Below are 57,479 nucleotides of genomic sequence, written 5' to 3'. Positions count from 1 at the left end.
TGTGCACCGAGAACAGCTGTCGGTAGCCCTGCCGCGTATACAGGCCGGGGATGCCATGTTCGGCGCCGACGAACAGCTCACGTTGCGCCCCCAGGTGCTGGCCCAGGCGGTATTCCGGCAGGTCTCTGGCCTGCTCACGCAGCACCTTGTAGGCCAGGCTCGCCAAGGATTCGCCGCGCAATACCTGGCGGGCCTGGCTCACCAGCTTGTCATCCAGTGGCTGGCTGAACGGCACCTGCAGCAAGGCACCGAAATGCCGGTTCAGGCCCTCTTGTACCTGCGGCTGGGCCGGGTAGATTCGCCCCCACTCCTCGTCCAGGCGCTGCGCCAGCCAGGTCGGGTCACGCCGCGCCGGCAGGTTGAGCATCAGATAGGCGCGCAGGTTGTCCAGCAGTGCATCACGGTCGTGCAGGCTGGCACGGATGCGGGTTTCTAGCAGGCGACTGACCCGCGGCAGCAGCTGCGTCTGCAACTCGGCGTGGTAGGCGGCGACCACCACCGGCCGGGTGACGCCGCCCTGGTACAGCCCGTTGCGCTCATGCCAGGCCAGCGCCTCACTGGCGGGAAACACCTGGGTGGCCTGCCAGTGGTTATCGAGCAGCTTCAATGTGGTCTGGCTGTCGGCATCCGGGGTCAGAAGCTGGCGATGAAGCGCCCCGTCATTGGCCAGTTGGCGCAGACTTTCGAGACGCTGATGATTCAACGCGAAGCCTTGGGTCCACAGCAGGCCGCCCACCACCAGCGCCGCCAGGCCGGTGCTCAACACCGCACGCTGGGTCCAGCGGATGCGCCGCTGCTCACCTGGCTCCAGACCGGCCAGGGCGGCTTCAGCGAACATGACGCGGGCGAACAGATCATGGATGAACAACGACCGGCTGGGTGCGTGTCTTTCCGGGTGGAACTCCATCGTTCCATCCCGTTCCTCGTCACCCAGCGTCGGCACCGCCGCGCTGGTCAGGTAGAACCCACGCAAGCCGTGCACGGCCCCCATTCGCCCAGGCGTGAATACGCCGTCGATGAAGCTGCACAGGCGCTCGCCCAGCACGGCCATCTGCTGGGCGAACTCCAGCATCAGACTGCGCCGACGAACGTCCCGGTCATGATGCAGGCGCCCCAGCAACTGGCTGTCCAAGTGCGCCAGCAAGGCCTGCACCTGTTGGCGAACCTGATGCGGGTCAGTGGCCATGCGCGGCGACGCCAGGCTGGCCCCCAGCACCTGTTGCTGCTGTTCCCGGCTCAGCGAGCTGAAGAACGCGGTGAAGCCCGGTAGCTGATCGGCCTTGCTCAGCACCAGGTAGACCGGTACCTGGGCGCCGAGGATGCGGCGAATTTCGTCCAGGCGCTGGCGCAGCTGCAACCTCAGCGCCTGCATGGCCTGCTGGCCGCCTTGCAACAGCATGGGCACCGGCACGCTGAGCAGTACGCCGTTCAACGGCCTGGCCCGGCGACGCTGGCGCAATAGCCTGAGCAGGGTTTTCCAGCCATGTGCATCCACACCGGCATCGAGCTGAGTCAGGTAGCGTGAGGGTACGTCGATCAGCAACGCCTGGTCGGTGACATACCACTCGCACTGGTCAGCGGTACGCTCGGCCGCCAGGTCGAAACTGTGCAGAGGAAACTCCAGCCCTGAACAGGCCAGCAGGCGGGTCTTGCCGCTGCCTGGCGGGCCGATCAGCAGGTAGCAGGGTTGGCGGCGCGCAGCAGCACGACTCAAGCCGCAGGTGGTCAGGGCACGCATCGCAGCGGCAAAGCCCAGGCGCAGTGCCTTGCGCTCGTCACCCTGGCGCAACAGCTCGGCCTGGCGTACCGGGTCTTGCCCGGCAGCACGCCGTTTGGACCAGCCGGCCAGCAGCATTGCCGCGCCCCAGAGCAGCAGCAGTGCGCCTGCCGTCACCAGCCGGGCGCTGACCGACGCCCAAGGCCGCGACTCGTCGATGGCCAGGCGTGGGCCGCCCCACCACAGCAGGGCAATCACGCACAGCAGCAACACCAGGCTCCAGAGCCAGGCCTGGCTCAGTATGCGCAGGCATTTATTGATCATCATCTTCATTGGCGGCCTCGCGTGCCTTGCGGTTTTTCATCCAGGATCAGGCCCTGCGCCTGCCATTGCTGCACCACACTGTCGCGCTGCTCGCCCAGTACCCAGGCAAAACCGGCGTACAGGACGCTCAGGCCCACCGCCGTGAACAGCGCGACCAGCCAGCGCGGTACGATGCGCAACGCTGGCGGTGGTTGCTCGCCAGGCCTTGGAGCTGGCACTGACAACTCACCGGAGGGGTCGCCACGCCAATGACGGATCTGCCGGTACAGCGCATCGCGGACCTGCTCCAGTTCCACTGCGCCTCCCGGCTGGACCCGGTAGCGACCCTCGAAGCCCAGGGCCAGGCACAGGTAGCTCAGTTCCAGCAGTGGCAGGTTGCGCAAGGGGTCTTTCGACAGTTGCTCCAGAAAATGGAAGAAGCGGTCACCACCGAAGGTCTCGTTGTGAAAGTGGCTGAGCAGGCTGTGTTGCGCCCAGTCGCCGTGCCGTCCCCAAGAGGTGGTGAGCACGGCCTCGTCGAGCACGGTGCACAACAGGTAGCGGGCAGTTTCGACCTGTTCGCCGTCGGCACCGGCATGCAGGGCCTGTCGCTCGAAGTCACGCAAGCGCTCGCGCAGTTGTGCATTGAGCGGGTCAATGGCCGGCTCGTTTTCGTCGTAGCGGATGCGCACCAGGCCGCTGAGCAAAGGCATGGCCGCCGCCACCAGGGCGTTACCGGGGGGGATTTCAGGCTGGCCTGGCGGGCATGAGGATGAAGCCGTGAGTGGCCGCGTCGGCCATGAGGTATTCAAGAATCCAGGGGCTGCGTGCTGTGGGAGGGAATGATTCATGGATGTCAGTTCCTGATCGCCCAGAAGCTCAGTTCGAGGTCGCTGAACTCGCCCGAGACGTGCAAGGCGAAGCCGCCGGAGCTTTCCAGCTGGGCCAGCTCTTCGCTGGCGGGTTCGAGGACGAAATAGATCTTGTTGGCATGGAACGGCATCTGCTGCGGCGCCACGGGCAAGGGCCTGAAACGGATACCCGGCAAGTGCAGGTTGACCAGCTGGCGGATACGCTCCACCGCACCGACCTTGAGATGCGCCGGCAAGCGCTGACGCAGCGTTTCGCTGTCGCAATCGGCACTGGCTACCAGTACGAAGCTGCAGGAGGCCAGCAGGTTGCGGTCGTGCAGCACGGCGACCTGAACGCCGTATTCGCGAGGCTCCAAAGGCAGTTCGATGGCATGCTGCTCCAGGACCATCGACAGCGCGTGGCGGATAGCATCCATCAGCGGCGTGAAGCTGGCGTGCAGGTCTGCGTGCCGATAGTGGCCCTGCACGACGGCACGCTTGCCATCGCTGGCCAGGGTCGCCAGGTCGCCAAGCAGTGCCAGCAGCTGGCGGTACAGGTCCTCCGGTACGAGGCGCTGTGCCTCCAGGCAGTGGCGCAACAACAGTTCATGACGATTGATCAGTTGCAGCATGAGCAGGTCACCCAGCTGCGCGCTGCCATGGCTGGTGGTGTCGCCCAGACGCTCGGCCAGGATATCGCCCCGGTAAGCCAGCAGGCTGATCACTTCCTTCAGGCACGACAGCAGCCAGGTGCTGGCCTGGACATGGATGACGCTGGGCAGGAAATCTGCCGCCAGGGTGACCACCCCCGCAGCAGTGGCCTCACGGACCTGGCAGAGCTTGAGGCGCACCCAGCCTTCAGCAGCGGACGGCTCACCGAGCATCAGGCGCAGGTCGGGGCGCGCGCAGTGCACCAGGCTGCTGGCCTCCTCACCAGCATTGGAATCGGCGACCTGCATCGGGTACGCGATGAAACGCGCCAGCACATCGACCTGTTCGGGCTGCCGCGCCTCGACATGATTACCGGTCACCAGTGGCAAGGCCAGGTACACCGCAGCATCGGCAGTACCCGGCGGAATATCCAGCGCCAGGGGCTGTGAGGCGCCCGCCAGGTCGAACAGCGTACCGTCGGGCAGGATGCCGCTGGCCTGGCTGACCACCAGCTTGCCCATATTGAGAAACTGCACGTCGATCTCCAGCGCGAAGAATCCCCAGTTGTAGCCACCGAGCTGACAGGTGCGGGCGCGCAGTTGCTGATCGAGATAGCGGTCGTTGTGCTGCAGGTGCTGGGGACGCAGCAGCATGCCTTCCTGCCAGATGACCTTGTGCGCGATCATGGCTGGCCTCCCTGACTGCCCGGCGCGACGGGCGCCTGACCCAGACCTTCTTCGTCCAGTAGCAGCACGGCTGTGTTGCGCTGCCCTCGGGACAAGCTGAGTACCTGGCGCCAGCGCCCCGAACCCAGGTCACGGTAGCCCGCCAGCACACCGACATAGCGCCCCTGCTCGACCAGCAGCTTGAGCCGACGGGTTTCGCCGGGGCGCAGCTCCAGTTCTTCGCTGGCCAGCAGGTCCGCGGCCAGATTGGCGCGGGCCCGCTCATAGAGGTCGAAGAACGCACTGGCCTGGAAAGCCGCCGGCTGGCGCAACTCGTACAGACGCACCACCACTGGCGATGGGCGCCCATGCAGGTCGGGGTTGAGTCGCTCGCTGGCCGCAAGGGTCAGGTCGAGCCGCGTCGGTTCAGGCTCCGACAGGGCCGCGCAGCCGCCGAGGCCCAGCAGTACGCACAGCACCAGTGCCCCGCTCACCGGCTGTCTGGCAGGTGAAATTCTCGCACTCACGGCTCAAGCTCCAGGGCCGGCGGTTCGCCGAGCGGGCGGAACTGGTGGTGGTCGGAAGGTTGCAACAGGCTGCAGCCGGTCATACCGGCAAGCGTCAGCGCCAGTGACAAAATACGCCACGTGGTTGGGGACATCGGTGAATCTCCAGATCATGAGGTGGCGGTTTCAGCAACCGCCATCGGGTAGGGATTGAATGTTCAGGCGCTGCAGGCGGTACTGCAGGGTGCGGCGCGCCACGCCCAGCTGGCGGGCGGTCCTGGTGCGGTTGCCGCCGTTGCTGTGCAGGCTCTCGATCAGCAATGAACGCTCGAAGCGCTCCAGTCGCTGGCGCAGGCCAGGTTCGCGCTCGGGCAGCGCACCGGGACGGCAGATGAAATGTTCCAGCGACAACTGCCCGTCCTCGCACAGCAATACCGCGCGCTCGACCATGCCCTTGAGTTCGCGGACATTGCCGGGAAAGGCATGAGTGGCAAGGAAATCCAGCACCGCCGGGGACCAGCGCAACGGCGCCACGCCGGTTTCGCCAGGACGGCTGGCCTGGCTCGCGAAATACCGGGCCAGCGGCACGGCATCGCCGGTGCGATGACGCAAGGCTGGCAGTTCGATGGGAAACTGCGCCAGGCGGTAGTACAAGTCTTCGCGGAACTGCCCCGTCTTGGCCATGGCGAGCAGGTCTCTGTGTGTCGAGGCGATCACTCGCACATCGATGCGATGCGTGGTGTTGGCCCCCAGTGGTCGTACTTCACCCTCTTGCAGCACACGCAGCAGCTTGGCCTGCAAGGCCAGAGGCATGTCGCCGATTTCGTCGAGCAACAGCGTGCCGCCATGCGCGGTATCGAACAGCCCTGGACGGTCGCGCAGGGCACCGGTGAAGGCGCCCTTGCGGTAACCGAACAGCTCGCTTTCCAGCAGGCTTTCCGGAAAGGCGGCGCAGTTCTGGACCACGAAGGCGCCTGCGCGCCGGGTGCCTTGCTCATGGATAGCGCGCGCCGCCAGTTCCTTGCCAGTGCCGGTTTCACCGGTGAGCAGCACCGTGCAGTCACTGGCCAGGACCTTGCTGATCATGCGCCGGGCATCGCGGATCGCCGGGCTGTCGCCCAGCAGCCCGAAGTCGTCGGAGCACGACGGGTAATGCACAGGTGTCTCTTGCAATAGCGGTACCTGCAACGCGGCCAGGCGGCTGGAGAGCAGATCGCCAAGCTGACTGAGCAACCCGCTGTGATGACCCAGTGGCAAGCGCCTGGCGCTGACACACAGCAGCAGGCCAACGGCCTTGCCTCGGCGGTCGCACAATGGCACGCACAACAATGACTGCCAGGGCATCTGAGCGGACGGCAGGAAGGACGTGTCGTGCAGCGCGGGGTCGAGGCTGTCCAGATGCAGCGCCGTCCGCTGACGCAGCACGAACGCCAGCAGCGGGCAGCTGTGGTAGCTCGGCAGCGCTGCGCACTGGCGTGGCGAGAGCGGCGCGACCAGGTGTTCGGCGGCAAGCTGCAGGTCCGGGCCGCCATCTGCCAGCAGGTACAACTGCCCCAGCTCACAGCCAGTGATATACGACAGTGCCTGGACGAAGTCGTCCTTGAGACGTTGCGGGCACTCGTTGCTGAACAGACGGAGGCAGCGCATCAGCAGGGCCTCGGCCTGCTCATCGAGAATCGGCGGGGTCATTTCAGGAGAACTCCCAGGCCAGAGCGCCTTGCGCATCGAGGTCGGCATGCGCATGTTCCAGGCGTTCCCCCCTGGCCATGGCGGCGAGCAGGCGGTCGACCAGGGTCGGCATCAACCCGTTTTCCAACAGCTGATCGATGAGCCTGGCCCCGCTGTGGTCCTGACGGCAGCGTGCGCTCAGGTGCTCGGCCAGCCGGGGGCTGTAGCTGAAGCGCAGGTCGCGCTCGCGCAGCCGGCTGGCCAGGCGTTGCAGCTTGAGCGTCACGACCTCACCGAGCACTTCGCCCGCTATCGGGTAGTAAGGCACCACCTGCATCCGCGCCAGCAGCGCCGGCTTGAAATGGCGGATGAGCGTGGGGCGAATGTGCTCGGCCAGCAGCGCGGCCTCAGGCCGTGCGCCGTCGGCACAGAGCGCCTCGATCTGTTCACTGGCCAGGTTGGAAGTCAGCAAGATAAGGGTGTGACGGAAGTCGATCTCACGGCCTTCGCCATCGTTGGCCAGGCCTTTGTCGAAGATCTGGTAGAACAGGTTCAATACCTCAGGATCGGCCTTCTCGACCTCATCGAGCAGCACCACCGAGTAAGGGCGCTGGCGTACCGCCTCGGTGAGCATGCCGCCCTCACCGTAACCGACATAACCCGGCGGCGCGCCGATCAGCCGCGACAGGCTGTGCTTTTCCTGGAATTCGGTCATGTTCAGGGTGGTCAGGAAGCGCTCGCCGCCATACAGCAGGTCGGCCAGGGCCCGCGCCGTCTCGGTCTTGCCCACGCCACTGGGGCCTACCAGCAGAAATACCCCCACCGGCGCATCGGCGCGGTTCAAGCCGGCAGCGGCGCAGCGCACCGCACGATCGAGCGCCTGCACGGCATGTCCCTGCCCACGAATGCGCGCCTGCAGGTCGCTGGCGAAGCCCTCGACCCGCGTATTGTGTTCTCGGGCCAGCTGCTGCACCGGCACCCCGCTCCAGGCGCTGACCACTTCGGCCACCACACGCGGACATACCTCGAAACTGACCAACCGCTGTCCGCGCTCATGCTCTTCCAGTTCGGCCCTGGCAACCGTCAGTTCACGCGCCAGGCTGCTGCGCTCCTCAGGCAAAGCCTCATCCAGACCCATGCCGCCAGGCCAACCGCCATCGTCCAGCGGTAGCCGCAACGCCAACAGGCGACCGGCCTGTTCACGCTGGATGTGCCAGTCCGCTTCCAGGCGGGTCAGCTGCCGCTCGAGTTCCGGCAAGCGGGCCTCCAGGCTGGCCAACGCCCGGCGGTCGACCCGCAACCCGGCCAGGGCATCCCGGCGCAACGCCTGCACCTGCCGGTAACCGGCAGCCCGCTCACCGCGCAACCTGGCCAGGCTCTGTGGGGCACTGGCCAGGCTGATGCGCACCCGCGCACAGGCGGTGTCCAGCACATCCACGGCCTTGTCCGGCAGTTGACGACCGGCCAGATAGCGAGCCGACAGGCTGACGGCGGCCTGCAAGGCATCGTCGCGAATGTAGACCCCATGGCTGCGCTCGTAGGTGGCAGCCAGGCCACGCAGAATCGCCACCGCCTGCTCTGGGCTCGGCTCGTTGACCTGCACAGGCTGGAAGCGCCGAGCCAGTGCGGGGTCTTTTTCGAAGTAGCGCTTGTACTCGCTCCAGGTCGTGGCGGCGATGGTGCGCAACTGGCCACGCGCCAGGGCGGGCTTGAGCAGGTTGGCCGCATCGGCGGCGCCGGGCTGGTTGCCACTGCCGATCAGGGTATGGGCTTCATCGATGAACAGGATTACCGGGGGCATGGACCGGCCGGCTTCGTCGATGACCCCTTGCAGGCGCCGCTCGAATTCACCCTTGACGCTGGCCCCCGCCTGCAGCAGTCCAAGATCCAGAGTCAGCAGCCGCACAGCCTCCAGCACCGGCGGCACCTCGCCCGCCACGATGCGCAGGGCCAGGCCTTCGGCCAGCGCGGTCTTGCCGACCCCGGCCTCGCCTACCAGGATCGGGTTGTTCTTGCGACGCCTGGCCAGCACGTCGATCATCCGGGCGATCTCGCTGTCGCGACACAGCACCGGGTCCAAAGCGCCCTCGCGGGCCTGGGCCGTCAGGTCATGGGTAAAGCGCTCCAGCAGGGAGTCGCCGCCAGAACCGGCGCCCGCCCGGGCGCCAGGTTCATCCACGCTGGCCTTCAAGCGGCTGGCATCGAGTTTTGCCAGCCAGGGCTGGTAGGCGCAGCCGGCATGCGCCAAGGGGTTATTCAGCACCGCCAGCAACAACGCGGCTTCGCCAACACTGCTCTGGCCTAGTTCGAGGTGGGCCAGCAGCAGCGCCTCCTGCAGCCATTGCACCAGCTCGGGGGCGAACGCCGGGTTGCGCGAAGTGCTCTGCCCCGGCTGCGGCTGTAACAGGTTGCGCAGCGCCCCGGCATCGACGTCGGCATCACGCAGGCCCTGCGGCAGCAGCCCCTGGGGGCGCTCCAGCAGGCATAGCAGCAAGTCCTCGACGAGCACTTGGCTGGCGCCCCGGGTCACGCAGCGTTGCGCGCAGGTTTCCAGGTCGCGGCGCGTGTCGGCGTCGAGGGCCTGAATGAGTTTTTGCAGGTCCAGATTGATCATGCTCAAGGTCCTTCAGTGAATCCGGTGGCCGAGGGTGACGACGCCGTCGGCGCGCTCGCGGCCCAGCCAGCTGGTCCAGCCCAGACGACACGGGTTGTGCTCGCCAAGGCGCAGCTCGCGAAGTTCTTCGTGACGCAGTTGCAGGCGGATGTCGTAGTCCAACGGGTCGCGCAAGGTGAAGCGCACCAAGGCGCACAACGGCTCATGGCCGCTGCCTCCGGGCAGGAAGTCGTGGAAGCGCTGCCAGTCGAGCTGGCAAACATGGATGCGGAATTTGCCGGCCCGATCGCGTACCTGCCGGCCGATCACCAGGTCATTGCCCAGGCATGAGTGCCCCAGGCCGAGGCGATTGAGCTGCTCGGCGACAATGTCGACGCGGCGCTCAACGCACTGCTCGATGTGTAACCGGGCATGCTTGAAGTAGTAGCGCAGGACCGCCTCGACCAGCGCGGCGGAATGGCCGCGCAGGCTGAGCAGGCCGAGATAGGGCAACAGGCGTTTCCAGTTCAGGGCCCGGGAGGCACGCAGGGCGGGCGAACCCAGGCCGATCAGGGCGAACAGGCGCTGTGAGAAATCGTCTTCGGCTCCCCGACGGAAGCTGGCGTAATAACGATACCGGCGCCATACCGGCAGCAGCAGGCGCTGCAAGCGGTGATGAAACAGGTCGAGAAACGCCCGGGTTCGCGTGCCCTCCTCGCCATCGCGCAGCGCCTGCTCGGCGTAGAACGCCGGCAAAGGCGATGCCGAACCGCACAGGGCAAGCAGGTTCAAGTGCAGCCGGGCATGCAACCGCCCCTGTTCTTCAAAGAACTCCAGACGCTCGATGTCACTGCCGGGAAAGCCCAGGCCAGGGTTGGCCTGGAACTCCACCAGCTCGTACAGCGCCTGCTCATCGAGCTGCGGATGGTGCTCGCGCAACCGCGCGATGATCTGGCCCAGGGCCTGGTACAGCGAGTACTCGCGAATCGAACCGGTCAGCCGGTTCACAACAGGGGTTGTTGCCCCATGCGTGGCTTCCATCGGTGGTTCTCTCCCTGAGTGGTGATGACCTGCAACTCGTGAAAGGAGTTGAGGCTGGCGTAGAGCGCGAAAAATTCGTTGAGCACCGAGGCGAACAGGAACAGATCGCCTGCTCCGCTGAAGTGGCGTGGGTCGATGCGCAGCAGGGTGCGCAGGCCACGCACCGGCAAGCCCTGGTGCAAGCGGTCGACGCCCAGGTGCTGCACCGCCTGCAGGCCGCCGATCAGGTGGTTGCTGAGCCTTTCGGCATGCGGGTCGTAGTGACGTGGCAGGTCGTAGGTCTGCAGGATGACCTTCAGCGCCTCGACATTGGTCAACGACAGGTAGTTGAGCGACATGTTGCTGATCAGCCGCCATAGAAAGTCGCGACCCAACGGCGGCGGATAGCTGCGGGTCGCCGGTACGATATTGCGGAACCTGACGAATGCGGGACCGTTTTCACAGGGCTGGTCGATTTCACCGACCTGCAAGCGGCGTGGCAGGTCGTGGTTGGTACAGGTCAGCTCGACGGACAGGGTTTCACCGACCTGCGGGCTGTCACCGGTAAAACTCAGCCAGGTTTCCAGGCCGCCATGCACCGGCGACGGACGCTGGCGAACGCTGTAGTAAGGCTGGCGCCCGGTCATTTCGAAGCTGGGGTCATGCTCGAAGGACTCGAATGGCACGTAGTTGCGGTAGCCGAGTCCGCCACTGCGCCAGCCCACCACGGAATCCACCGAATACACGGCACGGCTCTGTGCTCCGTCGGCGCAGGCCATCAGCAGGTAGTCGTCACGCCGGCCATCGATACGCAAGGGTAAGGCGTCGTGACGGAACAAATTGACGATGGGTGTGCAGTACAGGCGCACATTCGCTGCGCCAGGCTGCAGTTGGCAAAGCGCCGGGTTGCCCATGGCCAGGCGCAGTTCGAAACCCCGCCCCTGTTGCAGCAGCCGCTGCGGCAGGCTCTGGAGGGCGTCCAGGCCTTGCAGCTCGACGAACAGGAACTTGTCCTGAAACGCGAAGTATTCCTGGAGGATGCGATAGCCACGAAAGGTGTTGAGCGGGTACGGCACCAGTGCTTCGTGCTCGGCGAAGCCCACGGGCTGGACGCTGTCGGCGGGCAACTTGAGCGTCACAGGGTGGCCGCTCTCATCACACAGCGCCTGTCCGTCGCCACCCAACGGCAGCAGTACAACGTCCTGCAAATGACGCAGCAGGCTCAGGTAAAGCGTCTGGCTGACCGGGCGCTCACCGGCCAGGTGCAAACGCAGGCGCTGCAGGGACAATTGCCCCAGATGCCCTTCGCCGGTCACATGCAGGCGCAGCGTCAGTAGCGCGCCTTGGGCGTCGGCCGACAGGCTCAGTTCGGTCAACGCCAGGGGATGGACTTCAGTGTCGTAGCAGGTGCGAAAGCCGCAGCGTACGCCGTCTACCGGCCGGCTTTCGATAGGACTGCCACGCACCACCAAGCGCCCCGCCTCGGGCTGTTCCAGAGGCTCGAACTGCAGAATGCTGAACGCGGGCAGCGGCCGCAGGTAGTTGGGCCACAGCAGTTGCACCAGCGAATGCGTCAGCTCGGGCAGATCATCGTCGAGCTTTTGCCGCAACCGCCCGGTCAGAAAGGCGAAGCCTTCGAGCAGACGTTCGACATCCGGGTCCTGGCCAGGCTGGCCGAGCCAGGGCGCCAGTCCCGGATTGCGCTCGGCAAAGCGCTGCCCGAGTTGGCGCAAGGCGCTCAGCTCGCTCAGGTAATAGTCATTGAAGGTCAAGAAAGGTCACCCACGGCGCGCGGTTCGATCCGTATCTGGCTGCCACCCTGCAACCGCAGTTGCCAGTGCACTGGCCGACGCAGATCGTCGATGCGCAGCCAGGCCGCGACGCTGAAGCCCAGCTGTAGCGGGTCATGGCCACCAGGCAGCGCCGCCACGCGCACCTCCTCAAGGCGCGGTTCGTAACGACTGATCACCGCCTCGATGGCCGTGCGGGCCTGTTCAAGGGCATCGTGCAGGCTCAGGCGCAGATCATTGAGGTCAGGCAGCCCGTAATCGCCAAGGGTCGGCACACTACCGGCGCGTACCACCAGCATGCGCTGCAGGTGAGTGGCCACCGAGTCCATCACTGCCTGCTCGTGAGTCCATCCGGCCCGCCGGGCCGAATCGCCGGCCAATCGTTCGAAAAGGCTGCCATAACCGTTCATGGCGTCATTCCTTGTCGAGCTTGCCGACCAGCGACAGGGTGAAATCGGCGCCCATGTATTTGAAATGCGGCCGCACATCGAGGCTCACCCGATACCAGCCCGGCTCTCCCTCTACATCGGTGACTCGCACCTGCGCAGCGCGCAGCGGGCGCCGGCCCCGCACCTCGGCAGCGGGGTTCTCCTGGTCGGCGATGTACTGGCGAATCCACTTGTTGAGTTCCAGCTCCAGGTCGGTGCGCTCCTTCCAGGAACCCAGCTGCTCGCGCTGCAGCACCTTCAGATAATGGGCCAGACGATTGATGATCATCATGTAGGGCAATTGCGCGCCCAGTCGGTAGTTGAGCTCGGCCGCCCGGCCCTCGGGGCTGTTGCCGAACAGCTTGGGCTTCTGCACCGAGCTGGCGGAAAAGAACGCCGCGTTGTCGCTGCCTTTGCGCATGGTCAGGGAAATGAAGCCCTCTTCGGCCAGTTCGAACTCGCGGCGGTCGGAGACCAGCACCTCGGTGGGAATCTTGGTCTCGATCTCCCCCATGCTCTCGAAATGATGCAGCGGCAGGTCTTCCACGGCCCCGCCGCTCTGCGGGCCGATGATGTTCGGGCACCAGCGGAAACGGGCAAAGCTGTCGGTCAGGCGCGTGGCAAAGGTCCAGGCGGTGTTGCCCCACAGGTAATGCTCGTGGCTGGCTGCCACCGACTCGCGATAGGCAAACGACCTGACCGGATTTTCCTCGGGGTCGTAAGGCGTGCGCAGCAGAAAGCGCGGCAGCGTCAGGGCCAGATAACGGGCATCTTCGGACTGGCGCAGGCTCTGCCATTTGGCGAACTGCGGGCCTTCGAAATGATCACGCAGGTCCTTGAGGTCGGGCAGCCCGGTAAAGCTCTCCAGGCCGAAGAACGCTGGCGAGGCGGCAGCGATGAAGGGCGCATGAGCCATGCAGGCCACGCTGGCGACGTACTGCATCAGTTTGATGTCGGGGGCGCTGGGCGTCAGCTCGTAGTTGGCGATCATCGCCGCGACAGGTTGGCCGCCGAACTGCCCGTACTCGGCGGTGTAGACATGCTTGTAGAGACCCGACTGGACGACCTCCGGAGAGTCCTCGAAGTCGTCGAGCAGGTCATGGCGCGAGACATTGAGGATCTCGATGCGGATGTTCTCGCGAAAGTCGGTGCGGTCGACCAGCAGCTTCAGGCCACGCCAGGCCGACTCCAGGGCCTGGAATTGTGGATGATGGAGTATTTCATCCACCTGCCGGCTGAGGCGTGCGTCGATCTCGGCGATCATGCGGTCGGCCAAGGCCTTCTTGACCGGCTCGGCGTCGTTGTGCGGTTTGAGCAGTTCGGCGATGAATGCCGAAACGCCGCGCCGGGCGATGGCCCAGGCTTCGTCAGCCGGGTTGAGGCGGGTCTGCGCGATGATCGTATCGAGCAGGCTGGGCTGGGCGTGCTCGGCTTGAGCTTGGGTCTGGCTTGCAGTCGTCATGAAGCGGCTTTCCTTGGCAGTGGCATCATTGGTCGCGGGACGGTGTGCTGGCGGGCGCTTCGAGGGCCAGCCCCAACTCGCCGAGCACACGGGCACGGGATTGTTCGTCGGCCAGAACGTCCTCGATGGCCTTGCGGAACGCCGGTACATTGCCCAAGGGTCCCTTGAGCGCGACCAGTGCATTGCGCAGCTCCATGAGCTTGCGCAACTGTGGCACCTGCTCGACCAGGCTGGCAGGGCTGAAGTCCTTCATCGAACGGATCTGCAACTGCACGGCTGTCTCGTCGGCCTGCGGCTCATCCTCCAGACGGTTGGGGACGCTGAAGACCAGGCTCAACGCCTGCTTGGCCAGTACCTCGTCAAAGCTGTTCTTGTCGATGGCGATGGGCTTGCGGTCTTCGAGCTTGCGCTCGTCGGGGCGCCCGGTGAAATCACCCAGGGCGAGCAGCTTGAGCGGCAGCTCGATCTGTTCCTGGGCACCACCGGTCGCCGGTTTGAAGGTGATATTGATGCGTTCCTTGGGTGCTACCGAGGCATCTTTGGCCATGGGGTTTCTCCTTGGGGTTCACGGCACGGGGGCCTGTTCGAGTACCACGTCGGGGTCGAGGCGGCACAACCTGCGAAAAATCTCTTCCTTGCGTTCGCGCACGGCATGGCTCTGCGGCAGGCGTTCACAGCAGGCATGCAGCAGATGCAACACCTGACACGCCAGGGCGGGCTCCCAACCAGGGTCGCCCTGGCCGACCAGCAAGGCATCCAGCCCATCGAGCTGCACGCGCGCCAGCTCGTACTGCCGGGCGGCGAAGCACAGCCGCGCCAGGCTCAACTGCCAGAAGAAGCGCTCGCGCCCGCCCAGAGCCTGCGCCAGCCCCAGCTTGAGTGGCTGCCCGGCAGCCTTGAGGCCTTGCTGCGGCAACGTCTGCACGGCGTCTTCGAGTGCCAGTTCCCAAGTCGGACGCTCGCCAGCCGGCGCTACGGCGGGCGGCTCGGTGCTCGGTTTGTGCAGATGAACCTGAACCCGCTCCTGCAACCAGACCTGGGTCGCGGCGTCGGCAAACGGGGTGCCGTCGTGAAAGCACAACCGGGGCAGTGCCGGCAGGCGTTGCAACAGCAGGGCGAGGTGGAATTCGATGCACTGCATGGCCGGCTCGGCGTTCAGTTGTTGCAGGCATTCCCAGCCGAGACGCTGCCCGTCGAGCCAGAACGGCGCGCGCACCAGGCTCGCCTCGACGTCGAGCAGCAGGTCGGCGTACTGGCCCGCAGCGAAGCGCATCTGGTAATCCTTGAGCCGGTCAGCCGGCACGCCACGCAAGGCGGTGATGCCTTCAGCGTTGCGCTCGGGCAGCGTATCCACCGCCAGCCATAGCAAGGCGCGGCTCAAATGCAGGGCTCGCAGGTCACAGGCCTGGTTGCGCAGCCACCACTTGCACAGCGGTAGCGCCGTATCCTGCAGGCTGCGCAGGCTTGCACTGGCGCTCTTGTCGCTGTCGATGGCTGCCGATGCGCGCCACTGGCTGGCGACCTGACGCACCTGGGCGGTTGCTGCACCGACCAGACCGGGCTTGGGGCGATTGTCCGTGGCGCGCTGGAGCATTCCGGCCAGGCGGCGGCACAACGGCAGGAACAGCGGCGCGTCAGCTCCCAACCTGGAACTCAGGATTTCATCCAGCGCTTGCAGCAACTCCAGCAGACGCCGGAACAGCTCGATCTGCTCCAATACCGGCACGCGGTCGTCCAGCAGGCTGTCCAGGCGCTTGAGCAACCAGTCACAGGCGGCGATACGGGTCCGGTTCTTGAGCGGGTGCAGCACAGGCCAATGCCTGGCGCAGAGTTCCTGCAACATGCCCAGGCCAGCCAGCAGCCCGGTGAAAGATTCGCACTGATAAAGCGCCCAGGTCAGCCAGGCCGCGACGCGCAGATCCTTGGAGCGTGTGCGCAACAGCGTCTCGCTGCCCTCCAGTACCTTTTGCCAGTCAGTCGCGACACCGGGGTGCAGGGACTGCCCTTTCGCCAATTCCATCTCAAGTGCTTCGTACTCCACGGAAAAGCGCATGTCCTCACCGACAACACTGTTTTCATCGACGGCGCAATGGGCGATTTGCAGATACGAAGAGCACAACTTTCCGAGGTACGGCATAAGGGTTCCGGCGGCGAGAGAGCACGATAAAACTTGGCGCCGGAGGATATAGCGCTACGCAAAAACGCAAAGCGTTGAACAATTAACGAATATTTAATCCAGTGAGAAAGTATGACGCCAACATCATGAACAACCGAAAGAAAGCAACATAATCAGTAACATATACTTGCATGCAACTTTCCCGTCGGCACTCGTCCACCGCGCCGAACCGGCCACTTCAGCCGCCGACGTCGGCACTCCCCAACGCACACGTACATGCTGTTCAGCGGCACATGAAAAGCTAAAGACTCTGCAACGACGGCCGATAACCCGTTGTATTGCATGCATCGCCGCCCGGACTCGCGGGCGCGCTTTCGATCCCGCAGACAAGGAATTCTGCAGTGCCGGCCTCCCTTCTTTCGCTCATTCCTGCCACCGTCGCAGCCCGCTTCAAGGAGCGTCCATGAACGGTGAAATCATGCATTTCCTGCTGCCCTCGCTGGACAGCGGGCTGGAACTGACCTTCTTCATCCTGATCTTGGGCGGCCTGCTGGTATCGCTGATCAGCGCCGAAATGCTGGGCCGCGAAACGAACTGGGAACGCAACTGGAACGGCACCGTGCAGACCGGCGCCCTAGACCCGCAACACGGTTCGATCAGCGAACTGTCCCATGCCCTGGCCTCGCTGCCGGAACGCATCGTCGGCAACATGCCCGGCCTGCTGCTGATCTTCGGCCTGCTCGGCACCTTCCTCGGCCTGGGCCTGGCCCTGGACAAAGCCTCGATGGTGTTGCAAGGCAGCGGCGACTCCATCGGTGCCATGAGCGATTCGCTGGGGCAACTGACCGGCATGATGAAAGACCTGGGCTCGAAGTTCAAAACCTCGACCTGGGGCATCATGGCCTTCATCGCTCTGAAGCTCTGGGAAGCCTCGCGCTGGTCGGCGGAGAGCCGTCGCAGCGCCTGGTGCGTGCGCCAGATGAAGCTGGACATGGAACTCGAACGGCGCGGTCGACGTGCCTACGACGAGCGCCGCGACCTGCAGGCCCGGGAAAGCCTGGAAGTGCTCGGCGAGCGCCTGGTACAAGGCATGCACCAGCAGTCTTCACAACTGGCCGAAGACCTGCGCGCGCTCATGGCCCTGCAAGTGCAACTGGCCCGTGACAGCCAGGATCAGACGCAAGACTTCCACAAGAAATCCCTGGCCCAGGCGGCCACCGGCAATCGTCTGCTCGGTCAGCTGGAACAGAGCGCCGCCAGCGCTGCACAGCGACTGGAGGCCATCCAGAGCCGCCAGGCCGATGCCGACCGGCACGCCGCAAGCCGCCACGCCGAAACCCAGCAGCAGCTGGCAGACCTCGCCGCACAGCACCGCGAGAGCAATCAGACCCTGCTCGCTCTGCACCAGCAGGCCGGCAACCACGCCGCCCAGTTCGACGACCTCAAGCGCTTCAATGCCCGGCTGCTGAGCCTGGCCCAGGAGCGTGACGACCACCTGCTCGAACAGGTGACCGAGTTCATCAACCAGATCCGTGAAAGCAACCTGTCATTGGCCAGCCTCGACCAGCGCAGCGAGTCGGTGGCGCGACAGCTCGATGGCCTGCTGCAGGGTACTCGCGACATCAACCAGCGCCTCGATGCCCTGAATGCGTCGAGCATTTCCCAGGAAAGCCATCTGGAAAGCACCCTGGAAGGCCTGGCCGGAGTCAATGAGTCGCTCAACGCTGCGACCGATTCGGCCGTACAACTGTTCAAGCATCTGGGTGCGCCCGCGCCTCGCAAGACCCCAGAGCAATCAGCCGCGCGCCACTCGGGGTGATTGCTCGATGAAGGACAAAGCCAGTGAATGGGTGTCGGTTTCCGACCTGATGGCCGGCGTCATGGCGGTGGTGATGCTCATGCTGGTGGTCTCGGTTCTGCAGAACAAGGCCGCCGAAGCCGCCAGCCAGGTACAACGACAGCTGCAGGAAAGCGCACGCAACCAGGACCTGCGTGACCTGCTCGCCGACATGCAGCGCGACCTGCTGCACAGTGGCGAATCGCGCCTGCTGGACATTGATGTCCAGGGCCGCCGCCTGGTGTTGCCCGACGACGCCTTCGCCCGCGGCAGCGCCTGCATCACCCCGGCCACCCGTAACCTGCTGGGCCGCCTGGCGCTGCGCGTAGCGGAATTCATGCGCACTCACCCACAGGCGCAACTGCTGGTGGAGGGCCACACCGACAGCCTGCCGGTGACCCGACCGGTCACCGACCTGAACCGCTACTGCACGGTCTACGACGACAACTACACCCTCTCCGCCGCCCGCGCCCGCGAGGCCCGCAAACTGCTGATCCCGGCACTCGACACAGGCCAGGCTCTGCGTGTGGTGGTGGCCGGATACGGCGATTCCAGGCCACGCCCCGGTCTGGCGCCGCAAGACGCGCTGAACCGCCGGGTGGAAATCCAGCTCCAGGCGGCACCTACCAGCACCGGCCTTTGAGACGGGCAGCGCCTCGGCCACCTTCTCCTGCCACCGCACCTGAACCGGGCGAGCAAGGTTGACGCTACCGTTCATCGGTGTTCATATGCCGCCCAGTTTCAGGTGTCCCATGCCGCCGTGCATGGGGTGAAACGGGAAGCCGGTGCGTCACTCAGGTGATCAGTCCGGCGCTGCCCCCGCAACGGTAGGCGAGCGAAACCTTCGATAGACCACTGTGCCACTGCCCCACGGCAAGCATGGGAAGGTGAAGGTTTCATGATCCTCGCAAGCCCGGAGACCGGCCTGGAACTTCGTTTTGCACTCCCGCGGTGGGCGGGCGCAGGCCGGTACCCGTGCGCCCCTGCGCGCGTGTTTGCCTATGCGTTATTCCCTCCGGGCTCATCTTTCCTTTACGAAGTGGAACAGCATGTCCCGATTTCTCCCTGCCAGCATCGTGCAGCGTTCGCTGCGCTGGAACCTCGTGCCGTTACTGGCCTTTTCTCCCCTCGCCCTGGCCGAAAGCGGCCTGTCGTTGCCGCCGACCACCGTCAGTGAGGTGGGCGAAGTGCCCGCTTCCGGCCTCGACGCCCCGCAACCCAGCGCTTCGCGGCTGGCCCTCAGCGCGCTGCAGACGCCGGCCAGCGTGACCCGCATCGATCACCAAAGCCTGGAAAGCCGCGCCAACCCCAGCGTGCAGGATGCCGTGAGCCGCTCACCGGGGATCACCAGCATCGCCGCCCCCGGCAATGGCAACACCGCGCTCTCGGCTCGCGGCTTCAGCGGCCATGAGTCGGTAATGACCCTGTTCGACGGCTCGCGGCTGTACACCGGCATGGGCAGCCAGACCTTTCCCGTAGACACCTGGATGGTCGAGCACATCGACGTGCTGCGCGGCCCGGCCTCGGTGCTGTATGGCGAAGGCGCCACCGGGGCGACAGTCAACATCGTGCCGAAGAAGCCCTTCGAAGGTGAGATCCGCAACCGCCTGCGCCTCGGCTACGGGTCGTGGGACCAGCAGCAGGCCGCGCTGGACAGCGGCGGTTCGCTGAATCAGCACCTCAGTTATCGGCTGACCCTCAACCAGCAGCAGAGCAACGGCTGGGTCGACCACGGCAACTCGCGCAACACGGCCTTGAGCGCCGCGCTGCGCTGGCAAGTCACCGACGCGCTGAGTTTCACCCTGGCCCACGAGCGGGGCGACAGCGAACCGGCCAGTTATTTCGGCACCCCGCTGCTCGACAGCCACTACCACGACAGCCTGCGCGACAAGAACTACAACCTGCACAACGCGGTGCAGCGCAACGACGACCAGTGGACGCGACTGAACACCGACTGGCAGATCAACGACAGCTTGAGTGCTAGCAACCAGCTCTACTTCATCACCAGCCGCCGTCACTGGCGCAACGCCGAGATCTACACCTGGAATGGCGCGCGCGAACAACTGCTGCGCAGCGATTACCTGGAAATCAAGCACGACCAAGAGCAGCTCGGCGACCGCCAGACCTTTACCTGGCGCCACAGCCTGTTCGGCCTGGACAGCCAGACCCTGGTCGGCGCCGAGTACAACCGCATCCGCTTCCGCCTCGACAACAACTCGCCTTACACCGACGTCGGCGGTGACTACATCGACGCCTGGCGGCCTGCCGACGGCTATTTCCAGAGCCAGTCAGCGTTTCGCCCACTGGCCGACACCTTGACCCACAGCGTCGCGCTGTTCGCCGAAAACCGCCTGCAGCTCTCCGAGCGTTGGTCGCTGGTCACTGGCGTGCGCCGCGACCATAACCAGCTGCAACGCGACGACCTGCGCGACGCCAGCCGCAGCGAGCGGAACCTGAATGGCGGCAACTGGCGCGCCGGGCTGGTGTTCGCGGTCACCGACCAGCTGTCGCTGTATGGCCAGTATTCGACGTCCGAAGATGGCATCAGCAACCTCATCACCCTCAGCCCCAGCCAGCAGCAGCTGGACCTTACCGAAGCGCGGCAGACCGAACTGGGCCTGAAGCAGCGCTTCTGGAACGGCGATGGCGAGTGGACCCTGGCGGCCTTCCATATCGTCAAGAAGAAACTGCTCAGCACCGACCCGCTGACGCGCCTCAGCCAGCAGGTCGGCCAGCAGTCTTCCGACGGCCTTGAGGCCAGCCTGGAGCTGAACCTGGAGCGTGGCTGGCAGGTGTCGGCCAATGCCTCGTTGCTGCGCGCGCGTTTCGATGACTTCGACGACCTGGCCGGCGGCGAGCCGGTGTCGCGGGCCGGCAACCGCCCGATCGACGTGCCGCGGCGCACCGCCAACCTGTGGTTGAACAAGGACCTCGGTCATCAGGTGGATGCCGGTGTCGGCCTGCGCTACGTGGACGCGCGCTACGCCGACGTGGCCAACACCACCCAGGTGCCGGGCTACACCGTGGTCGACGCCAGCCTGGGCTGGCAGGCACTGCCCGACGTGCATCTGGGCGTGCAACTGTATAACCTTCTGGACCGCCGCTATGCGGTGACCGGGCAGAACAGCGGCCAGCAATGGCTGATGGGGGCGCCCCGCTCGCTGCTGGTCACCGCCGACTACAGCTTCTGATCGGCTCGACGAGGAGTACCCATGACCCACCTGGCCATCGAACGCCTGAATTGGGGCGATGCGCAGCGCTTTCGCCTGGTCGATATCGACCTGCAGGTCGCCGACGGCGAGTTCGTTGGCCTGATCGGCCCCAACGGCAGCGGCAAGACCAGCCTGTTGCGCTGCGCCTGGCGCTTCAGCCGTCCGGCCAGCGGCCAGGTACGGCTTGCCGGCGAAGACCTGTGGCTGCGCAGCCAGCGCTGGAGCGCACAGCACATTGCGGTGATGCAACAGGAGTTTCCCCAGGACTTCGGCCTGAGCGTTGCCGAGGTGGTGGGCATGGGCCGCGCCCCGCACAAGAAGCTGCTCGAGGGAGACAGCGCTGAGGACCGGGCGCTGGTCGAACAGGCCCTGCAGCGCACCGGCATGCACGCACACGGCGCGCGAGCCTTCGCCAGCCTCTCCGGCGGCGAGAAGCAGCGCGTGCTGCTGGCCAGGGCACTGGTGCAGCAGCCGCGCCTGCTGATCCTCGACGAGCCCACCAACCACCTGGACCCGCGCTACCAGCTGGAGCTGTTGCAGTTGCTGCGCCGACTGCGCCTGAGCACCCTGGCCAGCTTCCACGATCTGAACCTGGCAGCCGCGTTCTGCGACCGCCTCTACGTGCTCAAGGACGGCCAGGCGGTGGCCAGCGGCACGCCTGCCCAAGTGCTGACCCCGGCGCTGCTGCACGAGGTGTTCGGCCTGCAAGCGCTGGTCGACACCCACCCTCTTGCCCCCCATCCACGCATTACCTGGATAACCCGACCATGATGCGACTGCTGTTTCTCCTCGGCCTGGCGACCAGCTTCGGCGCCTACGCCAGCGACTACCCGCTGACCGTGCGCAGTTGCGACCGCGACGTGACCTTCCAGCACGCGCCGCAACGCGCGGTCAGCCAGGACGTGAACATGACCGACATGCTCCTGGCCTTGGGCCTGCGCGAGCGCATGGCCGGCTTCAGTGGCATTACCGGTTGGAAGACCCTGCAAGATCCGCTGCGCGAGCAGCTTGCCGGGCTCAAGGAAATCGCCCCGCGCGACCCTTCGCTGGAAAACCTGGTCGATGCCGGCACCGACCTGTATTTCGCCGGCTGGAACTATGGCATGCGTATCGGCGGCCCGGTCACCCCGCAGACCCTTGCGCCGTTCGGCATTCCCGTCTACGAGTTGAGCGAGTCCTGCTTGTTCGTCATGCCCCGCCCCGCCGCCAGCTTCGACGACCTGTACCACGACCTCGATAACCTGGGGCGGATCTTCTCGGTCGAGAAACGCGCCCAGGCCCTCATCGAGCAGACCCGCCAGCGTGTCGCGGCCGTACGTGAGCGCCTGGAAGGCGACCTCGAGCGCCCACGGGTATTCATCTACGACAGCGGCGAAGACCGCCCCTTCACCTCCGGGCGCCTGGGCATGCCCCAGGCGCTGATCGAGGCCGCTGGCGGGCGCAACATCATGGACGACGTGCAAGCCAGCTGGACCAGCGTCGGTTGGGAGAGCGTGGTGGAGCGCAACCCCGAGGTGATCATCATCATCGACTACGGCCCTACCTCCTGGGAGGCCAAGCGCGAGTTTCTGGTCAACCACCCGGCGTTGCGTGAGGTCGCGGCGGTGCACAACCTGAACATCGAAGTGCTCAGCTACCTGCAGGCCACACCCTCGCTGCACAACGCCGAGGCCCTGGAGACACTGGCCCGGGTGCTGCACCCCGAGCGTTTCGCCGAGGCATCGCGTTGAGACGCCTGGCCAGTCGCAGCGCCTACCGAGGGCTGGTCATCGGCCTGCTGGCCCTGTTGGCGCTGTCGTGCGTACTGGCGCTGGGGTTCGGTTCGGCCCAGATACCCAGCAGCCAGGTCGGCGACATCCTGTTGAGCAGGCTGGGACTGACCAACGCTGAGGCCTGGCCCTCCAGCCAGGAGGCTATCGTCTGGCAACTGCGTGCGCCACGGGTGTTACTCGGTGCGCTGGTCGGCGCCGGCCTGGCGATGATCGGCGCCGCCCTGCAGGCGGTGACGCGCAACCCGCTGGCCGACCCGCACCTGCTGGGGGTGAGTTCCGGCGCAGCGCTGGGTGCGGTACTGGTGATCATGTACCTGGGCCACTTCGCCGGCACCTTGAGCCTGCCCCTGGCGGCCTTCGCCGGGGCGCTGGGCAGCATGCTGCTGGTCCTTGACCTGGCGCGCCCGCGCCAGCGGCAGGACGAGGCACGACCCCAAGGCGAGCGGCTGCTGCTGGCCGGAGTCGCGGTATCGTTCGTGCTCATGGCGCTGGTCAACCTGCTTCTCTATGTCGGCGACCCGCACGCCGCCAGCTCGGTGATGTTCTGGATGCTCGGCGGCCTGGGCCAGGCCAGCTGGAACCTGCTGCCGCTGCCGGCGCTGGGCGTGCTGACCGCGCTGCTAGCCTTGCTGGTGCTGGCACGCCCGCTCGATGCCCTGCTGTGCGGCGAGCACACCGCCGCCAGCCTGGGCGTCGACACCCGGCGGCTGCGCTGGCAGGTGTTCGTCTGCTGCTCGCTGCTCACTGGCGTGCTGGTCTCGCTGGCCGGCGCCATCGGTTTCGTCGGCCTGATGCTGCCGCACCTGGCGCGCTGGCTGGTGGGCAGCGAGCATCGCCGGTTGATTCCGGTCTGTGCACTGCTGGGCGCGCTGTTCCTGGTCTGGGTGGATGTCGCGGCGCGCAGCCTGATCGCCCCTCAGGACCTGCCGATCGGTATCGCCACCGCCGCACTGGGCGGCTTGTTCTTCATCGGTATGCTGCGCCGCCGCTGAATGCCCTGGCCGCACAGGCTGCACCTTTGGCACAAACTGGTTCATGATGACGGGCCACGCGAATCGGGCCGCTACAGGTCCGCTCTCTCGCTACCCGGCGCCAGCGGGCGCCGCCAGAGACCAGGAGGACCTGCATGACCCAAGGTACTTACACGCCCCCAACCGTCTGGACCCACGAGGCACCATCCGGCGGACAGTTCGCCAACATCAACCGCCCCGTGGCCGGTCCTACCCACGACAAGGAATTGCCGGTCGGCAAACACCCGCTGCAGCTGTACTCCCTCGGTACGCCCAATGGCGTGAAAGTCACCATCCTGCTCGAAGAGCTGCTCGCCCTCGGCCACCCGGGCGCCGAATACGATGCCTGGCTGATCCGCATCAACCAGGGCGAGCAGTTCTCCAGCGGCTTCGTCGCGGTCAACCCCAACTCGAAGATCCCTGCCCTGCTCGACCGCAGTGTGGCGCCAGCGCAGCGCGTCTTCGAGTCGGGCGCGATCCTGCTGTACCTGGCGGAAAAGTTCGGTGCGTTCCTGCCCGCTGACCCGGCAGGCCGTACCGAGACCCTGAACTGGCTGTTCTGGCAGATGGGCGCGGCGCCCTACCTCGGCGGCGGCTTCGGGCATTTCTATGCCTATGCCCCGGAAAAGCTGGAGTACCCGATCAACCGCTTCACCATGGAAGCCAAGCGCCAGCTCGATGTGCTGGACCGCCGTCTGGGCGAAAGCGCCTATCTGGCCGGCGAGCACTACAGCATCGCGGACATCGCCGTATGGCCGTGGTACGGGCAATTGGTGCGCGGCAACCTGTATTCGGCCGCACAGTTCCTGGCCGTGCATGAGTACACCCACGTGCAGCGCTGGGCCGAAGCCATCGCCCAACGCCCGGCCGTGCAACGCGGCCAACGGGTCAACCGCACCTGGGGCGACGAAGCCAGCCAGGTGGCGGAGCGTCACGACGCGAAAGACCTGGACTGATCGGGCTGGCCGCTCTCACCCCCGGAGAGCGGCCTCATATTCACAGCAGATACAGTGAATTTCCTGGCGTTTTCGCGAGCAAGCTCGCTCCCACGGCTCAACTGACCCGTATTGCGGCTTATCCGACCCAAAGCGCGTGGAACTTCTCGCTCACTTTCAACGGTTCGTGATCAAAAGGAATAAAGCGCGTTTTTTAATGACACCTTTATATAAATAGCCCCGCCATACTGACACCAGCTGTCAAAAACCTTACAAAGGTTTCCAAACTTATCACTCCATTTGCAGCTCGCTGATTCATAAAAGTTTTTATAGTTTTCTTCATACCATTGACACTTCATTACTACCATTCATCCGGCCACACAACAATTCCAGAAACATTCCACACCGGACACTTATCGGATCTAGTGCCCGTTAATTAAAACGGGCATTTGTGAACTGTTGGAACTCATAGCCAATATTGGAGTGCTATCATGACTACAGGAAACAAGAATCCCGGCAACTTCGCCAACGACCGCGAGAAGGCTTCCCAAGCCGGCAAGAAAGGCGGTCAATCCTCGGGCGGCAATATGTCCCAGGACCGGGATAAGGCATCGGAAGCCGGTAAGAAAGGCGGACAAGGCAGTCACCGCGGTGGTCGCCAGTCCTGAGCCCTTGCCGTTTGAAACCTGCGCAGCCTGGGCCATGATCCGCCCATGAACACCACTGCGCCATGGGCGGGGCCGATCTGGCAGCGGGTGGTCAACCAGAACCTGCTGTGGAGTGGCTCCGTCCTGTCGGCGTGCAGCGCTGACACCTTCGCTGCACAGCCTCCTCGCCACGCTGCGGGGTATGCAACTCGTTCGATCCGCGCTCATCGTTCAAGAGGTAGCGAACATGGCGATTCACATTATCCATTTCACCGCCCCCATCAACTCCGCAACCTGCGGACAACTGATCGACAAGGCCTCCCAGGCCGCCCAGCAGAACGCCGAACGCCTGGTGCTGAACATCGCCACAATGGGCGGCGAATGCAGTTACGGCTTCACCCTCTACAACTTTCTGCTGAGCCTGCCGATGCCGGTACACACCCATAACCTGGGCACTGTGGAATCCATGGGCAACGTCATTTTCCTCGCGGGGGAACACCGAACCGCCTGCCCGCACAGCAAATTCCTGTTTCACCCCTTCCACTGGCACCTCAACGGCGCCGTGGACCATTCACGCATGTCCGAATACGCGATGAGCCTGGACTTCGACATGCACCTGTACTGCCGCATCGTGGCCGAGCGCACCCAGGGCGCGCAGGAACCGCTGGAAACCGAAAAGTACCTGACCGCCGCGCCACGGATTCTCGAACCGGAGCAGGCGCTGCTTTGCGGGGTGATCCACGAGGTGCAGAGCCCTTTGCAGAAAGGCGAGTACGTCACTCACTGCGTGCACAGCTGAACGGCAGCGTGCCAGCGGGCGTCACATTGCAGCCTCACCGGGCAGCGGCGGTGTGAGGGCGACGAAACGACTGGTGTTGCGCCCGCCATCCTTGGCCTGGTAAAGCGCCCGGTCGGCTTGTGCGAGCAGCGCCACCACAATGGGTTCGGGGGGCACTGGCGGTGTCGAGCGGGCTGGGCAGTTGACCCCGGCTTCCAGGCTGGCCGCGCCCACCGATACCGTCACCCGTCCATACTCACTGGCTTCGTGCACGCGCTCTAGCCCCTGGACGGTCTCGACCACCTCCTGCGCCATCTGGCGGGCGCCTTCGGCCCCCGTATCCGGAAGCAGAATGACGAATTCCTCGCCACCATAGCGTGCCACCAGGTCAGTAGACCGATGCACGCAGCCCTTGAGTGCATGAGCCACGGCAATCAGGCACTCGTCGCCCTGCAAATGACCGTAGCGGTCGTTGTAGCGCTTGAAATAGTCGATATCCAGCAGCAACAGCGAGAAGGCACCCTGATTGCGCCTGGCCCGCGACCATTCGCGCTCGATGGCCTCGTCCAGCAGGCGGCGGTTGGCCAGGCCGGTCAGGCCGTCGGTCTGTGCCAGGCGGTTGAGACGATCCATGGCCATTTTGAGGCGCAGATGGGTCTTGACCCGGGCAGTGACGATCGCCGGCTGCACCGGCTTGCCAATGAAGTCCACCGCCCCCAGCGCCAGACCCTGCTCCTCGACGCGGGTCTGGGTGTGGCTGGTGATGAAGATCACCGGCACATCCTGCAGCAGCGGGTCGCTCTTGACGGTTCGGCACACCTCGAAGCCGCTCATACCCGGCATTTCGGCATCGAGCAGGATCAGGTCGGGACGCTGCTCCTGGATCATGCGCAATGCCTGTTCGCCGCCGGTGGCGAAGCGAATCTGCCCCAGGCCCTGCAACACTTTGCTCAGCACCCGGATAGCGGAAATGTCGTCATCGACGATCAGCAGGCTGGGGGTCGGTTCCATTACGTCTGTTTCTCCATTCCCTGTTTGCCCTTCAAAGATCGGCACGTTCGAGCAGATCCAGGGCACGCTCGAACTCGAGGCCCTCGACAGCCTGCCAGAGCTGTTCGACCAGCGGTCGACCGGCTGAAGCCTGCAACGCCGGTGCGGCCAGGGCGAACAGGTCCAGGGCGGCGAGGTCACGTTGGCCCAGCGACTCGCGCAGGCGGGTCAGTGCTTCGCGGGCCGTCTCCGGGTCCGCCTCGGCTTGCGGCGCCGGCAGGCTGGAAACCTGCAGCGCGGCAGTCTGTTCACGCAGCTCATGATAAGCCTCGGTCAATCCGTGCAGGCTGGGCGCGGCATCGGCAGACTCTCGCAGGGCCGTCTCGGCCTGCGCCGCCAGGCGCCCCAGTTCCCGGGCACCCAGCAGGTTCGCCACACCCCGCAGCTTGTGTAGCTCGGCCGCCACCACCATGGGCTCACCGATGGCGCGCTGCTGGATCGTCGATACGTCACCGAAGCCGGCGAACTCGGCGAAGAAGCGTTTCAAGGACGACAGGAACAGCTCCACATCATGCCCCAGGCGGGTGGCCACCTCCTGACTGTCGATGCCGTCGATCTGCGGCCAGTCACCGCCCTGCGCAGACGACTGCGGAACCTGACTGACCTGCAGCGGTACACCGCGCACGCGCTCCACCGCCTGGCGAATGGCGCGGATCAGTGCCGCCGGATCCAGAGGCTTGGTGAGGAAATCGTCCATCCCGGCCTGCTCGGCCTGGCGTCGCTCTTCGGCCAGTGCCCCGGCGGTCAAGGCCAGTACCGGCAGGCGGGTCAGGCCCAGGTCGCCGCGCAAGCGCCGAGTGGCTTCGTAGCCGTCCATCTCCGGCATCTGCACATCCATCAGCACCGCATCGAAGAACTCCGGCGCCTGGCGCAAACGCTCCAGGGCCTGCAACCCGTTGGTGCAGGTATGCACCTTGGCGCCCTGCTGCTCCAGCAGCAGGCTGGCCACTTCCAGGTTGATCTCGCTGTCGTCGACCAGCAGCAGCTCCAGGCCGCTGAGCCAACGGGTCACGCTGGTGTCCAGGCGGGTCGCCTGGATGACCCGCGCGGTACTGCCCTGGCACCGGGCGATGCAAGCATTGACGGCGTTGAACAGCGCCGAACTGTCCAGCGGCTTGAGCAACAGCCAGTCGACCGGCAGATCGGCGACGGCCTGCTCTGTACCGACGCGGGTTACCAGGATGACCGGCAGGCCGGCGATTTCACGAACCCGTTGCAGCTCACCAGGCTGCACCTGCTGCCAGTCGAGCAACAGGACGTCCGGCAGCGGGCCGCTGCGTTGCCGACGCTCGTCGAGCAAGGGTTGCAGCGCTTCTTCACCGGGCGGGCAGCAGACCCGCCAGCCCAGGCCGCGGCACAGGCGTTGCAAGGCCTGTGAGGATTGCACGTTGTCGCTGAGCACCAGCACTTCCAGGTTGCTGCCCGGCACGGCCGGTTCCACGTCACTCTGGCCGATGCGAAACGGCAAGCGTACCCAGAACTCGCTGCCCATGCCCAATTCGCTGCGCACGCCCACTTCGCCGCCCATCTGCTCGGCCAGCCCACGCACCACCGACAGGCCCAGGCCGGTGCCGCCGAAGCGGCGTGTGGTGGAAGCGTCGGCCTGGGTGAATGGCGAAAACAGCTGACCCAGCACATCGGCGGCGATACCACAGCCGGTGTCCTGCACGCTGAAGCGCAACCAGCAGTGCTCGGCATCACCGCTCTCGCGGCTGGCGCTCACCTCGACGCCGCCCTGGGTGGTGAACTTGAGGGCATTACCCACCAGGTTCATGAGGATCTGGTTGACCCGCAAGGCATCGCCAATCAGCAGGTTCGGCAGTTGCCCCGCGCCCTTGACGGAAAAACGCAGGCCCTTTTCCTGGGCCTGGGAGGTAAACAGCTCGTTAAGCTCGCCGAGCAGTTGCCGGGGGCTGAAGGGGTTGCTTTCCAGGCGCATCTCGCCCGCTTCGATCTTGGCGATGTCGAGGATGTCGTTGATGATGCCCAGCAGCGTGCGTCCGGCGATCTGCAGCTTGGTCAGCAGCTGCCGCTGCTGCTCGTTCAAGGAGGTGTTCTGCAACAAGTGGGCGATACCGATCACCGCGTTCATCGGTGTGCGGATCTCGTGGCTCATGTTGGCCAGGAACAGGCTCTTGGCGGCGTTGGCGGCTTCGGCGATGGACTTGGCATCATTGAGTTCGGCGCTATGGCGCAGGCGCTCGGTGATGTCCTGGGCAATGGCCAGATGGCCGATGATTTCGCCCGTTTCGGTACGGATCGGGGTGATCACCATCGACACCTGGACGTGCGAGCCGTCCTTGCGCACGTAGGTCCACTGGCGGGTTTCCGCGCCTTCCAGCTGGGCCTTGAAGGTGAATACGTCGACGCCCTCGATGAGGATGCCGTACTCACGGCTCAGTTCCAGCGAACGAGCATCCATCTCGGCACGCAGGTGGAACCCTACGGCGGTTTTCTGCCCGACGATCTCCTGGTTCGAATAGCCGAGCAGCAATTCCGCGCCGCGGTTGAACACCACGACGCGCCCCTCGGTATCGGTGGCGATGATGGAGACTTCCGAAGACGCATCGAGTACCGCCTGCAGCAAACCGGCCACCCGCGTCAGTTCGGCGGTGCGTTCGTTGACCTGTTGTTCCAGTTCGGCATTGAACTCCATCAGGTAGCGCTCGACGCGCTTGCGGTCGGTGATGTCGTGCATCATTTTTGCCGCGCCAAGAATGCTGCCGTCCGCCTCGCGGATCAGGCTGCAGGTGATGGTCACGTCGATCAACCGGCCTTCCTTGTGCAAGCGCTGGGTTTCCAGGGTCGAGCCGCGCTCGCCACGCGCCACGCGTTCGAGCAGCTGTTCATCCTCGTGCACCCGCGACAGGGGCACCAGCAAGGGCGCCAGCGGGCGACCCAGCACCTCGTCCTCGGTGTAACCGAACATCTGCTCGGCGGCGCGGTTCCAGGTGATGATCCGCCCATCCAGGGCTTCACCGATGATTGCATCGCTGGAGTTCTCGACGATGGTGGCCAGACGTGCCTGGCCGGCGATCACCTCGTGCTTGCGCAGGCGTGACAGCATCAGGTTGCCGACCATTGCGGTCAGCAGCAGCGTGGCCAGCATGCCAATGAAAAACACCCGGGCCGGGGGTACCAGGTCCAGGGAGGTGATGAACAGCGGATGGGCACCGACCTCCATGCGCCATACCCGGCCATAGATCTCGCGTTCGAAAGCGTACACCTGGACGACTTCCGGCTCCGGTTCATCGTCATGGGTCTGATAGATCAGTTGCCGACCATCGCTGACGTCGTACAGGGTCAGGTGCAGGCGATGATTGGCGGGATCGAGGCTGGCCATGACCTCGCTCATGGCCAGCGGCGCGTAGGTCCAGCCGATGGCGGACGCCTCGCGCTGTGCAACGTCGGGCGGCGTTTCCGGCGTGCTGTAAACCGGCAACAGGAACAGGAACGCCCGCAGACGCTCTTCATTGCTCTGTTGCAGGGTGATCGGCGCCGAAAGTGTTGCCTCGCCGCTGCGCATGGCCTGAATGGCAGCATCGCGACGACGCGGCTCAGAGGCGATATCCAGACCCAGAGCCTGGATGTTGCGTACGGAAGGGTCGATGAACTGGATGATGTAGCGGTCACCCTGATGGGCACTGAAACGGCTGAGGGCAAAATCCGGCCGACCATCGGCGCGTACGGCGCGCAGGAAGTCCCCCTCCTTGTTCTGTGGCACACGACGGATGAAACCGAAGCCACTGGCCCCCGGATACTCTTTCTCGATGTTGCGGCCCTGACTGTAGCGGCTCATCTGGCTGCCGCTTATGTCCTCCGGGTTCATCATGTGGATCGCGCCGCGCAACCCGCGCAAGCGGTATTCATAGACCCTCAGGCGGGTCTGCAGATCGTCGGCGATGCCCTGCCCGGCATCCTTGAGCGCCATCATCACATAACGCTCGATGGCCTTGGCCTGCTCATGACTGGCGAACCAGCTAAGCGCCAGCCCCGCCAGCAGGACCAGCGACGTCCAGCCACACAGCCACTTGAGCGAATTGGTCTTCATCCACTGCATGCTCCCTTGCCTGCATGACCCTTCACGGCCGTCTCCCCGAGCCTTGAACGGCTCATATCTGGAAGCGCCCGACCATCGTCCTTAATTCCATGGCCAGCCCCGACAGGCCGCGGCTCGCCGTACTGGTCTGCTGCGAACCGCTGGAATTGCTCAGCGCCAAGTCACGGATGTTCACCAAGCTACGGTCGACTTCACGGGCGACGTGGGCCTGCTGCTCGGTCGCGGAAGCGATCACCAGGTTGCGATCGTTGATCTGCCCGATCGCCTGGATGATCTGCTCCAGTGCCTGCCCTGCCCCCTGCGCAACATCGAGGGTCTGCTTGGTGAGTCCATTGCAACTGTCCATCGAACGCACCGCCTGGGCGGTATCGTTCTGGATGGCACTGATCATGGTTTCGATCTCTAGCGTAGATTGTCCTGTCTTGTGCGCCAGTGCGCGCACCTCATCGGCGACCACGGCGAAGCCACGGCCGGCTTCCCCGGCACGTGCCGCCTCGATGGCGGCGTTGAGCGCCAGCAGGTTGGTCTGCTCGGCGATGCTGCGAATCACGTCGAGCACCCGGCTTATGCCATGAATCTTGCCGGCCAGGTGGGTAAAGCTCGATGAGGTAGTGTCGACATCGGTGGCCAACCTGCCGATGGTCGCCAGGGTCTGGTTGATCGACTCGCTACCCTGGCGGGCGATCTGCCCGGACTGCACCGAACTCTGCGAAGCGCTGGCGGCGTTGCGCGCCACCTCGTCGACGGCACTGCTCATCTGCGTGACCGCCGTGGCCGCCTGATCGATCTCGGTACTCTGGCGCTGCAGGTTGCGCGAGCCCTCTTCGGTCACCCCGTTGAGTAGCCCGGCGGCCGATGCCAGCTGTTCCGAAGCCTGGGCAATCTGACCGATGGTGTCGCGCAGGCGATCCTGCATGTGCTGGAGCGACTGCAGTAGCCGCGCCGGTTCGTCACTGCCACGGGTATCGATTTCCAAAGTCAGGTTGCCCTGCGCGACCGAACCGGCCACCTGTACGGCAGTCGCCAGCGGCCGCACGATGCTGCGAGTGAACAGCAACGCCAGCCCCAGGGTGAAAATAGCCGCCAGGCCCATGACCACCAGGGTGCCCTGCACGGCGTGCTGGTAGACCTGCGCCGACTGCGCCGCCGCGTCCGAGGCGCCTTGGCGGTTGATGCCGATCAGCGCCTGCATGCGCCGCACCATTTCATCGGCATTGGGGTTGAGCACCTTCATGATCAGTGCGTAAGCCGCCTGCCGCTCGCCGGCCTGGACCTGGCTCACCACCTCCGACTGACCCGCCAGGTAAGCGCTCTCGGCCTGGTTGAATTGCTCGTAGGCGGTACGCTCGGTGGGCGAGCTGATCAAGCGCTCGTACTCACCCTGCATGCGCTGCAGCTCGCTGCGCAGCTCCTTGACCCGGGTCAACGTGGACTGCAGCTGCTGGTCGTTCTCACTGAGCATCAGGCGCAGTGTGGCGCTGCGCAGCAGGAGCATGTCGCGGCTGACGTCCGACAGCGCATTGAGGCTGGGCATCCAGTCGCTCTCGACCTCAGCCGAACGTGCATGCATCTGCGACATCTGCATCAGAGCGAAACCGCCGAAAATAAATACCAGCAGGGCGATCACACCGAAACTCAGCATGGCCCTTGGAGCAATGGACAACGATCTGAACGTCATTTTCGAATACCCCCTGGAAAGCAAGACGTCAGGAACTCAGGAGACGCCGACAGGCCATGGGCCGCTGGGCCTGAAATGAAGCGTGAACGCGAACGGAGGGAAGACCCGGCAGCGCAGACTGACCAAGACAGGGAGCGTGTCGAAAAAAGCTGTGCGGCAGCCTTCAACTGAATTGAGATAATCATGCTGGTGATTCCCGCTCGAAGCGCGATATTGCATTAATGGCCATATGATGGCCACACAACTAACACTTGTATAGTCATCCGAAAGTCTTAATGCAAACTTAAGAGCGACACGCTTCGAGCACCGCGAATTTCTTATTATACAAGCGGCTGAAAGCCTTGAAATACGGGGCTCTCACCACCCTCATCGAAAACAGGTCAAGGCACTGTGAAAAATAAGTTCGCGCCACCCTTACAACTTTCTGCAAACGTTTGCAGCGAGAATAACTTTCAAATAACGCTCATTATAAATTCGACCCGTGCCGATACTTTAGGCACAGGTCGAACGCGTCAGGTTTATAAGAGAAGTGCTCAGCCGAGCAGGAACCAGGCCAGATAGAACCCCACGCCACCCAGCACGGTGGCAAACAGGCTGCGGGTGAACAGGGCCAGCAGGGTCGCGACCAGACTCGCCAGCAGCGCCGGCAGCAGGCCACCTGGCTTGTCGGCATGCCCAGCCAGTTCAAGGACCACGATGGCGACCATGATCGCGCAGGGCACGAAGCCCAGCCAGTCGAGGGCGAAGCGCGGCAGCGACACGCCGGCCAAGAACACGATGGGCAAGGCGCGCACGGCGATGGTCAGTGCCGCACAGGCAATCACCGTCAGCAAAAAGGGGTCAGCGATCATGCCCTGCCCTCCGCCGGAAACACACGCAGCAACGCGGCGCAGACGGTCGCAGCCACGGCGGTGGCCAGCAGCAGCGAGAGGTTGACGTCGATGACGCCCAGACTGGCCAGGATCACCGCCGCGGAAATCAGCATCGCCACGATCTCCAGCTTGCGGTGCCGGCTGGCCGACCAGGTCAGCACGATCAGGCCGATGAACATCGCCGTCAGGCTGAACCCCAGACGGTGCGCAAAGACTTCGGGGATCGAACGGGCGAAGACGGCGCCCAGCACGTTGGCGACGATCCAGTTGAGGTAGGCCGCGCCGTTGAGGCCGAACATCCACCAGAACGGAATCTTCTCCTGGCGGGCCGCCTGCTGGGCTGCCACGCCGAAGGTTTCATCGGTGAGCAGCATGCCGCTGACGAACTTCTGCCAACGGCTCAGGCCGTTGAAATAGCGCGCCAGGTAAGAACTCATCAGCAGGTAGCGGATATTGACCAGCAGCACGGCCAGGACAATGGCCAGGCTGCCCGCACCGCCGATCCACATGGAATAAAAGAGAAACTGTGCCGAGCCGGCATAGAGCAGCATCGCCAGCAGGGTCACCTCGCCTGGGCTGAAGCCTGAGATGGCACCAATGGCGCCAGCGGCAAAGCCGATGCTCCAGTAGCCGAGAATGGTAGGGCCGCAGGCAATCGCCCCGTCGATGAAGGCCGAACGCCTGATGGCGGCGGTATGGGTGGCTGTCATGGTCCGATCCCTGTTGTCATGAGGCAGCTGCCCGTCAGGCAACGGGCAGATGCAGGCTGCGTCAGGCGCGTCGTGTCGCCGACACCACATAAGCGGCCATCGGCAGGCCGAAGCCGTCACCGTGGCGATAATCGAGACGGATCGACTCGGCCATGGCCTGGCCGATGCGTGCCTGGACCGCCGCTGGCTGCTCGCGCAGGCGCGCTCCGGAGCGTACCGAGCCGACCCGCTCGGAATTGAACAGCTCGGCCGGGTCGCGCATCAGCCAGGTGTGCTGGACCAGTTTGCGGGTCACCGAGCCCTTGTCGAAACCGGCCTGCTCCAGCAGCCGCACCAGCGAGGAAAAGTTGTCCAGTTCGTGATAGGCCGGCCCTGGAGGAACCGGCGAGGCCACCTGGGCATGCTCGTCCAGCGCCTTGTTCAGCACGTCACCGGCCTTGTTGAGCGAGTCGGGCGCCCACAAGGTGAAGGCCCAGGTGCCGTTGGCCCGCAACACCCGCGCCACCTCGGCAAAGGCGCGCTGCGGATCGGAAAAGTGCTGCACGCCGAAGTTCGAGAACACCGCATCGAAGCTCTCGTGCTCGAAGGGCAAGGCGTGCACATCGCCGAACTGAAAATCGATCTGCGGATGCAGCTGACGGGCATGCTCGAGCATGGCTTCACTGAAGTCGACCGCGACCACGCTGGCGCCAGCCGCCGCCGCCAGACCGGCGCCATAGCCTGGCCCGGTGGCGACATCCAGCACCTGGGCGCCGGGGAACAGGCCAGCCTTTTCCAGCATCGGCTCGATGAACGGGCTGGTGGTATGCCCCCAGGCGGCATGGTAGGCGCTGGCGACCTTCTCCCAACCGTCGTATTCGAACTGCTCGAACGCAGTGCGGGCTTTGACAGAACTAGCTTGCATGGCGAATCTCCTGCTCGGGCAAGGCTTCCAGATAGCCTTCGCCGGCGTCGTAGATGAGGGTCACAACCAGATAATCGGGATAGGCGTCAGCCCAGCGCTGCGCCAGGAAATAGTTGGCGCCCGACGAGGGGCCCGGATACAGGCCGGTGGCCGCCGCGAACAGGCGCTGGCCTTCGCGTGCCTCGGCATCACTGACTTTTTCGATATGGTCGACCATGGCCAGATCGAGAAATGGCGGACGCACGCCGACCGCCGTGCCCTTCTGCGCATGGTCACCGAACACCCCTTCGACATAGCAGCACTGCTGCGGCTCGTTGAGCACCACCGTCACGTCCGGCAAGGCGGCCTTGAGGCGCCGCGAAATACCGGCGGCGCTGGCCCCGGTTCCGGCGGCCACGATGAGCATCACCGGGCGGTCCAGGGCTCCCAGCGGCAGCAGCTGGGCCAGCAGTTCCGGGCCGGTACCGTCGAAGTGCGCGGCCAGATTGGCCGGGTTGGAAAACTGGTCGGTATAGAAGTAGTCATCCGGCTGCTCGCGCAGCAAGGTCTCGATCACTTCGCGCGGCTGTGCGCCGGCCAGCAGCATGTCCCGCCCGACCAGACGCGCACCGTATTCCTCGCACAGGGCCATCTTGACCCGCGAGAACGACAGGCCCACGACCAGGTCGACACCGATATCGAACTTTCGCGCTTCGAAAGCCAGGCCGATGCCAAAGTTGCCGCCGCTCTTTTCCAGGATGCGGCGCCGCCCGCCGGGCTGCAGGTGCCCCGCCGCAATGGCCTGGCGCACCACCGCCTCGGCAGCGCGGGCCTTGTGGCTACCGGCACGGTTGAACATTTCCAGCTTGGCATAGACGTTCCCCGCTCGAATGAGCGGCGTCCTGCGGTTCTGCAAGTCCGTCAGCATTGCTCACACTTCCCTCGTGCAGCGAGCGCCAGCGACCGACGCTGAATCGCCGGCCGCTCACGCTTGATGAATACATGTTGTTGCGCGTCGATATCTTCGGTGATGGTCACATCGGAACCGATGATCACGTCATCGCCAATGCTCACCGGGCCGAGGATCTTCGAATTGGCCGCGATCTGCACCCGATGGCCCAGGGTTGGATGGCGCTTGCCGTTCGGCGCATCACCGATCCGGCGTCCACCCAGGACGATGCCGTTGAGCAGGTAGGCATCGTCACCGACCTCTACGGTCTGGCCGATCACCGTGCCATAGCCATGGTCGATCACGAAGCGCCGACCCAGCCGCGCCTCGGGATGGATGTCGATGCCGGTCAGGCTGCGGGCCACGAACCCGAGGCGCATGGCGGCAATCACATGCGCCGTGGGCGCGTCGGCAGCGCCGATCAGCACGTGGCCCACCCGATAGCAAAGCACCGCGAAAAACGCCGAATGCACCGACAGGTGGCACTCCAGCGGTTTGAAACGTGAGGCGGGATCGCGCTTGCGGGCGGCCAGCAGATCCTCCTCGGCGCGGTCGATGACAGCTGAATAAATCGCTTGCCGGTCCGTTTCTACCAGCTCGAGTTCGCTCAATTGCAAGGCAATGGCGACCAGTCTGGCGAGTTGCTCCCTGACGGAATTTCCGTTATAGACGAACGCAAGGTGTTTATCTGACTGCATGACGTTCACTCGTCTGCCCCCCGAATACCCAATGAGCTTTCAGACTAACCGGACCAAAAAGACCGGTATTGGAAAATCCTGCGCATGGACACGCGACCGAACTCCGCACCACCCGACCACGGGAACGGATCGATGAACGCCGAACACATCCGGCTATGGCGCGACAGCGATCTGGGCGACGGCATGGAATTGCTGCGTGCGGTGTGCTGCTCACATCGCTACCCGGCCCACTCCCACGACGAATTCGTCATCGCCGCCTTCGAAGGCGGTGCCCAGCGGCATAGCATCGAGAAGCACACCGGCGTCGCGATACCCGGCACGGTCATGATCATTCAGCCCGGCCAGGTGCATACCGGCGAGGCGGCCAAGGACGTCGGGCAATGGGCCTACCGGGCCTTCTACCCGCAGCCGCAGGTCCTCGAAGCGGTCGCGGCGGACGTGTTCGACGCCCCGGCAACCGGGCTGGACCTCGGTCGTGCGGCCCTGCACGACGATCCGCTGCTGGCGCGCCAGCTGACCCTGGCCCACGGCGTCATCGAGACCTCCCCCGACCCGCTGGAACGTCAGAGCGCGATGCTCGAAGCATTCGCGGCGCTGATCCGCCGCTACGGCCAGTGCGCTCGCGGCCGCACGCTGCGCGAAGCCCCGGCGGCGGACGTGCGCCGCGCGCAAGACCTGATCCAGTCCTGTTTCGACGAGCGTTTGTCGATCTCCCAGGTGGCCAGTGCGGTGGGGCTCAGCGAGTATCATTTCATGCGCTCGTTCCGCCGCCAGACCGGCATGACGGTGCACGCCTACATCACCCAGGTACGCCTGCAGGCGGCCAAGGACCGTCTCGCCAAAGGCATGAGCGCCGCACAAACAGCCATCAGCGTGGGCTTTTTCGACCAGAGCCATTTCACCAACCGCTTCCGGGCCAGCTTTGGCGTGACGCCCGGGCGCTTCGCAGAGGCCTGCCGCTAGACAAACGAGTCACCGCTCTGCCCGCTGGCGGGCCATCACGGGTTCAAGCCCCTACCCGGCAGGCTTTTTTCTGCTGGGGCGGCACGGACGCAGCATGGACGGCAACTTTCTGATACCTTCTGTAACTGAATCCTGTGCCAAGACTTCCGGCCTTGATAGAACGGACCCTACAGGAGAATTTGCTCTTGCCGACCGCGAACCCCGCCCTCGACCAAGCCATCGAGCTGTGCAGCCAGGAACCCATCCAGATTCCCGGCAGCATTCAGCCGCATGGCTTCCTGCTAGTGCTGGACGAGTCGAGCCTGACCATCCTGCAAGCCAGTGAGAATGCGCAGAGCTGGCTGGGCGTGCCCGCGCAGGAACTACTGGGCGGCGACTTCAGCCACTGGGTGGACCAGGACTTCGACCTGCGTGATCACCTGGGCTATCTGCCCGACGCCGAGATCTTCCCCTTCCATATCGGTAACGTCCAGTTGCGCCATGGCCCGCAGGCGGGTGAACTGATGACCCTGCTGGTACACCGTCATGACCAGGTATTGATCGCCGAATGCGAACCGGCGCAACGCGAGACAGACAAGGGTCGTAACGACTTCTACCCGCTGGTGCGCGCTTTCGTCAGCGGTATCCAGCAGCTGCACAGTATCGAAGAGCTGCTGCAGCGCTCGGTGCAGCAGCTCAAGCAAGTCACCGGTTTCGGCCGGGTCAAGGCCTACCGTTTCGACAGCGAAGGCAACGGCCTGGTGCTCGCCGAAGAAGCCGACGCCGGTTACCCCAGCTACCTCGGCCTGTGCTTTCCAGCCTCGGACATCCCGCGCCAGGCCCGCGAGCTGTACCGTATCAACCGCATTCGCCTGATCCAGAACGCCAACTACCAGCCTTCGCCGCTGGTGCCGACGCTCAACCCGCTGACCGGCAAGCCGCTGGACATGAGCTTCGCTGCACTGCGCAGCGTATCGCCGGTGCACCTGCAGTACATGCGCAACATGGGCACCCTGGCGTCGATGTCGCTGTCCATCGTGGTCGATGGCCGCTTGTGGGGGCTGATTTCCTGCCACCACGACCAGCCGCGCCCGGTGGATTTCCAGACCCGCACCGCCTGCGAACTGCTCGGCAGCGTGCTGTCGCTGCAGATCGAGTCGCTCGAATCGCACGCCACGACCCGCAAGCTGCTCGACCTGCGCAAGCGCATCGTGCAGATGCTCTCGTCGATGGCCGACCACGACAGCGTCAGCAACGGCCTGCTGGAGCTACCCGAGGTCTTGCTGGAGTTCGCCGATGCCAATGGCGCGGCGATCATTTCCGCCGAACGCTGCGACCTGCTGGGCGCCACCCCTCCGGAATCGATGGTCAATGCCTTGGTGCACTGGTTGAGCCTGCGCGGCGAGGAAACGGTGTTTCACAGTGACAACGTACGCCGCGACATCGAGGACCTGCCCGAGCTGTCGAAACACGTGGCAGGCGTACTGGCCGTGGCGATTTCGCAGATCCACTCGCATTACCTGGTGTGGTTCCGCAGCGAGCAGACCCGTACGGTCAACTGGGCCGGCCGCCCGGAGAAAGACATCGGGCCGCAGGGCAGCCTTAACCCGCGCCACAGTTTCGAGCGCTGGCACGAGGAAGTGCGCGGCTTTTCGGCGCCCTGGAACCCGCTGATCATCGAAGGCGTGGGTGAGCTGCGTACCGCCGTGCTGGGCATCGTGTTGCGCAAGGCCGAGGAAATGGCCCAGCTGACTGGCGAACTGCAACGCTCCAACAAGGAGCTTGAGGCATTTTCCTACAGCGTCTCCCACGACCTGCGCGCGCCATTGCGGCATATCGCCGGCTACACCGAACTGCTCACCGAAATCGAAAGCAGCGCGCTGACCGAACGCGGCCAGCGCTTTCTGCGACATATCGAGGACGCCGCGCGCTTCGCTGGCACCCTGGTGGACAACCTGCTCAACTTCTCGCAGATGGGCCGCTCGGCGCTGCGCCTTTCGGACGTCGACCTGAATGCGCTGGTCGGTACCATCCGCAATGACCTGTGGCCCGACTACAGCGAGCGTGAGGTCGTCTGGGAAGTCGCTACACTGCCCAAAGTGATCGCCGATCCGGCGTTCCTCAACCTGGCCCTCAACAACCTGATCGCCAACGCCCTCAAGTACACCCGCGGTCGCCAGCCGGCGCGCATCGAGATCGGTGCACGCCAGGACGAGAGTGAAACCGTGGTGTGGATCCGCGACAACGGCGTCGGCTTCGACATGGCCTACGCCAGCAAGCTGTTCGGCGTGTTCCAGCGCCTGCATCGCATGGAGGACTTCGAAGGCACCGGCATCGGGCTGGCCAGCGTCAAACGCATCATCGAACGTCATGACGGGCGGGTCTGGGCCGAAGGCCAGATCGATCAGGGCGCGACGTTCTATTTCGCCCTCCCACAACACCCTTTGCACAGCTGAGAAACTGCCAATCATGCTCAAACCCATTCTGTTGGTCGAAGACAACCCCAGGGACCTGGAGTTGACCCTCGTCGCGCTGGAGCGCAGCCAGTTGGCCAACGAAGTCATCGTCCTGCGTGACGGTGCCGACGCCCTGGACTACCTGCTGCGTCGCAATGCTTTCACCGAGCGTGACGACGGCAACCCGGCAGTCCTGCTGCTGGACCTCAAGCTGCCCAAGGTCGACGGCCTGGAAGTGCTCAAGGTGGTCCGCGACACCCCCGAGCTGCGCAGCATCCCGACGGTGATGCTGACCTCCTCGCGCGAAGAGCCCGACCTGCTGCGCGCCTACGAGCTGGGGGTCAATGCCTACGTGGTCAAACCCGTGGAGTTCAAGGAGTTCGTCGCGGCAATTTCCGACCTCGGCGTATTCTGGGCCGTGCTGAATGAACCTCCGCCCGGCTCCCTGCGTCTGAATCGGCGTCGTAATTCCTGACGGAGCCCGGATGTTTTCCAAGCCCATGAAACTGCTGATGGTCGAAGACAGTTCGATGGATGCCGAACTGACTCTTATGCGCCTGGAGCGCAGCGGCCTGCTGATCCAGGCGCATCAGGTGTTCGATCATCTCGGCGTCGAACGTGCGCTGCAGGAGCAGCACTTCGACCTGATCCTGTGCGATTGCGTACTGCCCGGCTCCTCCGGCACCGACGTGTTGCTCACCGCCCAGCGCCTGGCGCCGGACACGCCGTTCATCTTCCTGTCAGGTATCTACGGCGAAGAGCATGCGGTGGAAATGATCCGCCTGGGCGCCACCGACTACGTGCTGAAGAAGAACCTCTCGCTGCTGCCCAAGGCGGTACGCCGGGCCCTGACCGAAGTGCAGGAGCGCCAGCGCCGCCGCCGCGCCGAAGAGGCCTTGGCCGAAGTCGAGGCGCGGGCACGCATCGCCATCGACGCCGCCGGCATGGGCAGCTGGGACTTCCACCCGTTGGACGGCCAACTGCTGTGGGACGACCGCTCCAAGGCGCTGTTCGGCCTGCCGGCGGACGCCGTGCTGACCCTTGAGCGCTTCTACGACGGCATCCACCCTGACGACCTGCCGATGGTCCGTGAAGCCGTGGAGCGCGCCATGTCGCCCGAGGGCAATGGCCACTACCGGATCGAGTTCCGCTGCATCAATGCTGAAGAGCCGCGCTGGCTGCTCAGCAGCGGCCAGGCACGTTTCATCGATGGCCAGTGCGTGCGCTTCTCCGGCGTCCTGCAGGACATCCACCAGCAGCGCCAGGCCACCCTGGCCCTCAAACAGCTGAACGAAATGCTCGGTGAACGCATCGAGCGACGCACCCGGGAGCGCGACCGCGCCTGGGAGCTGTCGCGCGATCTGCTGGGGGTGTTCAACAAGGACCTCACCCCGGTGGCCCTCAACCCGGCCTGGGAACAGGCCCTGGGTTTCAGCCGCCAGGTCATGACGCACATCTCGCTGCTGGAGCTACTGCCGGCGGACGACCGCCTGGCCTTCAATGCCGAGCTGGAAACCCTGGCGCGCAACGGCGGCAGCGTGCGCATCACCGGGCGCATCCGCCACGCCACCGGCCAGCAGCGCTGGTTGTCCTGGGTGGTGGTGCCGGAAGACACCCTGCTCTACGTGGTGGCGCGGGACATCACCAGTGAGCGCGAGGCCACGCAGAACCTCGCCGAAGCCAATACCCGGCTGCTCGACCAGATTGCCGAGCGCGAACGCATCGAGGCCGCGCTGCAACAGATGCAGCGCCTCGAAGCGGTCGGCCAGCTCACCGCGGGCGTGGCCCACGACTTCAACAACTTGTTGACGGTGATTCTCACCGGCGCCAGTTTTCTGGAACGCGAACTGGACCGCCATGACCTGGAAAAGGCCCGCAAGCGCCTCAAGCACATCCGCGAGGCTGGCGAGCGCGGTGCCAAGCTGACCTCGCAGTTGCTGGCCTTCTCGCGACGTCAGCGCCTGGAGCCGGTGCCGCTGAACCTCAACGACACCCTGGGCGGCCTGGAAGAACTGCTGCGCCGCACCCTGGGCGGCAGCATTCTGGTGCGCCTCGACCTGCATCCGCAGCTCTGGCAGGCACTGACCGACCCCACCCAGACCGAGATGATCATTCTCAACCTGGCGATCAACGCCCGGGATGCGATGCCCACCGGCGGTCTGCTGATCCTGCGCACCCACAACACACGCATCCGACACGTTCCGCAGCGCCCGGAAGATCCGGAACCGGGCGACTACGTGATGCTGTCGATCCGCGACACCGGCTGCGGCATGAGCCAGGACGTGCTGGCCAAGGTCTTCGAGCCCTTCTTCACCACCAAGGACATCGGCAAAGGGTCCGGCCTGGGCCTGGCCCAGGTGTTCGGGTTCGCCAAACAGTCCGGCGGCGGAGTGCGCATCGACACCGAGCCGGGACGCGGCACGGAAGTCAGCGTCTACCTGCCGGCGGTGCGCCAGGCCTCGCCGGTCGAAGATCCGCAGCCCCAGGCCCACGCGCAGCCCGACAGCGGGCACGACCGCTGCATCCTGGTGGTCGACGACGAAGACCTGATCCGCGACATGATCGGCGAGATGCTGCAGATGCAGGGCTACCAGGTGCGCAAGGCCAACAGCGGTGAACAGGCCCTGGCCCTGCTCGATGACCAGGTCGACCTGCTGCTCACCGACTTCGCCATGCCGGGCTTCAACGGCGCCCAGCTGGCCCAGGCGGCCCGCGAACGTCAGCCGCATTTGCCGGTGGTGTTCCTTACCGGCTATGCCGAGCTGCAGGGCCTGGAACTGCCGGGCAGTGTGGTGCTGCAGAAGCCGGTCGATCCGGACAGCCTGTTCCAGGCCCTGGGCCAGATGCTTGGCCTGGCGCAGGTGTCCACGGTCTAAGGCCTTGGCTGCGAAAGCCAGCCGTGCCGTCCGGCTCCGATCAGGGGGCCGGTAGGACCGGCGTTAGCCGCAATACTGTTCGATTAAGCGCCTTGCGGCTTTGTGGGAGCTTGCTCGCGAAAAGCGGGCAAAGTCGCTGAATTTGCTGTGAACGTGACGCCGCCTTCGCGAGCAAGCTCGCTCCCACGGTCTAACTGAACTGTATTGGCGTTAGCCGCAATACTGATCAGTTAGGCCGGGTAGGAGCGGCTTCAGCCGCGAAGCGACCGCCAGTTCACAGCAGATGCAGTGATTTTCCTGGCGCTTTCGCGGCTAAAGCCGCTCCCACGGGCCCATAACGACTAACTGAACAGTATTGGCGTTAGCCGGGATGCCTTCGCGGCGTCAGCGTCCTGCCCGTCACCCGCGGCAAGAGCGAATGGCCAGCAAATGCCGTCGAGCAAGGGCGGTCTGCCCGCCGGGCAAACCCGAACCCGGCGCAGTGGGGCAGGCTCAGGCGCGGGCGGCCATTGCCGTCACTTCCACGCGCATGCCCGGCACCGCCAGGGCCGCCACGCCAACGGCGGCGCGGACCGGCCAGGGTTTGCTGAAGAAACGCTGGTAGACCTCGTTGAACGCCGCACGGTCGGCCATGTCGGTGAGGTAGATGGTCAGGTGCAGCACGCGGTCCATGCCGCTGCCGGCCTTTTCCAGGGCCGTTTTCAGCGCCTGCAGGGTGCATTCGCTCTGCTCGACGATACCACCCAGCTCCAGGCTGCCATCGGCACGGGTGGGGATCTGCGTGGACACCAGCAGGCCGCCAAAGCCGGCGACGTCGGAAGAGATGGACTCGGGGTCCGGATCGGGGAGGAAATCGATATCGTGATTGGCCATGCAATCCTCGGGTCTGGTTGAAGGGAGGCCGACTAGTGTAACGTTCATCGCCCGACCACCAAAGCCGTCGGCTTACACCGCTCTTCCACCTGTCCAGCCCTACGGAACACCCATGACCCTGCCAGACTCCCAGCAAGCCCTGCGTGACCGGCTGATCGGCCAGCCACTGCCGAGCACCACCCTGCCCGCCACCGATGGCCAAACGGTGGACCTCAGCCGCGAGCGCGGCCTGTGCGTGGTGTTCATCTACCCGCGCAGCGGCAACCCGCACCTGCCGGCCCCGGCCGAGATGGCCAGCGTACCGGGTGCCAAGGGCTGCACGCCGCAGGCCTGCGGCTTTCGCGACCACTTCCAGGACTTCGCCGCGCTGGGCGCGACACGCCTGTTCGGCCTGTCCTCACAAGACACCGCCTACCAGCAGGAGCTGATCGAGCGCATTCAGCTGCCCTACCCGCTGCTTTCCGACCCGGCCTGCCGACTGGGAGAAGCCCTGGGCCTGCCGCTTTACCAGGCCGGGCCGATACGCGTCTACGGCCGCGCCGCGCTGGTGATTGACAACGGCCGGGTGGCCCAGCTGTTCAGCGACATTCCCGACCCGGCCAACAACGCCGGGCAGGTGCTGGACTGGCTGCGTCAGGCGCGCTGCTGAGGCGATCGGCCTTCATCGGCATGAATCAATGCCGCCTGGCGCTCGCTCAACAGGCGGATACCGGCGTAACACACCAGGCTCGCCACCCCACACCCCCCGATCACCAGACACATCGGGCGCGCTGTGCCGTCACCCAACTGGCTGACCAGAGCACTGAACAGCGCGCCACAGGCGAATTGCAGGGCCACGGCCAGGCCCACGGCGGCTCCGGCATTGTACGGGAACAGCGCCATCAGGCTGGCGATGCAGTTGGAACCGATCAAGCCGCTGATGCCCATGAACGCCACCACGCAGAGGATGATCGACAGCGGCTGCGCCCACCCTGTCAGGCCCACCACCAGCAGCGCCGCACCCGCGGCCCCGGCCACCAGGCTGCCGATCCCCAGCATCGCCCTTGGCCCGCGCCGCCGCACCCAGCGTGCATTGATTACGGTGGCGATGATGATGCCGACGATGTTCAGGGCGAACACCAGGCTGAAGCCGCGCGGCGAAAAGCCGAAGTGCTCGATGAACAGAAAAGACGAAGCGGTGATGAAAGCGAACATGCCACCCACCGACAGGCCCATGGCGAGGATGTACAGCAGCGCCAGCGGGTGGCGCAGGATCGCCGCGTAATGCCGGAACGACGCCCCCAGCGAGGCCGTCCGGGCGTGTGTCGGCAAGCTTTCCGGCAACAGCCGCCAGGCCACCAGCAGGCACGCCGCTGCTGCCAGGAACAAGGCCACGAAGATCGTCCGCCAGCCGTGCAGCAGCACCAGCCAGGTGCCCAACACCGGTGCCACCAGCGTGGCGAGCATGGCGATGACGTGCATCAGCGACAGCAGCCGCGCCGACTCGCTCAACGGGTACAGGTCACGTACCACGGTGCGTGCCAACACCAGGGCCCCCGCGCCGCCCAGCGCCTGGATGAAGCGCAGGCCCTGCAACTGGGTCACGTCGGTAACCTGCGTGCAAGCCAGCGAGGCCAGCAGGTACAAGGCCAGGCTGCCAAGCAGCAGACGTCGACGCCCATGACGGTCCGACAGCGGGCCGCAGATCAGCATGCCGCTGCACAACCCGGCGAGAAACAGGCCGATGGTCGACTGCACCCGCGCCGTTTCCGCGTTCAGGTCGAGGGCGATGTCCGGCAGGCTGGGCAGGTAGGTGTCAATCGACAAAGGCACCAGGGCACACAGCGTAGCCAACAGTGCAATCAGCGGCGCAGAACCTTTCGCAGCGCTCATCAGGCGTTGCCGACCTTGCAAAGCGGGCTGCCAGCCTGGCGCTTGGTCTGCGACGGGTACTCGCCGAACAGCTCGCGGTAATTGAGCGAAAAATGGCTGAGGTGGCTGAAGCCCATCTGCCCGGCGATCTCGCCCACCGTGCCCTGCTCCACCGCCGTGGCCCTGAGTTTGCGGCGCACGGCATTGAGACGCAGGTTGCGCAGGTATTCGATCGGGCGCATGCCGGTCACCGCCTGGAAACTGTTCTGCAGGGTCCGCCGGCTGACGCGCAGCTCGGCGCACAGGTCAAGGATGCTCGGCGGCTGCTCCAGGCGCGCCAGGGCCAGTTCCTGGCTGCGCTTGACCAGCCAGGCACTCACCGCAATGTTGCCCTGGCGTCCACGCGGCACGTCGCAGGCGCCACTGAACAGGTCCAGCAAGGTCTCCAGCAGGGTGTCCTCGATGAACTTCTCGGTGCTGTGATCAGCCGCGCCGTCACGTTCGACCATCAGTTGGAACGCGGCATAGATGCGCTGCAACAGGCGTTCGATGAGTGCCCCGGGCACCTCCAGCTGCGACAGCGTCTTGGCGCGCTGCAACTGCCCGGCCGACAGCTCGAAGGCTGCCAGTTCGGCGAAGCGTACCAGGTCGACGGTAGCACCGAAATAACGCGTGCCGGCCGGCGCCTGGACCACGAAATCCTCATCCGGACGCAGCAGCATGACGCTGTGCGCGCCCACCAGTTGCTTCTGCACGATCGGCGCCTGCCCGGCCGGCAGCACCACCGCGATGCACATGCGCCCCCGCGGGGCCTGGCCGTGTTGCGCGATACGGTTGTCGAAAGACTCCTGAAACAGCTGGAAGCGCTCGCCACACACCTGCGACAAGCCGGTGTTCAGCGGCCCGCGGCCCATCTGGTCATAGGTCTGCCGCCAGCCGGAGATGGCTCCGGCGTGTTCGTGCAGATCGGTGAAACTACGGGTTTGCGCGAACATCAGGCATCCTCCTTGGCGCTGACCTCTCGACTGACGAAATCCAACTCCAGCGCTCGCCCGGCGAGGGTGAAACGGAAATGGCCAGGCTCGATGGCCAACGGCGCCAGCAAGGCACCGGTCAGCACCACCTGCCCGGCGCGCACCGGCTGCTTGTCGGCCAGCAGGCGGCGAACCAGCCAACAGGTGATCGGCAGCGCCGAGTCTGCGGCGTCGCCAGTCTGCCCGCGGCCCAGCGCCACACCGTCGCGGGTCAGGGCGTAGTCCAGCGCTTGATGGCGGCTGGCGCTGAACGGCAGCGCCGCCGACAGGCAATAGCGGCCGGCGGCGGCGTTGTCGGCCAGGAAAGCGCCGGCCTCGAAGCGCCAGCCAGCCCAGCGGCAATCCGCCACTTCGAAGGCCAGGGCCAAGCCACCGATGGCCTGGATGATCTGCTCGTCGCTGTAGTCAGCGGGCGGCAGGTCACGGGCAAAGATGAAGGCGATCTCGATCTCCAGCCGTGGGTCGACCAGGCCCGCGAGATCCAGGGCCGCCCCTGGCAACACCGCCATGGCCTCGGTGAGGCCGCCATAGACCGGCTCGCCGAGGCCGAAGCGCGCCTGCGCCGCAGCGCCGGCAAAGGCCACTTTCCAGCCGCTGAAGCGTTCACCACGCGCCAGGCGCAGCGCCAGGTTGCTGCGCTGTAGCCGGTAGCCCGTCGTCACATCCAGGCCCGCCGGGGCCTGCTCAGCCGGCAGAGCTACGGCCTGGTCGGCGCAGTGCAGCAGGCGGCCAGGTAAATCGTCGAGAGGGTTCATGACAGTTGTTTCTCCAGGCGAGCGAGCACCGATTCCAGGCGTTCCGGCGTGGTGATGGCCGCCACGAAGCGGTCCGGGCGTACCACCACGACGCTGTCGCGCACCTTGGAGAACCAGTTGGCCAGGCGGTTATCGACATCCTCGACGCTGATCGCCCCGTCGGCGCTCAACGGCTGGCCGCGCATGCCACTGCGCGAACGGTTGACCTGAATGAAACGGGTGTCCCAGCGCTGCCAGTAGGCGCGCGTGGCCTCGCTCAGGCCGGCGGCCGGGTTGACCCGGTAGCCGAGTACAGCATAGGAGTCGCCCAGCACTTCATCCAGGCGTCGGCGGCGGCCTTCGGCATCTTCGACCTGCGGTTGCACGAACAGCTGGCCGACCAGGTCGCCTTCGCGCAACTCCTCGCGTTCGTGGTAGACCAGCCCCTTGGTGATGGTCGCCTTGGGCTTGAACTTGAACTCCAGCAGGTGCGAACGCAGGTTGTCGACCGTGTTCACCGCTTGGAACAGCCAGTCGCGCACCCCGGCCATCAGCGGGTTGGTCAGGCCCAGCACCGCGCCCATGTTGTCGGCCAGGCCGATCAGGTCGGTGGCATGACCACGCCGCTCGGTGTCGTAGCTGGCGATGATTCTCGGCGAGGCCCGCCCCTTGAGCACCGCAGCGATCTTCCACACCAGGTTGGCCACGTCGCGCAGCCCGGAGTTGAGACCTTGCCCCGCCCAAGGTGGCGAGATGTGCGCAGCATCGCCGACCAGCGCCACGCGGCCCTCGACGAAGCGCGCCGCCACACGGGAGTTGTGGGTGTAGGCACGGATGCGCACGATCTGCAGCTCATCCACCGCGTCGCCGATGTGCCCGCGGATCAGCCCGCGGATGGTCGACTCCCCGCACATGCGCTGCTCGTCCTCGCCTTCCTTGAGCATGAATTCCCAGCGCCGCTGCCCGTAGGGCAGGTAGATGCATACGAAAGGCCGCTCGGGGTCGGCGTGCAAGGCCGTGTAAGGTGCGTCCAGGGAGTCGTTGCAGACATCCACCACCACCCACTTGCGCGGGTGAGTCATGCCCAGCAATTCGATGCCGAGCTTCTTGCGCACGTTCGAACGTCCGCCGTCGGCGCCGATCAGGTACTGCGTATGCAGCTCGTAGGTCTGGCCGTCGGCACCGCGCACCTGCAGGGTCACGCCCTGCTCGTCCTGGCTGAGGTCGAGCATCTCGTGGCCCAGGCGCAGCTGCACCTGGGGGTGACGCCCGAGTTCGTCACGCAAGGTGCCTTCGAGCAACTGCTGCATGAAGATGTTGCGCATCGGCCAGCCATACTCGGCCACGCTCGGCTTGACCTCGGCAAAGCACACGCCCCGCGCGTTGTAGTAGCGCAGCGGCACGTCGCAGATCATGTCGCGCACGGCGATGTCGGCGATGCCGATGCCCTGCAGCACGCGCAAGGCTTCGTCATCCATGCCCACCGCACGCGGGTACGGCAGGATGCCCTCGGCCAGTTCCAGCACCACGCAGTCGATGCCATGCAGCCCCATGTAGTGGGCGGCGGTGATCCCGTTCGGCCCGGCGCCGACGATTACAACCTGAGTGGTCTCGCGTCTCATGCTCTCTCACCCGTTTCTTGTAGGTTTTGCGGTGATACTCAGCGGTCCTGCGACTCTTGCAGGAACGCGCTGACTACCTGGTTGAAGATGGCGCTCTGATCATCATGAACGTAATGGCTGGCATCGGCGACTTCGACGGCACGAATACGGGCATTGGCCTGTAACATCGCCGCGACGGTGGCCGGCGGCAGGAAATCCGAGCAACCGCCGCGTACGAACAGGGTCGGGCATTGCAGCGCCCGTACCGCCGGCCACAGGTCGGTCGGTTCGATACTCAAGCGGGCCTCGGCGATACCCTGCTGGTCGTGACGCCAGACGATGCCTTCGGGGCTTTCCCGCATCGAATGCGCCAGGCGCGACTCGATACCCTCCTCCGTCAGCCCAGGCCGTGCGCGACGCCAGAACTCACGAGCGGCGTTCCAGTCGGCGAACACCAGCGGGGTCTGCTGCATTTCCCGGCGGATGCGTGCTGCGCCGTCACCGGCGCTGGACGAACCCGGCCCGATGTCTTCGATCACCAGCGCCAGCAGGCGCCGCGGATGACGACGCGCGTACTCCAGCGCGTTGGCGCCGCCCAGCGAGTGACCGACGAGCAAGAAACGCTCCAGGCCCAGATGGGCGACCAGGTCTTCCAGGTCGTCGACATAACAATCGGTGCGGTAGCTGTCACTCGGTGCCCAGTCGCTCAGGCCGCGTCCGCGCTGGTCCAGCGCGTAGCAGCAGTAGCCGTCGCCCAGCGCGGCAGCCAGCGGCGCCCAGGTCTGCGCATAGGCGCGCAGCCCGTGCAGCAGCACCACCGGGGTGGCGCCGGTCGCGCCATACTGCAGGGCATGCAGGCGCACGCCGCTGCGGTTGGTGAAAAACACACTGCGTACTGACATCACGGTTCTCCCCCGGCCGACCTGTCAGGTCAGGCCGTTATCGCCTTTGATCGCCTCGGCGCTGAGGCCGCCCAGACGCGCATGCAGCCGGCCGCGTGTGGCGAAGGCCCAGATGATGATCACCTCGTTGGGCGCCGGGCCATCGCCGAACGACACGGAAATGGTGTCGTAGTGCGAGCGCACGTACAGGGCATCCTTGTGCGCCAGCGGCACGTCGATGGTCACCCCTGGCGCACCGCGCTTGCCGGTCGAAGGCACCCACGACATGCCACCGCCCAGGGCCACCCGCACCGGGTCGGCAGCCGGGTTGGTGAGGAACGCGTTGCCGTGCTCGTACTCGCCCTGGCTGCCGACCACGCAGGCCTTGCCGTAGCTGACGATCGAGCGGCCGGCGGCCAGCTCACGGATGCGTCGGCCGAATTCCTCACCCAGCTTCGGTGAGTCGTCCACCAACTGCGCGAGATCCTGGCTGAACTGACCGGCGTAGGGGTTGTGAATCGCTGCCGCGATGACGTACTTGAACAGCGGCTCGCCATCGGCCAGCTGGCCACTCTCGTTGGCGAGGGTCTCTTCGCTGAAGCTGTACCATTTGCGAATGTGGTAGGTGGCGAAATTGCTCGGTTTCATAGCGGTGTCCTGGATTAAAGAGGATCGAGGTCGAAATGCCGGCTGGGTGCGCCAGCGACGCGAAAGCGCTCCTTGGCCCGCGCGTCGTCGTGCTCGGTTTCGAGGAAGAATTCCATGCGATTGCCATCGGGGTCGTTGAAGTAGAGGCCGTTGCCGATCTCGTGGTCGGTGATCTTGACGATCTCCACGCCCTTGCCCAGCAACATGCCGTACAGCTGGCGCAGGGTGGTCATGTCACCGGCGATTTCCAGGCCGTAGTGCTGCAGGCCGAGGCCGCCCTGGTGGGCGCCCGGCTCGGCCTTGATCAGGGCAATGTCATGGTGCTTGGCGCCGAAGGCCATCATGATCCAGCTCTCGCCCCTGGCGCTTTCGTGCATGCCCAGCACATCGGCATACCAGCGCGCCGAAACCTCCGGGTCGCGGACGAACAACGACAGGTGCGTACGAACGATCTCGACTTTCATCGCCCTCTCCTCACGTGTGCTTGATGACGGACTGGTGTCCAGACTTGATCTGCGCCACCGCCGGTGTCCACAGCACGTCGGCGATCTCGCTGAACTCGCGCCACTGCTTCTGCCAGCCCTGGCCGCCGTTCAGCGAGGTGAACAGATGCCCGTACTTGGTCCCGGCCAGCAGCTGGCGCGGGTCGGCGGGGTTGAAGGCCATGGCCCACACGCAGGAATTGGGCTGTTGCGGCAGCGGCAGCACCTCCCAGCTCTCGGCCGCATCCTGCGAGACCAGCACCTTGCTGGTGGTGCCCGGCGTGCCGTCGGAGATGCTCAGGTACAGCGTGTCCTCGCTGCCTGCCGGGGCATTGAGCACGCGCAGGTAATACAGCCCGAAGGCCTCCTTGCCGATGATGCCGCTCCAGGTACGGCCTTCGTCGAGGCTGCGGTACACGGCGTTGACGCACACCACGACGATCACCTTGCGGCCATGGTTGGGCAGCACCACGATGTTGTGTACGTCGGAGTTGTAGTCCCACAGCAGGCGATCGTCGACACGGGTGAAGCTCTCGCCGCCATCGCGGCTGTGAAACAGGCCGCCCTCTTCAAGGCCGAACCACACCTGGTCACGGTCGGTCGGGTCGTAGGCGAAGGCCAGCAGCCGCGGCTTGCTCACCCCTTCGCAGAACTCCGGAATCTCCACCGGCACCCGGTACCAGCTGGCGCCGCCATCCAGGCTGCGCCACAGCACCGCCCGCGAGGGTGCGCCGGTGCCAACGAAGATGCGCTGCGGGTCCTGGGGGTCGACCGCGACTTTCCACACGGTCTGGCCGTTGAACGGCGACTCGACCCGCGCCCAGTGGCCGCCGACATCGTGGCTGACGCACAGGCCCACGTCGGTGCCGGCATAGATCACTTCGGGGTTGGCCGGGCTCAGGCTCAGCGAACGGGTGATGGCGTCGAACTCGATGGCCTGGCCCAGCCCCAGGCGATGCCAGGTCTGGCCGTCGTCGGCGCTGCGGATCACCGCCTGGCCGACAGTGGCCACCAACAGGGTTCCATTGTTCATGATTGCTTCCTCAGATGAAGATGCCGCGGGTCAGGCCGCCATCGATGCCGATGGACTCACCGGTGATTGCGCCGGCCTTGGGCGAAGCCAGGAAGCCGATCAGCCACCCCATCTCGATGGGCTGCAGGGTCCGGCGGATGGGAGTGGCGTCGATGTAGCCCTGCTCGACCTGCTGCGGGGTCTTGCCCTGCTTCACGCCTTCGCGCTCGTAGAGTTCCTGGATATGCGGGGTGTCTACCACGCCGGGGTGAATCAGGTTGACGGTGATGCCCGAGGGGCCGAGCTGGTCGGACAGCGTCTTGGTCATGTGGGCAATGGCCAGGTTGCGCATGCCCGACAGCACCTTGCTGCCACGGCCGGTCAAGCCGCCGATGTTGATGATGCGCCCGAAGCCGCCCTGCTTCATGTGCGGGGTCACCGCCTTGGCACAGCGGAAATAGCCAATCACCTTGGTGTTCATGTCCGAGAGCAGCTCGTCGTCGCCGGCGTGCTCGATGTCGTTGCGCACCACGCCCGATGGCGCGGCGGCGCCATTGACCAGGATGTCGATACGGCCAAAGCGTTCGACGGCCTGCTGCACCATGTCGGCCACCGCCGCCATGTCGTTGGTGTCGCAGAACAGCGGCAGCACTTCGTTGCCGGTTTCGGCGCTGATCTCTTCGGCGGCCGGGCGCAGGTATTCCATGCGCCGGGCGCAGATCACCACCTTGCAGCCTTCCTGCGACAGGAAGCGCGCGACTTCCTTGCCGATACCCATGCCGCCGCCGGTGACGATGGCCACACGGCCTTGCAGTTGCAGATCCATGATCGTTCCTCTTGTTATTGGTTGGTCAGGCGAGATCGACGAAGACACTCTTGGTCTCGGTGTAGGCGTCGATCACGTGCTTGCTCATTTCCCGGCCCCAGCCGGACTGCTTGTAACCGCCGAAGGGCGAGGCCGGGTCGACCACGTTCCAGCAGTTGATCCAGATCGAACCGGCCTTCAGCTGCGCTGCCAGGCGGTGCGCCGAACGCAGGTCGCGGGTCCACAGCCCGGCCGCCAGACCGTAGGGCGAGTCGTTGGCGCGCTGCACCAGGTCCTCCGGTTCACGCCAGCTCATCACCGTCAGCACCGGGCCGAAGATTTCCTCGCGGGCCACGCAGGCGCGCTCGGCGCGGTCGAGGAACACCGTCGGCTGAATGAAATGGCCTTGCTCCAGGTGCTCCGGTCGCCCGCCACCACAGACCAGCTCGGCGCCCTCCTCGGTGCCACGGCGCAGGTAGCCAGTGACCGTCTCCAGCTGACGCCCGGACACCAGCGGCCCGAGGGTGCTGCGGCTGTCCAGGCCGGGGCCGAGCACATGCGCGCGGGCATGCCGCTGCAGCTCGTCGAGCACCGCATCCAGCACGCTTTCATGCACGTAAAGACGCGACGCAGCGGTGCATACCTGGCCCTGGTTGTAGAAGATGCCGTCGGCCGCGCCCTTGGCGGCGCGGGCGATATCGGCATCGGGAAGGATGATGTTCGGCGACTTGCCGCCCAGCTCCAGCGACACCTTTTTCATGTTGCCGGTGGCCGCCTGGGCGATCAGCCGCCCCACTTGGGTAGAGCCGGTGAAGGCCACCTTGTCGACGCCTGCATGGGCCGCCAGCGGCGCGCCGGTGTGCAGGCCCAGGCCGGTGAGCAGGTTGACCACCCCGGCAGGAAAGCCGGCCTGCTCGATCAGTTGCACCAGGCGCACCGCCACCAAGGGGGTCTGCTCGGCGGGCTTGAGCACTGCCGTACAACCGGTGGCCAGCACCGGACCGAGCTTCCACACGCACATGGTCAGCGGGAAATTCCACGGCACGATCAGCGCGCAGACCCCCACCGGCTCACGCAGGGTGTAATTGAGCATCGGCGCACCGCTGGCCGGCGACACCGGCAGGGTGCTGCCCTCGATCTTGGTCGGCCAGCCGGCGAAGTAGCGCACGATGCTGGCCGCGCTGGCTGCTTCGCCCCGCGCATTGGCGATCGGCTTGCCGTTCTCCAGGGTGATCAGTTGCGCGAGTTCTTCGGCATGGCGGTCGATCAGCTCGGCCAGTTGCCACAACAGCTGGCCACGGCGTGCCGGCGACACTTGGCGCCAGGGGCCTTCGAAAGCGGCGCGGGCAGCTGCCACGGCCGCGTCGGCATCAGCTTCGGCGCCTTCGGCCACTGCGGCGATGACGCTGGCGCTGGCCGGATTTTCCACCTCCAGGCGACGACCGCTGGCCGCCGCCTGCCAGGTACCGTCGATGAACAGGCCGTGGGGCGCGGCCAGGAACGCCCGCACCGCAGGCAGCAAGGCAATTTCACTCATGGCTTACAACTCCATCTCGATCAGGCAAGGGGCTGCCGAAGCCTTGGCGCGCGCCAGGGCCTGGTGCAGCTCGGCGTTGGTGCGCACGGTGCTGGCGGGCACGCCATAGCCACGCGCCAGCGCCGGCCAGTCGATACGTGGCCGGTCCAATTCGGTAAGGGCCAGGGCCTGGGGGCCAAAGTCGCTGACGCCGTAGCGGCGCAGCTCGTTCTGCAGGATCGCGTAGCGATGGTTGGCCGCGATGAGGATGACCACCGGCAACTGCTCGCGGGCGATGCTCCACAGTGTCTGGATGGTGTACTGCGCACTGCCGTCGGACTGCAGGCAGAACACCGGCGTACCCGGCTCGGCCAGCGCGGCGCCGAAGCCGGCGGGTATGCCCTGGCCGATGGCGCCGCCGGTGTTGGTCAGGACCCGATGGCGGGCGGCACGTGCCGAGGCGGTGAAGAACGGGTAGCCACAGGTGCCGCCCTCTACCGAGACGATGGCGTCCTGGGGCAGCGCGGCGGCCAGCACCAGGCCCACCGATTGCGGGCTCAGGGCGGCATCGCCAGCCGGCAGCTCGATGCCCTGCGGGGCTGCTGTCCAGGCCGGCGCCTGCACGGCGTCGGCCAGGGCGGCCAGGGCGCCGCTGACGTCGTCGCCGACTTCGGCCAGATTCAGCAGGCGCTCACGACCGGCCAGACGCGACGCGATGCCTTCGTAACCGAAATAGCTGATCGGTTCGCCAACCCCGGCACACACCACCAGGTCGTACTGGTCAAGGATGCCGATGGCCACTTCCGGGAAGTACGGCAGGCGGTCCAGGTCCGGCAGGCCACCGCCACGCTGGCTGACCCGCGGGAAAGTCTCGGCGAACAGCTTGACCCCTGGCAGGCCGGCCAGGCGTCCGGCAGCTTGCAAGCCAGCGATGCTTAGGCCGTCGTCACCGACGATGAACACCAGGCGCTTGCCGGCGCGCAACTGCGCGGCGACCTGCTCGACGCGGTCGGCGGCAAAGCGACGTACCGGTGCCTGCAGTGGCGCCAATGGGGCAATGGGGGTGTCGAGTTGCTGGGCCTGCAGGTCCATGGGCAGGATCAGGCTGGCAATCTGTCCGCGCGGCTGCCAGGCCGCCTGCACCGCGTCCTGCAGGTCTTCCCCCAAGTGCCGGGTACTGCGCGACAGGCGCACCCAGGCGGACACCGAGCCGGCCAGCGCCTGAATATCGCTGGCCAGTGGCGGGTCGTAGTTGACGTGCCAGGAGGCGTGGTCACCGATCACGTTGACGATTGGCGTATTGGCGCGGCGGGCGTTATGCAGGTTGGCGATGCCATTGGCGAAGCCTGGCCCCAGGTGGGTCAGGGTCATGGCCGGTTTGCCGGCGATACGCCCGTAACCATCGGCGGCACCGGTGCACACCCCTTCGAACAGCGACAGCACGGGCTTGAGCCGAGTGTCTCCGGCCAAGGCGGCGACCAGCGGGATTTCGGTGGTCCCGGGGTTGGCAAAACAGTACTCGACCCCGCTCGCGGCGGCGGCCTGGATGAGCAACTGGGCTCCGTTCATTTGTCTGGCCTCACAGGCTGGCTTTGTTGTGTGAGATTTATTCCATTTTGAAAAACGACAAACAACCTAATTTTGTCGTTTTACTCAAAATACGAGACAAATGAGATTTTTAAGGGTATTTTCCGCCACACCCAAGAGACACTTCGCCATCGAGGCAACGATATGAGCAGCCTGCGCAAGACCCTGGCCGTCCTGGACCTGTTCGGTCCTGACCAGTTGCAGATCGACCCGGAGACCATCGCCGCGCGCATGGGCTTGTCCAGGGCCACGGTGTACCGCTATGTGAAAGACCTGTGCGACGCCGGACTGCTGACCCGCGTCGGTGCCGGCAGCTACGGCCTGGGTCCGCGGATCATCGAACTGGACTGGATGATGCGTCAGTACGACCCGATCCTCAGCGCCGGACGCCAGGAAATCGAGGCACTGTCGGCCGAGACTGGCCTGGCGGTGTTCGTCAGCGTGTTCTACGACGGGCACATCATCAACACGTGGATCACCGACCCGAGCAGCCAGCACCAGTTCACCTTCGGCCGTGGCCAGCCACTGCCGATCTTCCGCGGCGCACAATCGAAGGTGCTGGTCGCCTACCAGAAGGGCCGCCACCTGCTGAAGCTGTTCGAAGACCATATCGCCGGCGACCCGGGCCACCCCTGCAACCACTACGCCTGGTCGGAGTTCGCCCGGGTGGCGAAGAAAATTCGCAAGAACGGCTACTGCATCACCCACGACGAACTGAACAAGGGCCTGACCGGGATCGCCGCACCGATCGTCAGCCTGGAGGGCAAGGAAGTGGTCGGCAGCCTGTCGGCGGTGGGCGACACGGCGAGCTTCAAACTGCTGCGCCAGGAAACGGTCACCGACATGGTGATCGAAACCGCACGGCGCATCGCCGCCAACATGCACGCCCAGCGTGCCGACGGTCCGTGATGGAGCCAGCCGTTTCGAGCAGGCCAGGCATCCATTACGGATAAGTCAGTTGGGCCTGTACTGGGCCTAGAACCAATAATGGTCAGTTAGACCGGGCAGGAGCGGCTTCAGCCGAGAAGCGACCGCCTGTTCACAACAGATGCACTGAATTTCCTGGCGCTTTCGCGGCTATGGCCGCTCCCACCGGGCCATATGCCGCTTAAGCGAACAGTATTGCGGCTAAAGCCAATACTGGTCAGTTAGACCGTTGGAGCTTGCTCGCGAATGGCAGGCTATCTGGACCAGGTACACCCGCCGCAGCATTAGTGCCCTTTAGTCACCTTTCCGCCTTTACGGCGGGTTACTTTTGGTTTCCAGGTGCCCTGCGCGCCAAAAGTAACCAAAAGCCATTGCTCCTGGCTTGGGTCTGCC

Annotated in this window: 48 protein-coding genes, 1 pseudogene and 1 riboswitch (1 of these 50 running past the window's edge); of the genes and pseudogenes, 16 read left to right on the top strand and 33 right to left on the bottom strand. The window is 65.2% G+C overall.

The genetic code is table 11. The annotated features are described in order from the left end of the window. The 13 genes in view from tssM to tssA are tightly spaced (at most 31 nt apart) and all read right to left on the bottom strand, a layout consistent with a single transcriptional unit that may run on beyond the window. Positions 1-2,050: the 5' portion of a type VI secretion system membrane subunit TssM gene (gene tssM / locus QZ497_RS09385; RefSeq protein WP_295473439.1), read on the bottom strand. Its footprint begins 1,373 nt before the window's first position; 2,050 of the gene's 3,423 nt are visible here — the first part of the coding sequence; its start codon is at positions 2,048-2,050; its stop codon lies off the left edge, out of view. Then, positions 2,047-2,871 (bottom strand): type IVB secretion system protein IcmH/DotU, encoded by an 825-nt coding sequence (gene icmH, locus QZ497_RS09380; protein ID WP_295473436.1) that lies wholly within the window; start codon positions 2,869-2,871, stop codon positions 2,047-2,049. The genes tssM and icmH overlap by 4 nt, the downstream gene beginning before the upstream one ends. A 5-nt stretch (positions 2,872-2,876) precedes the next feature. Further along, positions 2,877-4,208 (bottom strand): type VI secretion system baseplate subunit TssK, encoded by a 1,332-nt coding sequence (tssK, locus tag QZ497_RS09375; RefSeq protein WP_295473433.1) that lies wholly within the window; start codon positions 4,206-4,208, stop codon positions 2,877-2,879. Continuing rightward, positions 4,205-4,714: a type VI secretion system lipoprotein TssJ gene (gene tssJ / locus QZ497_RS09370; protein WP_295473430.1), complete on the bottom strand. Its 510-nt coding sequence runs from the start codon at positions 4,712-4,714 to the stop codon at positions 4,205-4,207. Before tssJ ends, tssK begins: the two co-directional genes overlap by 4 nt. Further along, positions 4,711-4,848, bottom strand: a complete 138-nt coding sequence (locus QZ497_RS09365) for a hypothetical protein (RefSeq protein WP_295473427.1) — start codon at positions 4,846-4,848, stop codon at positions 4,711-4,713. The genes tssJ and QZ497_RS09365 overlap by 4 nt, the downstream gene beginning before the upstream one ends. Before the next feature lie 31 nt (positions 4,849-4,879). After that, the gene (locus tag QZ497_RS09360) at positions 4,880-6,430 is read right to left on the bottom strand and encodes a sigma 54-interacting transcriptional regulator (RefSeq protein ID WP_295473424.1); all 1,551 of its coding nucleotides are present in this window, start codon (positions 6,428-6,430) and stop codon (positions 4,880-4,882) included. Continuing rightward, positions 6,384-8,975 (bottom strand): type VI secretion system ATPase TssH, encoded by a 2,592-nt coding sequence (tssH, locus tag QZ497_RS09355; RefSeq protein ID WP_295473420.1) that lies wholly within the window; start codon positions 8,973-8,975, stop codon positions 6,384-6,386. The genes QZ497_RS09360 and tssH overlap by 47 nt, the downstream gene beginning before the upstream one ends. 12 nt (positions 8,976-8,987) lie before the next feature. Next, positions 8,988-9,995, bottom strand: coding sequence for a type VI secretion system baseplate subunit TssG (tssG, locus tag QZ497_RS09350; protein WP_295473417.1), 1,008 nt, complete (start codon positions 9,993-9,995; stop codon positions 8,988-8,990). Then, positions 9,959-11,746 (bottom strand): type VI secretion system baseplate subunit TssF, encoded by a 1,788-nt coding sequence (gene tssF, locus QZ497_RS09345; RefSeq protein ID WP_295473415.1) that lies wholly within the window; start codon positions 11,744-11,746, stop codon positions 9,959-9,961. Before tssF ends, tssG begins: the two co-directional genes overlap by 37 nt. Next, entirely contained in the window at positions 11,743-12,174 is a 432-nt protein-coding gene (tssE, locus tag QZ497_RS09340; protein ID WP_295473412.1) for a type VI secretion system baseplate subunit TssE, read from the bottom strand. Before tssE ends, tssF begins: the two co-directional genes overlap by 4 nt. A gap of 4 nt (positions 12,175-12,178) precedes the next feature. Continuing rightward, on the bottom strand, positions 12,179-13,654 hold the full coding sequence (gene tssC / locus QZ497_RS09335; RefSeq protein ID WP_295473410.1) for a type VI secretion system contractile sheath large subunit: 1,476 nt from the start codon (positions 13,652-13,654) through the stop codon (positions 12,179-12,181). Between the two features lie 25 nt (positions 13,655-13,679). Further along, positions 13,680-14,201 (bottom strand): type VI secretion system contractile sheath small subunit, encoded by a 522-nt coding sequence (gene tssB / locus QZ497_RS09330; protein ID WP_295473408.1) that lies wholly within the window; start codon positions 14,199-14,201, stop codon positions 13,680-13,682. Positions 14,202-14,219: 18 nt separating this feature from the next. Further along, on the bottom strand, positions 14,220-15,791 hold the full coding sequence (gene tssA / locus QZ497_RS09325) for a type VI secretion system protein TssA (protein ID WP_295473405.1): 1,572 nt from the start codon (positions 15,789-15,791) through the stop codon (positions 14,220-14,222). 442 nt (positions 15,792-16,233) lie between these two features. Between tssA and QZ497_RS09320 the strand changes: the two genes are divergently transcribed. From QZ497_RS09320 to QZ497_RS09280, 10 genes and pseudogenes are all read left to right on the top strand, one after another. Continuing rightward, positions 16,234-17,589, top strand: coding sequence for a hypothetical protein (locus QZ497_RS09320; RefSeq protein ID WP_295473403.1), 1,356 nt, complete (start codon positions 16,234-16,236; stop codon positions 17,587-17,589). A gap of 7 nt (positions 17,590-17,596) precedes the next feature. Next, a complete protein-coding gene (locus tag QZ497_RS09315) occupies positions 17,597-18,250 on the top strand; it encodes an OmpA family protein (protein WP_295473401.1) in 654 nt (217 codons plus the stop codon). A gap of 83 nt (positions 18,251-18,333) precedes the next feature. After that, positions 18,334-18,551: riboswitch (cobalamin riboswitch) on the top strand. 105 nt (positions 18,552-18,656) lie between these two features. Then, complete coding sequence (locus QZ497_RS09310) at positions 18,657-20,798, top strand: TonB-dependent receptor (RefSeq protein WP_295473399.1); 2,142 nt, start codon at positions 18,657-18,659, stop codon at positions 20,796-20,798. Between the two features lie 21 nt (positions 20,799-20,819). Beyond that, positions 20,820-21,590: an ABC transporter ATP-binding protein gene (locus QZ497_RS09305; protein WP_295473397.1), complete on the top strand. Its 771-nt coding sequence runs from the start codon at positions 20,820-20,822 to the stop codon at positions 21,588-21,590. After that, positions 21,587-22,549 carry an ABC transporter substrate-binding protein gene (locus tag QZ497_RS09300; protein WP_295473395.1) on the top strand — a complete coding sequence of 321 codons (963 nt, stop codon included), beginning with the start codon at positions 21,587-21,589 and terminating at the stop codon, positions 22,547-22,549. Before QZ497_RS09305 ends, QZ497_RS09300 begins: the two co-directional genes overlap by 4 nt. Before the next feature lie 5 nt (positions 22,550-22,554). Then, positions 22,555-23,583 (top strand): iron ABC transporter permease, encoded by a 1,029-nt coding sequence (locus QZ497_RS09295; protein WP_295473453.1) that lies wholly within the window; start codon positions 22,555-22,557, stop codon positions 23,581-23,583. 134 nt (positions 23,584-23,717) lie between these two features. Continuing rightward, positions 23,718-24,557 carry a glutathione-dependent disulfide-bond oxidoreductase gene (gene yghU, locus QZ497_RS09290; protein WP_295473393.1) on the top strand — a complete coding sequence of 280 codons (840 nt, stop codon included), beginning with the start codon at positions 23,718-23,720 and terminating at the stop codon, positions 24,555-24,557. A gap of 470 nt (positions 24,558-25,027) precedes the next feature. Beyond that, a complete protein-coding gene (locus QZ497_RS09285; RefSeq protein ID WP_295473391.1) occupies positions 25,028-25,204 on the top strand; it encodes a KGG domain-containing protein in 177 nt (58 codons plus the stop codon). A gap of 164 nt (positions 25,205-25,368) precedes the next feature. Then, positions 25,369-25,425, top strand: a pseudogene (locus QZ497_RS21855) (hypothetical protein); the annotation flags it as partial. Between the two features lie 5 nt (positions 25,426-25,430). Continuing rightward, positions 25,431-25,982, top strand: coding sequence for an ATP-dependent Clp protease proteolytic subunit (locus QZ497_RS09280; protein WP_295473390.1), 552 nt, complete (start codon positions 25,431-25,433; stop codon positions 25,980-25,982). A 21-nt stretch (positions 25,983-26,003) separates the two neighbouring features. On the opposite strand, the gene QZ497_RS09275 is transcribed toward QZ497_RS09280, so the two are convergent. The 8 genes from QZ497_RS09275 to QZ497_RS09240 form a co-directional block, all read right to left on the bottom strand. Continuing rightward, entirely contained in the window at positions 26,004-26,972 is a 969-nt protein-coding gene (locus tag QZ497_RS09275) for a diguanylate cyclase (RefSeq protein WP_295473388.1), read from the bottom strand. Between the two features lie 31 nt (positions 26,973-27,003). Continuing rightward, the gene (locus tag QZ497_RS09270) at positions 27,004-31,062 is read right to left on the bottom strand and encodes a CHASE domain-containing protein (RefSeq protein WP_295473386.1); all 4,059 of its coding nucleotides are present in this window, start codon (positions 31,060-31,062) and stop codon (positions 27,004-27,006) included. Positions 31,063-31,123: 61 nt separating this feature from the next. Then, a complete protein-coding gene (locus QZ497_RS09265; RefSeq protein WP_295473384.1) occupies positions 31,124-32,749 on the bottom strand; it encodes a methyl-accepting chemotaxis protein in 1,626 nt (541 codons plus the stop codon). A gap of 533 nt (positions 32,750-33,282) precedes the next feature. Beyond that, positions 33,283-33,600, bottom strand: coding sequence for an AzlD domain-containing protein (locus QZ497_RS09260; protein ID WP_295473382.1), 318 nt, complete (start codon positions 33,598-33,600; stop codon positions 33,283-33,285). After that, on the bottom strand, positions 33,597-34,331 hold the full coding sequence (locus QZ497_RS09255; RefSeq protein WP_295473380.1) for an AzlC family ABC transporter permease: 735 nt from the start codon (positions 34,329-34,331) through the stop codon (positions 33,597-33,599). Before QZ497_RS09255 ends, QZ497_RS09260 begins: the two co-directional genes overlap by 4 nt. Before the next feature lie 61 nt (positions 34,332-34,392). Further along, a complete protein-coding gene (locus tag QZ497_RS09250) occupies positions 34,393-35,235 on the bottom strand; it encodes a class I SAM-dependent methyltransferase (RefSeq protein WP_295473378.1) in 843 nt (280 codons plus the stop codon). Then, entirely contained in the window at positions 35,225-36,142 is a 918-nt protein-coding gene (locus QZ497_RS09245; RefSeq protein WP_295473377.1) for a PLP-dependent cysteine synthase family protein, read from the bottom strand. The genes QZ497_RS09250 and QZ497_RS09245 overlap by 11 nt, the downstream gene beginning before the upstream one ends. Continuing rightward, positions 36,136-36,861 carry a serine O-acetyltransferase gene (locus QZ497_RS09240; protein ID WP_295473375.1) on the bottom strand — a complete coding sequence of 242 codons (726 nt, stop codon included), beginning with the start codon at positions 36,859-36,861 and terminating at the stop codon, positions 36,136-36,138. The genes QZ497_RS09245 and QZ497_RS09240 overlap by 7 nt, the downstream gene beginning before the upstream one ends. 132 nt (positions 36,862-36,993) lie before the next feature. Here QZ497_RS09240 and QZ497_RS09235 point away from each other — a divergent pair, with 132 nt between their 5' ends. The 4 genes from QZ497_RS09235 to QZ497_RS09220 all read left to right on the top strand — a co-directional run bounded on the left by QZ497_RS09235 (position 36,994) and on the right by QZ497_RS09220 (position 43,135). Next, positions 36,994-37,824 (top strand): AraC family transcriptional regulator, encoded by an 831-nt coding sequence (locus tag QZ497_RS09235; protein WP_295473372.1) that lies wholly within the window; start codon positions 36,994-36,996, stop codon positions 37,822-37,824. Between the two features lie 185 nt (positions 37,825-38,009). After that, the gene (locus QZ497_RS09230; protein ID WP_295473370.1) at positions 38,010-40,259 is read left to right on the top strand and encodes an ATP-binding protein; all 2,250 of its coding nucleotides are present in this window, start codon (positions 38,010-38,012) and stop codon (positions 40,257-40,259) included. Between the two features lie 13 nt (positions 40,260-40,272). After that, on the top strand, positions 40,273-40,734 hold the full coding sequence (locus tag QZ497_RS09225; protein ID WP_295473368.1) for a response regulator: 462 nt from the start codon (positions 40,273-40,275) through the stop codon (positions 40,732-40,734). Positions 40,735-40,744: 10 nt separating this feature from the next. Continuing rightward, a complete protein-coding gene (locus QZ497_RS09220; RefSeq protein ID WP_295473366.1) occupies positions 40,745-43,135 on the top strand; it encodes a hybrid sensor histidine kinase/response regulator in 2,391 nt (796 codons plus the stop codon). Positions 43,136-43,627: 492 nt separating this feature from the next. On the opposite strand, the gene QZ497_RS09215 is transcribed toward QZ497_RS09220, so the two are convergent. Next, positions 43,628-44,008 (bottom strand): RidA family protein, encoded by a 381-nt coding sequence (locus tag QZ497_RS09215; protein ID WP_295473364.1) that lies wholly within the window; start codon positions 44,006-44,008, stop codon positions 43,628-43,630. A 112-nt stretch (positions 44,009-44,120) separates the two neighbouring features. On the opposite strand from QZ497_RS09215, the gene QZ497_RS09210 reads away from it, so the two are divergent. Next, positions 44,121-44,657: a peroxiredoxin gene (locus tag QZ497_RS09210; RefSeq protein ID WP_295473362.1), complete on the top strand. Its 537-nt coding sequence runs from the start codon at positions 44,121-44,123 to the stop codon at positions 44,655-44,657. Here QZ497_RS09210 and QZ497_RS09205 read toward each other — a convergent pair. The 11 genes from QZ497_RS09205 to QZ497_RS09155 are packed head-to-tail and all read right to left on the bottom strand — an operon-like array spanning position 44,642 to position 56,141. Further along, positions 44,642-45,880, bottom strand: a complete 1,239-nt coding sequence (locus tag QZ497_RS09205) for a multidrug effflux MFS transporter (RefSeq protein WP_295473360.1) — start codon at positions 45,878-45,880, stop codon at positions 44,642-44,644. The genes QZ497_RS09210 and QZ497_RS09205 overlap by 16 nt on opposite strands. Continuing rightward, the gene (locus tag QZ497_RS09200; RefSeq protein WP_295473358.1) at positions 45,880-46,854 is read right to left on the bottom strand and encodes a helix-turn-helix domain-containing protein; all 975 of its coding nucleotides are present in this window, start codon (positions 46,852-46,854) and stop codon (positions 45,880-45,882) included. The genes QZ497_RS09205 and QZ497_RS09200 overlap by 1 nt, the downstream gene beginning before the upstream one ends. Beyond that, a complete protein-coding gene (locus QZ497_RS09195) occupies positions 46,854-47,648 on the bottom strand; it encodes a fumarylacetoacetate hydrolase family protein (RefSeq protein ID WP_295473356.1) in 795 nt (264 codons plus the stop codon). Before QZ497_RS09195 ends, QZ497_RS09200 begins: the two co-directional genes overlap by 1 nt. Next, positions 47,645-49,249 (bottom strand): bifunctional 3-(3-hydroxy-phenyl)propionate/3-hydroxycinnamic acid hydroxylase, encoded by a 1,605-nt coding sequence (locus tag QZ497_RS09190; protein WP_295473354.1) that lies wholly within the window; start codon positions 49,247-49,249, stop codon positions 47,645-47,647. The genes QZ497_RS09195 and QZ497_RS09190 overlap by 4 nt, the downstream gene beginning before the upstream one ends. Before the next feature lie 38 nt (positions 49,250-49,287). After that, positions 49,288-50,130: an alpha/beta hydrolase gene (locus QZ497_RS09185; protein ID WP_295473352.1), complete on the bottom strand. Its 843-nt coding sequence runs from the start codon at positions 50,128-50,130 to the stop codon at positions 49,288-49,290. 24 nt (positions 50,131-50,154) lie between these two features. Then, the gene (locus QZ497_RS09180; RefSeq protein ID WP_295473350.1) at positions 50,155-50,757 is read right to left on the bottom strand and encodes an amino acid synthesis family protein; all 603 of its coding nucleotides are present in this window, start codon (positions 50,755-50,757) and stop codon (positions 50,155-50,157) included. 14 nt (positions 50,758-50,771) lie between these two features. Then, positions 50,772-51,221 (bottom strand): VOC family protein, encoded by a 450-nt coding sequence (locus QZ497_RS09175; protein WP_295473348.1) that lies wholly within the window; start codon positions 51,219-51,221, stop codon positions 50,772-50,774. A 10-nt stretch (positions 51,222-51,231) separates the two neighbouring features. Then, positions 51,232-52,272 (bottom strand): glycosyl hydrolase, encoded by a 1,041-nt coding sequence (locus tag QZ497_RS09170; protein WP_295473346.1) that lies wholly within the window; start codon positions 52,270-52,272, stop codon positions 51,232-51,234. 10 nt (positions 52,273-52,282) lie between these two features. Next, positions 52,283-53,077 (bottom strand): SDR family oxidoreductase, encoded by a 795-nt coding sequence (locus tag QZ497_RS09165; protein WP_295473344.1) that lies wholly within the window; start codon positions 53,075-53,077, stop codon positions 52,283-52,285. A gap of 25 nt (positions 53,078-53,102) precedes the next feature. Beyond that, a complete protein-coding gene (locus QZ497_RS09160; protein WP_295473342.1) occupies positions 53,103-54,593 on the bottom strand; it encodes an aldehyde dehydrogenase family protein in 1,491 nt (496 codons plus the stop codon). Between the two features lie 3 nt (positions 54,594-54,596). Continuing rightward, entirely contained in the window at positions 54,597-56,141 is a 1,545-nt protein-coding gene (locus tag QZ497_RS09155; RefSeq protein ID WP_295473340.1) for an acetolactate synthase large subunit, read from the bottom strand. A gap of 162 nt (positions 56,142-56,303) precedes the next feature. Between QZ497_RS09155 and QZ497_RS09150 the strand changes: the two genes are divergently transcribed. After that, positions 56,304-57,068, top strand: a complete 765-nt coding sequence (locus QZ497_RS09150; protein WP_295473338.1) for an IclR family transcriptional regulator — start codon at positions 56,304-56,306, stop codon at positions 57,066-57,068. Positions 57,069-57,479: the final 411 nt, after the last annotated feature.

This window comes from uncultured Pseudomonas sp., from assembly GCF_913777995.1.
Classification (GTDB): domain Bacteria; phylum Pseudomonadota; class Gammaproteobacteria; order Pseudomonadales; family Pseudomonadaceae; genus Aquipseudomonas.
The sequence above is the reverse complement of the archived record's forward strand: the minus strand, read 5'-3'. Positions and strand labels throughout refer to the sequence as shown.

Excerpts from the sequence above, each read along its gene's own strand:
- icmH (WP_295473436.1), bottom strand. The coding sequence starts at position 2,871 with ATGAATCATTCCCTCCCACAGCACGCAGCCCCTGGATTCTTGAATACC.
- tssK (WP_295473433.1), bottom strand. The coding sequence starts at position 4,208 with ATGATCGCGCACAAGGTCATCTGGCAGGAAGGCATGCTGCTGCGTCCC.
- QZ497_RS09365 (WP_295473427.1), bottom strand. The coding sequence starts at position 4,848 with ATGTCCCCAACCACGTGGCGTATTTTGTCACTGGCGCTGACGCTTGCC.
- QZ497_RS09360 (WP_295473424.1), bottom strand. The coding sequence starts at position 6,430 with ATGCCGACCTCGATGCGCAAGGCGCTCTGGCCTGGGAGTTCTCCTGAA.
- tssH (WP_295473420.1), bottom strand. The coding sequence starts at position 8,975 with ATGATCAATCTGGACCTGCAAAAACTCATTCAGGCCCTCGACGCCGAC.
- tssG (WP_295473417.1), bottom strand. The coding sequence starts at position 9,995 with ATGGAAGCCACGCATGGGGCAACAACCCCTGTTGTGAACCGGCTGACC.
- tssE (WP_295473412.1), bottom strand. The coding sequence starts at position 12,174 with ATGAACGGTTATGGCAGCCTTTTCGAACGATTGGCCGGCGATTCGGCC.
- tssC (WP_295473410.1), bottom strand. The coding sequence starts at position 13,654 with ATGACGACTGCAAGCCAGACCCAAGCTCAAGCCGAGCACGCCCAGCCC.
- tssB (WP_295473408.1), bottom strand. The coding sequence starts at position 14,201 with ATGGCCAAAGATGCCTCGGTAGCACCCAAGGAACGCATCAATATCACC.
- tssA (WP_295473405.1), bottom strand. The coding sequence starts at position 15,791 with ATGCCGTACCTCGGAAAGTTGTGCTCTTCGTATCTGCAAATCGCCCAT.
- QZ497_RS09320 (WP_295473403.1), top strand. The coding sequence starts at position 16,234 with ATGAACGGTGAAATCATGCATTTCCTGCTGCCCTCGCTGGACAGCGGG.
- QZ497_RS09315 (WP_295473401.1), top strand. The coding sequence starts at position 17,597 with ATGAAGGACAAAGCCAGTGAATGGGTGTCGGTTTCCGACCTGATGGCC.
- QZ497_RS09310 (WP_295473399.1), top strand. The coding sequence starts at position 18,657 with ATGTCCCGATTTCTCCCTGCCAGCATCGTGCAGCGTTCGCTGCGCTGG.
- QZ497_RS09305 (WP_295473397.1), top strand. The coding sequence starts at position 20,820 with ATGACCCACCTGGCCATCGAACGCCTGAATTGGGGCGATGCGCAGCGC.
- QZ497_RS09300 (WP_295473395.1), top strand. The coding sequence starts at position 21,587 with ATGATGCGACTGCTGTTTCTCCTCGGCCTGGCGACCAGCTTCGGCGCC.
- yghU (WP_295473393.1), top strand. The coding sequence starts at position 23,718 with ATGACCCAAGGTACTTACACGCCCCCAACCGTCTGGACCCACGAGGCA.
- QZ497_RS09285 (WP_295473391.1), top strand. The coding sequence starts at position 25,028 with ATGACTACAGGAAACAAGAATCCCGGCAACTTCGCCAACGACCGCGAG.
- QZ497_RS09280 (WP_295473390.1), top strand. The coding sequence starts at position 25,431 with ATGGCGATTCACATTATCCATTTCACCGCCCCCATCAACTCCGCAACC.
- QZ497_RS09275 (WP_295473388.1), bottom strand. The coding sequence starts at position 26,972 with ATGGAACCGACCCCCAGCCTGCTGATCGTCGATGACGACATTTCCGCT.
- QZ497_RS09270 (WP_295473386.1), bottom strand. The coding sequence starts at position 31,062 with ATGAAGACCAATTCGCTCAAGTGGCTGTGTGGCTGGACGTCGCTGGTC.
- QZ497_RS09265 (WP_295473384.1), bottom strand. The coding sequence starts at position 32,749 with ATGACGTTCAGATCGTTGTCCATTGCTCCAAGGGCCATGCTGAGTTTC.
- QZ497_RS09260 (WP_295473382.1), bottom strand. The coding sequence starts at position 33,600 with ATGATCGCTGACCCCTTTTTGCTGACGGTGATTGCCTGTGCGGCACTG.
- QZ497_RS09255 (WP_295473380.1), bottom strand. The coding sequence starts at position 34,331 with ATGACAGCCACCCATACCGCCGCCATCAGGCGTTCGGCCTTCATCGAC.
- QZ497_RS09250 (WP_295473378.1), bottom strand. The coding sequence starts at position 35,235 with ATGCAAGCTAGTTCTGTCAAAGCCCGCACTGCGTTCGAGCAGTTCGAA.
- QZ497_RS09245 (WP_295473377.1), bottom strand. The coding sequence starts at position 36,142 with ATGCTGACGGACTTGCAGAACCGCAGGACGCCGCTCATTCGAGCGGGG.
- QZ497_RS09240 (WP_295473375.1), bottom strand. The coding sequence starts at position 36,861 with ATGCAGTCAGATAAACACCTTGCGTTCGTCTATAACGGAAATTCCGTC.
- QZ497_RS09235 (WP_295473372.1), top strand. The coding sequence starts at position 36,994 with ATGAACGCCGAACACATCCGGCTATGGCGCGACAGCGATCTGGGCGAC.
- QZ497_RS09225 (WP_295473368.1), top strand. The coding sequence starts at position 40,273 with ATGCTCAAACCCATTCTGTTGGTCGAAGACAACCCCAGGGACCTGGAG.
- QZ497_RS09220 (WP_295473366.1), top strand. The coding sequence starts at position 40,745 with ATGTTTTCCAAGCCCATGAAACTGCTGATGGTCGAAGACAGTTCGATG.
- QZ497_RS09215 (WP_295473364.1), bottom strand. The coding sequence starts at position 44,008 with ATGGCCAATCACGATATCGATTTCCTCCCCGATCCGGACCCCGAGTCC.
- QZ497_RS09210 (WP_295473362.1), top strand. The coding sequence starts at position 44,121 with ATGACCCTGCCAGACTCCCAGCAAGCCCTGCGTGACCGGCTGATCGGC.
- QZ497_RS09205 (WP_295473360.1), bottom strand. The coding sequence starts at position 45,880 with ATGAGCGCTGCGAAAGGTTCTGCGCCGCTGATTGCACTGTTGGCTACG.
- QZ497_RS09200 (WP_295473358.1), bottom strand. The coding sequence starts at position 46,854 with ATGTTCGCGCAAACCCGTAGTTTCACCGATCTGCACGAACACGCCGGA.
- QZ497_RS09195 (WP_295473356.1), bottom strand. The coding sequence starts at position 47,648 with ATGAACCCTCTCGACGATTTACCTGGCCGCCTGCTGCACTGCGCCGAC.
- QZ497_RS09190 (WP_295473354.1), bottom strand. The coding sequence starts at position 49,249 with ATGAGACGCGAGACCACTCAGGTTGTAATCGTCGGCGCCGGGCCGAAC.
- QZ497_RS09185 (WP_295473352.1), bottom strand. The coding sequence starts at position 50,130 with ATGTCAGTACGCAGTGTGTTTTTCACCAACCGCAGCGGCGTGCGCCTG.
- QZ497_RS09180 (WP_295473350.1), bottom strand. The coding sequence starts at position 50,757 with ATGAAACCGAGCAATTTCGCCACCTACCACATTCGCAAATGGTACAGC.
- QZ497_RS09175 (WP_295473348.1), bottom strand. The coding sequence starts at position 51,221 with ATGAAAGTCGAGATCGTTCGTACGCACCTGTCGTTGTTCGTCCGCGAC.
- QZ497_RS09170 (WP_295473346.1), bottom strand. The coding sequence starts at position 52,272 with ATGAACAATGGAACCCTGTTGGTGGCCACTGTCGGCCAGGCGGTGATC.
- QZ497_RS09165 (WP_295473344.1), bottom strand. The coding sequence starts at position 53,077 with ATGGATCTGCAACTGCAAGGCCGTGTGGCCATCGTCACCGGCGGCGGC.
- QZ497_RS09160 (WP_295473342.1), bottom strand. The coding sequence starts at position 54,593 with ATGAGTGAAATTGCCTTGCTGCCTGCGGTGCGGGCGTTCCTGGCCGCG.
- QZ497_RS09155 (WP_295473340.1), bottom strand. The coding sequence starts at position 56,141 with ATGAACGGAGCCCAGTTGCTCATCCAGGCCGCCGCCGCGAGCGGGGTC.
- QZ497_RS09150 (WP_295473338.1), top strand. The coding sequence starts at position 56,304 with ATGAGCAGCCTGCGCAAGACCCTGGCCGTCCTGGACCTGTTCGGTCCT.